Origin of the sequence: Nocardioides asiaticus (assembly GCF_040049175.1) — a bacterium.
Classification (GTDB): domain Bacteria; phylum Actinomycetota; class Actinomycetes; order Propionibacteriales; family Nocardioidaceae; genus Nocardioides; species Nocardioides cheoyonin.
Genome location: NZ_JBDZDM010000003.1, coordinates 226169 through 282073 on the forward strand (window position 1 = coordinate 226169; position 55905 = coordinate 282073).

Genomic DNA, 55905 nt, shown 5'->3' on the forward strand with positions numbered 1-55905 from the left:
TCAACTACCTCGAGGCGATGGGGATCAGCGTCGAGTTCAGCCACCACGAGGGCGGACCGGGGCAGCAGGAGATCGACCTGAGGTACGCCGACGCCCTCTCCACGGCCGACAACATCATGACGTTCCGCACGGTCATCCGTGAGGTGGCGCTGAGCCAGGACATCTGGGCGAGCTTCATGCCCAAGCCGTTCACCGAGTTCCCCGGCTCCGGCATGCACACCCATCTGAGCCTCTTCGAGGGCGACGCCAACGCGTTCTACGAGGCCGGGGCGGAGTATCAGCTGTCGAAGACCGGGCGGCAGTTCATCGCCGGCGTACTCCACCACGCGTCGGAGCTGTCGGTGGTGACCAACCAGTGGGTCAACTCCTACAAGCGGATGCTCGGGGGTGGCGAGGCGCCGTCCTACATCTGCTGGGGCCACAACAACCGCTCCGCCATGGTGCGGGTGCCGATGTACAAGCCGCTCAAGGGCCAGTCCACCCGGATCGAGGTCCGCACCATCGACGCTGCCTGCAACCCCTACCTCGCGTTCGCCGTCGTGCTGGCCGCCGGGATGAAGGGGGTCGACGAGGGCTACGACCTGCCGCGGGAGGCGGAGGACGACGTCTGGTCGCTCACCGACCGCGAGCGCAAGAGCCTCGGCATCGACCCGCTGCCCGAGACCCTCGACGAGGCGATCGAGGTGGCGGAGTCCTCCGAGCTGCTCGCGGAGACGCTCGGGGAGCACGTCTTCGACTTCTTCCTCCGCAACAAGCGTCAGGAGTGGGCGGACTACCGCGGCCAGGTCTCGGCCTTCGAGCGCGACCGGATGCTGCCGGTGCTGTGAGCGCGGACGTGAGCGAGCGTGTGCCCCGGGTGCTGGTCGTGCAGCACCAGGACAGCTGCCCGCCCGCGATGTTCGGCTCCTGGCTGACCGACGCCGGGGTCGCGCTCGACATACGCCGGGCGGACCTGGGTGCCGAGATCCCCTCGCTACGGTCGTACGCCGGCCTCCTCGTGCTCGGCGGCGAGATGGACGCCGACGCCGACACGGACAACCCGTGGCTGCCGGTGGTGAGGCAGCGCATCCTCGAGGCGGCCCGAGCGGGCGTCCCGACGCTCGGCATCTGCCTCGGCCACCAGCTGGCCGGGCTCGCGCTCGGCGGGAGCGTCGAGCGCAACCCGCACGGCCGCACGGTGGGGCTGCGCCAGGTCGACTGGGAGCCGACCGTCATCTTCGACCCGCTGCTGGGGACGATCGCCGGCGAGGACCGCGCCGTGCAGTGGAACCAGGACATCGTCACCGAGCTCCCACCGGGCGCGGTCGTGCTCGCCACCGGGCTGGACGGCTCGGTGCAGGCGGCGCGGTTCGCGGCGACGGTGTGGGGCGTGCAGTTCCATCCCGAGGTCGACGCCGTCCTGGCGCAGCGGTGGGCGGACAAGAGCCCCGGGACGCTCGAGGCGCTCGGGCTCTCCGGGCAGGAGGTCGTCGAGGAGGTGGCCCTGGCCCTGCCCGAGCTGGTCAAGACCTGGCAGCCGCTCGCGGCGTCGTACGCCGCCGTCGTACGCGGCAGGTCGGCGGCCGGTGAGTACTTCGGCGGCCTCGGACGCTGACCCGCCATGACCGCTGTGCCGCGTCCCGAGACCACCAGCGCGATGAGCAAGGGGAACCTCCTCCGGCTCGGCTTCGGCGACCCCGACACGGCCGAGCGTTCGCTGCGCCGACTCGGTCCGGCCGCCGACCCGCTGCTCGCGCTGTTCGGCCGGGCCGCCGACCCCGACCTGGCCCTGCGCGGTCTGGTCGGCCTGCTCGACCGGTGCGGTGGTGAGGGCGCCACTCCGGGCTCCGGGCGCGGCGACGCCGAGCTGCTCGACGCCCTCGTCGACGACGAGGGCACCGCGATGCGGCTGCTCGCCGTCCTCGGCGCCTCCCAGGCGCTGGGCGACCACCTCGTCCGCCATCCCTCGCACTGGCGCGAGCTGCGCGACCCGACGCTCGGCTCCACCCGCCCGCCGGCGTACTGGATCAGGGAGGAGCTGCTCCGCGCCGTCGGCGCCGACCCGTGCTCGGAGGTCCCCGTCGCGGCCCGGCCGGACGTGGAGGCGGTGGACGCGCTGCGCGTGGAGTACCGCCGCTGGCTGCTCCGGCTGGTCGCTCGCGACCTCGCCCACGACGTCTGCCTCGACGACGTCGCGGCGGAGCTCTCCGACCTCGCCACCGGGACGCTGGAGGCCGCGCTGGCCGTCGCCCGGGCGCGGGTGCCGCGCGCCGACCAGGTCCGGCTGTCGGTCATCGCGATGGGCAAGTGCGGGGGCCACGAGCTCAACTACGTCTCCGACGTGGACGTGATCTTCGTCCACGAGGCCCTCGGCGAGCTGTCGGACGAGGCCGCCACCCGGATCGCGACCCAGCTGGCCAGCCACCTGATGCGGGTCTGCTCCGAGCACACCGCCGAAGGCACGATCTGGCAGGTCGACGCCGCGCTGCGTCCCGAGGGCAAGGCGGGACCGCTGTCGCGGACGGTCGCCAGCCACCTCGGGTACTACCAGCGGTGGGCTAGCACCTGGGAGTTCCAGGCGCTGCTCAAGGCGCGGCCCGCGGCCGGCGACCTCGCCCTCGGCCGGGAGTACGTCAACACGCTGCAGCCCCTCATCTGGACCGCCGCCGAGCGGGACGGCTTCGTCGCCGAGACCCAGGCGATGCGCCGCCGCGTCGTCGCGCACATCCCGGCCCGCGAGGTCGACCGCGAGCTCAAGCTGGGCGAGGGCGGGCTGCGCGACGTCGAGTTCGCCGTCCAGCTGCTGCAGCTCGTCCACGGCCGCGCCGACCCGTCCATCAGGGCGCCGGCCACGCTGTCCGCGCTGGCCGAGCTCACCCGCGGCGGGTACGTCGCCCGCGAGGACGGCGAGGCCCTGCACCGCGCGTACGCCTTCCTGCGGTCGATGGAGCACCGCATCCAGCTGTACCGGCTGCGGCGTACGCACCTCGTCCCGCGCGACGAGGCGTCGCTGCGCCGGCTCGGCCGCTCCCTCGGGCTCTACAAGGAGCCGATCGAGAGCCTGAACCGGGAGTGGGCGCACCAGCGGCTCGAGGTGCGACGGCTCCACGAGAAGCTCTTCTACCGGCCCCTCCTGGCCGCGGTCGCACGCATCCCGGGACCCGAGGCGCGGCTCTCGCTCGCCGCGGCCGAGGACCGCCTCACCGCCCTCGGCTACGCCGACCCGCGCGCCGCGCTGCGCCACCTCGAGGCGCTGACCAACGGCGTCAGCCGCCGGGCAGCGATGCAGCGCACCCTGCTGCCGGTGATGCTGCAGTGGTTCGCGGAGGGGCCGGACCCGGACGCCGGCCTCTTCGGCTTCCGCCGGATCAGCGAGGCACTGGGGGAGAGCCCGTGGTATCTGCGCGCCCTCCGCGACGAGGGCCTCGTCGCCGAGCGGCTCGCCAGGGTGCTGTCCACCTCGCGCTACACCACCGGGCTCCTCGAGCGGGAGCCCGAGGGTGTGCAGATGCTCGGCGAGTCGCTGCAGCCGCGGAGCTCGGAGGCGCTCACCGAGGAGATGGTCGCCACCGGGCTGCGCCAGGACGACGTCGAGAAGGCGGTCCGCGCGATCCGGGGCGTACGCCGGCGCGAGCTGCTCCGGATCGCCGCCGGTGACGTCCTCGGGATGACCGACGTGGCCGACGTCGGCGCCGGGCTGTCCCGGCTCACCGACGCGACCCTCGAGGCCGCCCTCACCGTGGTGTCGGCGGCCGTCCTCGGCCGGCAGGGGCTCACCGCGCCGCCGACCAGGATGGCGATCGTCGCGATGGGCCGCTACGGCGGCTTCGAGCTGTCCTACGCCAGCGACGCCGACGTGCTCTTCGTGCACGACCCGGTCCCGGGCGCCGACCAGCACACCGCTGCCACCTTCGCGCTCGCCGTCGCCGGGGAGATGCGCCGCCTGCTGGCCCTCCCGGGCGCCGACCTGCCGCTCGAGCTCGACGCCGACCTGCGCCCCGAGGGGCGGTCGGGGCCGCTGGTGAGGACGCTGTCGGCGTACGCCTCCTACTACGCGAAGTGGTCCCACGTCTGGGAGGCGCAGGCCCTGCTGCGGGCCGACGCGGTGGTCGGGGACCTCGAGGTGCGGCGGGCGTTCGTCGAGCTGATCGACCCACTCCGCTACCCCGAGGGCGGGCTGAGCGACGACGAGGTCATCGAGGTCCGCCGGATCAAGGGCCGGGTCGACGCCGAGCGGCTGCCCCGGGGAGCCGACCCGCGCACCCACCTCAAGCTCGGCCGCGGCGGCCTCGCCGACGTCGAGTGGACGGTGCAGCTGCTCCAGCTCCGGCACGCGTACGCCGTCCCGGGGCTGCGCACGCCGCTGACCGTCGACGCGCTGACCGCCGCCGCCGACGCCGGACTGATCACGCGCCACGACGCCCAGAGCCTCGTCGACGCCTGGCGGCTGGTCAGCCGGGTGCGCAACGCCGTGACGCTCGCCCGCGGCCGGCCGTCCGACTCGCTGCCCGAGAGCGCCATCGAGCGGAAGGCGGTCGCGGCGATCCTCGGCTACCCCGCGGGCGCGACCGACGAGATGGTCAACGACTACCTCCACACGACCCGGGTCGCCCACGGCGTCGTCGAGCGGGTGTTCTGGGACTAGCGTTGCGGGCGTGCCCCAGACGCCCGAAGCCGCCGAGACCGCCGACCTTCCCCTCGCCGACCGGCTGCGCACCGCCGCGAACGCCTGCGGCCGGACCCTCGGGACCCGGCGGTCGTCGCCGGCCGAGGCGTTCGACGGGCTCGCGGCGGCGTGCCGTGAGCTCGGGATCGAGGGGTGGGACGGCTACGCCGAGCGTGGCCCGGTCGAGCGGCTCGAGACCGAGGTCGCCGGGCTGCTGGGCAAGGAGGCGGCGGCATTCTTCCCCAGCGGCGTGATGGCGCAGCAGGTGGCGCTGCGGATCCACGCCGACCGGTCCGGCAGCAGGAGGGTCGCCATGCCGGACCTGAGCCACCTCCTCGTCCACGAGGAGGACGGTCCGCGGATCCTGCAGGACCTCGTCGTCGAGCACCTCACCCGTGGCCGCGTCACGCCCACGACGGAGCACCTCGACGGCCTGCCCGGCCGGCTCGCCGCCGTACTCGTCGAGCTGCCGCTGCGCGACGCCGGCTGCCTCCTCCCGTCCTGGGAGGACCTCGAGGCGCTCTCGGCGGCCTGCCACGAGCGCGGGGTCGCGCTGCACGTCGACGGCGCCCGGATCTGGGAGTCCCAGCCGTGGTTCGGCAAGCCCCTGCCGGAGATCGCGGCGCTCGCCGACACGGTCTACGTGTCGTTCTACAAGGGTCTCGGCGGGCTCGCCGGCGCGGCGCTCGCGGGCGAGTCCGACCTGATCGCCGAGGCGCGGCTGTGGCGCCGACGGATGGGCGGCACCATCTACCGCACCACCGCCGAGGCGGTCTCCGCCCTCGTCGGCCTCCGCGACCGGCTGCCCCTCATGCCCGAGCTGGTCGCGTGGGCGCGCGAGCTCGCGGCCGCGCTGCCGGCGTACGTCACCGTGCAGCCGCCCGTGCCCCACACCAACACCTTCCTGATGTACGCCGCCGGCGACCCCGACCGGGTCAACGAGCGCCTGCTCGCCTACATGGAGGAGCACGGCCTCGCGCTGGGCCGCCCGTGGTCAGCCGCCGACGAGCCCGGCCGAGTCGTCACCGAGCTGGCCGTCGGCGACGACGCCCTCGGCCTCGACCCGGCCGCCGTCGCGGCCGACCTCGCCGCCCTCGTCCGGGGTTGACTCGACGTCAGCGGAGCCGTCGGGTGTCGTCGGGGAGGCGGAGCGTGCGGCCGGCGGAGTCGAGGTGACCGAGGAGGGGGAGTACGACGCGGCGGCTGGTGCCCAGGGCCTGGCGGGCCTGGCTGGTCGTGAACGGCTGGGGGAGCGCGGCGAGCAGGTCGACGGCCCGGTCGACGGCGTCGGGAAGCACGACGACGCCGGGCGCGAGCCGGACCACGAGACCGTCACGGTGGAGTGCTCCGATGCCCGAGGTGTCGAGCCCCAGGTCGGCGAGCTCGTCCGCGGTCGGGGCGGCGAACGGGCTGTCGGCGAGGTGGGCACGGAGCCGCTCGAGAGCGGTGGCGAGCGCGGGCGGCAGGGCCGCCCCGGCGGGCGTCAGCCGGCCGGCGTCGGCGACGAGGTCGGTGTCCGCGGCGAGCGCGGCGACGAGGTCCGTGTCGGGCAGGTCGAGCTCGTGGGCCGCGGCAGCCAGAGGTACGCCGGCATGCCCGGCCGACTCCACCAGCCGGACGAGGCGGTCGCGGAGCGCCGCCGCCCGCCCGGCGTCGACCAGCCACTCGCCGGCGCTCACGGCTCCGTCGGGGAGCGGAGCCAGCGGCGCACCGATCCGGCGCAGCGCCGGCCGGCGTACGACTCCCCGGGTGCGGAGCTCCGCAGCCAGTGACCCGTCGTGCGCGGCCAGCGCCTCGGCGCGGCGGGCGGCGGCGCCCCGCCGGCCCAGCACGGGCGGCGCCGGGTCGAGCACCTCGGCACCCCACAGCGTCCTGCTGCCCGGGTCGCGCACGATCGCCCGGTCGCCGATCCGCAGCGGCAGCGGGTGCTCCAGCGCGAGCCGGTAGAAGTCCTTGCCCAGCGGGCGGACGTGGACGGCGACGAGCGCCGAGCCGAGGTGGAGCACCGGCTGCCCGGGCACCCGCCCCTCGCCGGTGAGACGTACGTCGACGACCCGGGTCGGGCCGAAGGCGCCGGGCGTGACCAGCGCGGTGCCCCGGGCGATCTCGTCCGGGGCGTGGCCGCCGAGGTCGAGCGCCACCCGGGCGACGCCGGACATCCGCTCCCGCGGCCGGCCCAGCGACTCGATCCCGCGGACCCGCACCGTGTGCTCGCCCGCGGCCAGCGTGTCGCCGACGGCGACGGTGCCGGCGGGCAGGGTGCCGGTGACGACCGTCCCCGCGCCGCGCACGTGGAAGCGCCGGTCGACCCAGAGGCGTACGTCGGCGTCCGGCGCCGGCTGCGGCACCTCCGACAGGAGCCTCGCCAACAGCGCCCGCAGCTCGTCGAGCCCGGCGCCGCTGCGGCCGCTGACGGTGACCGCGGGCGCGCCGGCCAGCGACGTCCGGTCCACCTCCGCGCGGGCGCGCGCCAGCGCGGCCGCGGGGTCGGTGAGGTCGGAGCGGGTCACCACCAGCAGCCCGTGCGAGACCCCGAGCGCGTCGAGCGCCGCGAGGTGCTCGGCCGCCTGCGGCATCCAGGGGTCGTCCGCGGCGACCACCAGCATCGCGACGGGCACCGGTCCCACCCCGGCGAGCGTGGTGGCGATGAAGCGCTGGTGGCCGGGCACGTCGACGAACGCGACCTCGCCCACGTCCGGCAGCTCCGTCCACGCGTAGCCGAGCTCGATCGACAGCCCGCGCCGGCGTTCCTCCTCGAGCCGGTCGGGGTCGGTACCGGTCAGCGCGCGGACCAGGGTCGACTTGCCGTGGTCGACGTGTCCCGCGGTGGCGACGACGTACATCTGCCGCTCAGGCCTCCCGCGCATCGGCCGGCGCGACCCGGCGTACGGCGTCGGCGACGGTGTCGTCGAGCGCGGCCGGCACCGTGAGCAGGTCGAGCAGCAGCCGCCCGTCGTGGACGTGGCCGACCACCGGCGGCTCGCCGAGCCGCAGCGGCGCCGCGAGCTCGTGGGGGAGCGCGACGGCGGCGCTGGGAAGAGGTACGCCGGGGCCGCCGCCACCGCCGACCCGGCCCTCGGACGCGACCGCGGTGGCGAGGCCCGGGCCGATCGCGAGCGCGAGCGCTCGGGCCCGCGCCATCAGCTCCTCGGGCCGCGCCGCCAGCGCCTCGGCCACCGGCGTTGCCGGTCCGGAGAGCGTCGCCTCGAGCGCTGCCAGCGTGAGCTTGTCGACCCGGAGCGCCCGCGCGAACGGGTGCCGCCGCAGCCGGTGGACGAGCTCCGCCTCGCCCATCAGCAGGCCCGCCTGGGGGCCGCCGAGCAGCTTGTCGCCGGACGCCGTGACGAGCGACGCGCCGGCCCGCAGGACGGTGGTCGCGTCCGGCTCTTCCGGTAGCCGCGGGTGCGGCGCGAGCAGCCCCGAGCCGATGTCGACGACCACGGGCAGGCCGGTCCGGCGGCCCAGCCCGGCGAGCTCCTCGACCGACACCGACGAGGTGAACCCCTCGACCCGGAAGTTCGACGGGTGCACCTTCAGCAGGAACGCCACGGACTCGTCGACCGCGGCCTCGTAGTCCGCGAGCCGCACCCGGTTGGTCGTCCCGACCTCCCGCAGCTCGACGCCCACAGACTCCAGCAGCTCCGGGATCCGGAAGCCGTCGCCGATCTCGACGAGCTCGCCCCGGGCGATGACGATCCGGCGGCCCTGCGCGAGCGCGAGCGCCGCCAGCCCGAGCGCCGCGGCGCCGTTGTTGACGACGTGCACGTCGCCGGCGTCCGGCACCAGCGCGGCCAGGGCGGCCATCGTCGCCGTACCTCTCCGGCCGCGCCGCCCTGAGTCCAGGTCGAGCTCGACGTCGGTCGGTCCGGCCGCGCGTACGACGGCCTCGACCGCCGCCTCGGACAGCGGCGCCCGGCCGAGGTTGGTGTGCACGACCACCCCGGTCGCGTTGATCACCGGCCGCAGTGACCCGGGGGCCGCCGGCAGCAGCGCCAGCACCGATGCGACGACGTCCTCCGGCGCGACCTCGCCCCGGCGGCATGACTCGAGCACGGTCGAGACCGTCGCCTTCACCCGGTCGCGACCGAGGCGCCGGCACGCCTCGGCGACCCCCGGGTCGGCGAGCACGGCGTCCGTCCGCGGCGTACGCCGGCGGGGGTCCTCGGCCACGCACACCTCCCACAGGCTCGCACGAGCAGCGTCTGGCGGAGGCGGACGGGAATCGAACCCGCCTGGCCGGGATGTCCGGCCACAACGGCTTTGAAGACCGTGCCCGTCACCAGACGAGAAACGCCTCCACGAGCACCCTATCGGCCGACGTACCGCGGAAGGTTCCGCCGCCACACCGCGGAAGGATGCTGGTCCACGCCGTGGTTGTTTGCCATAGTCACGCCATGGGCGTGAAGCAGTTCATCGGCCAGTGGCCGCTGCTCCGGCAGGTGACCGGCGCCGACCACCTCGGCCGCGGGAGGGCCGCCCAGTCCCACCGCAGCGACACGCTGCAGCCGCGGATCGCCGACGCCGACCGGGTCGCCGACTCGATCTGTCCCTACTGCGCGGTCGGGTGCGCCCAGAAGGTCTTCGTCAAGGACGAGCAGGTCATCCAGATCGAGGGCAGCCCCGGCAGCCCGGTCTCGCGCGGCCGGCTCTGCCCGAAGGGGAGCGCCAGCAAGCAGCTGGTGACCAGCGCGACCCGGGTGACGAAGGTCCGCTACCGCCGTCCCTACGGCACCGAGTGGGAGGACCTCGACGCCGACACAGCGATCGACATGATCGCCGACCGGGTCATCAAGACGCGCAAGCAGTTCTGGGAGTGGGAGGACGACGACGGTCGGCGCCTGCGCCGCACCCTGGGCATCGCGAGCCTCGGAGGGGCAGCTCTCGACAACGAAGAGAACTACCTCATGAAGAAGCTCTACACCGCCCTGGGCGCGATCCAGATCGAGAACCAGGCGCGCATATGACACTCCTCCACGGTTCCCGGTCTGGGGACCTCGTTCGGCCGGGGTGGGGCGACCACCTACCTGCAGGACCTGCAGAACTCTGACCTGATCCTCATCCAGGGCTCCAACATGGCCGAGGCCCACCCGGTCGGGTTCCAGTGGGTCGTGGAGGCGAAGAAGCGCGGCGCGACGGTCATCCACGTCGACCCGCGGTTCACGCGTACGTCGGCACTGGCCGACCTGCACGTCCCGATCCGGGCCGGCTCGGACATCGTCTTCCTGGGCGCGCTGATCAACCACGTCCTCAGCAACGACCTCGACTTCCGCGACTACGTGGTCGCCTACACGAACGCCGCGGCCATCATCGACGAGCGCTACCAGGACACCGAGGACCTCGACGGGCTGTTCTCCGGCTTCGACCCCGAGACCGGCCACTACGACCCGGCGTCCTGGCACTACGCCCCGCCTCCGGGGGAGCGCGAGAAGCCGGGCGAGCCGGAGGCCGAGGACGACCCGTCGGCCAAGGGCTACGAGGCGAAGCACTCCCACGAGATGGCCGTCTCCGACACCCACGGCTCGGGCGGCCCGCCGGTCGACTACAAGCCGATGCGCGACGAGACCCTGCAGCACCCCAAATGCGTCTTCCAGATCCTCAAGCGGCACTTCGCCCGCTACACCCCGGAGATGGTCGAGGAGGTCTGTGGGGTCAGCCCCGAGGCGTTCCGCAAGGTGGCCGACGCGCTCGCCGCCAACTCCGGCCGGGAGCGCACCGCGGCGTTCTGCTACGCCGTCGGGTGGACGCAGCACTCCACCGGCGCCCAGATGATCCGTACGGCGTCGATCCTGCAGCTGCTGCTCGGCAACATCGGCCGCCCGGGCGGCGGCATCCTCGCGCTGCGCGGCCACGCCAGCATCCAGGGCGCGAGCGACGTACCCACGCTGTTCAACCTGCTCCCCGGCTACCTGCCGATGCCCAACGCCAACCTCCACCACGACCTCGACAGCTTCGTGGCCGGCCAGGAGGGCAAGGCAGGCTTCTGGGGCAACGTGCGGACGTACGCCGTCAGCCTGCTCAAGTCCTGGTGGGGCGACGCCGCGACCGCCGACAACGACTACTGCTGGGACTACCTCCCGCGGCTGACCGGCGACCACTCGACCTACACCAGCGTCAAGCTGATGATCGACGGCGGCTGCAAGGGCTACTTCCTGGTCGGTCAGAACCCGGCGGTCGGCAGCGCCAACGGCAAGATGCAGCGGATGGGGCTGGCCAACCTCGACTGGCTGGTCGTGCGCGACATGCAGCTGATCGAGTCGGCGACGTTCTGGAAGGACGGCCCCGAGATCGACACCGGCGAGCTGGAGACCGACCAGATCGGCACCGAGGTCTTCTTCATGCCGGCCGCGTCCCACGTCGAGAAGGCCGGGTCGTTCACCCAGACGCAGCGGATGCTGCAGTGGCGCGACAAGGCGATCGCGCCGCCCGGCGACGCGATGAGCGACCTGGAGTTCTACTTCCTGCTCGGCAAGCGGATCAAGGAGAAGCTCGCCGGACAGGCAAACGGTCCGGCCGACGAGATGGACCGGCCGATCCTGGACCTGACCTGGGACTACCCGCTCGACGAGGACGGCGAGATCGACGCGCAGGCCGTCCTGCGGGAGATGAACGGCACCGGCCCCGGCGGCGCCGCGCTGTCGTCCTACACCCAGCTCAAGGCCGACGGATCCACCCGCTGCGGCGTGTGGATCTACTGCGGCGTGTACGCCGACGAGGTCAACCAGGCCCGCCGCCGCAAGCCGCACTGGGAGCAGGACCAGACCGCCGCCGAGTGGGGCTGGGCGTGGCCGGCCAACCGCCGGATCCTCTACAACCGCGCCTCCGCCGCCCCCGACGGCACGCCCTGGAGCGAGCGCAAGAAGCTGGTCTGGTGGGACGCCGAGGCGGGGAGGTGGACCGGGCGCGACGTGCCCGACTTCATCGCCGACCGGCCCCCCGACTACGTGCCGCCGGAGGGGGCGAAGGGGCCCGACGCGATCGCCGGCACCGACCCGTTCATCATGCAGACCGACGGGAAGGGCTGGCTGTTCGTGCCGACCGGGCTGGCCGACGGCCCGCTGCCCACGCACTTCGAGCCGGCCGAGTCGCCGTTCCACAACCCGCTCTACGCCCAGCAGAGCAACCCGGTGAGCAAGTGGATCTCCGACGAGAGCAACCCGCTCAACCCGAACTACAGCGAGGTCTATCCCTACGTCTACACGACCTACCGGCTGACCGAGCACCACACCGCCGGCGCGATGAGCCGCACCCTGCCGTACCTCACCGAGCTGCAGCCCGAGCCGTTCTGCGAGGTCTCCCCGCGGCTCGCCGCCGAGCGCGGCCTCACCCACGGCGACTGGGTCACGATCGTGACGGCGCGGACGGCGATCGAGGCCCGTGTGCTCGTCACCGAGCGGCTGCGGTCGCTGCGGGTCGGCGACCGCTGGATCGAGCAGGTCGGGCTGCCCTACCACTGGGGCCCCAACGGCCTCGTGCCCGGTGACTCGCCCAACGACCTGGTCGGGGTGACGATGGACCCGAACGTCTACATCCAAGACAAGGTGGGCACCTGCGACATCAGGCCGGGCCGGCGCCCGCGCGGCCCCGCGCTGGTGGCGTACGTCGACGCCTACCGCCGCCGGGCCGGGCTCGGCACCGTGCACGTCCCGGGCCGGATCAACGGCACCGAGGTCGACCCCGTCCCGGAGGAGGAGGGCCAGTGACGCTGACCGATCGCCTGACTGATCGCCTGGGTGGCATCTGGGACCCGCGCTCGCTGTTCGGGCCGCTCGACGACGTCCAGTCGGACGCCGGCTACGCGGAGGACCACCCGCCGCGGATGGGCTTCTTCACCGACACCTCGATCTGCATCGGCTGCAAGGCCTGCGAGGTGGCGTGCAAGGAGTGGAACATGGTGCCCGACGACGGCTTCGTGCTCACCGGGATGTCGTACGACAACACCCAGGGGCTCGGCGCCAGCACCTGGCGCCACGTCGCCTTCATCGAGAAGCCGGTCGACGTGCCCGTGCCGGCCGGGTCCGGTCCCGCCTCGACCGGCGTCGACTTGGGCATGCCCTCCCTCGGCGTACCCCAGGTCGACGACCAGGAGGCCCCTTCGGGCGAGGGCGGGATGCGGTGGCTCATGTCGTCGGACGTGTGCAAGCACTGCACCCACGCCGGCTGCCTGGACAACTGCCCGACCGGGGCGCTGTTCCGGACCGAGTTCGGCACCGTCGTGGTCCAGCCCGACGTGTGCAACGGCTGCGGCTACTGCGTCCCGTCGTGTCCGTACGGCGTCATCGACGTACGCGAGGGCGACGGCCGGGCGTGGAAGTGCACGCTGTGCTACGACCGGCTCAAGGCCGACGAGACCCCGATGTGCGCGAAGGCCTGCCCGACGCAGTCGATCCAGTTCGGCGAGCTCGACGAGCTCCGCGAGCGGGCGCAGGCGCGGGTCGAGGAGCTGCACGAGAAGGGCGTCGAGGTGGCGCGGCTGTACGGCGCCGACCCGGATGACGGCGTCGGCGGCGACGGGGCGTTCTTCCTGCTGCTCGACGAGCCGGAGGTCTACGGCCTGCCGCCGGACCCGGTCGTCACGACCCGCGACCTCGGCTCCATCTGGAAGCACGTCGGCGCGGCCGCGGGCGCGCTCGCCGCGATCGGCATCGCCTCCTTTGTGGGAGGCCGCCGGTGAGCGTCCGTGCCGAGGGACGGCGCAAGGCGCGGCGCGGCGAGCAGGCGATGGTGCCGGAGGCCGAGTTCACGTCGTACTACGGCCGCCCGGTCATCAAGGCCCCTGTCTGGAAGACCCCCGACGTACCCCTCTACCTCTTCCTCGGCGGCATGTCCGGCGGCTCCGCGCTGCTCGCCGAGGGGGCGGCGCTGACCGGACGGCCGGGCCTGGAGAAGGTCGCCCGGGTCGCGGCGGCGGCCGGTGCGGCCGGCGGCACCGTCTTCCTCGTCCACGACCTCGGTCGGCCCGAGCGGTTCCTCAACATGCTGCGCGTGTTGAAGCCGACCTCGGCGCTCTCGGTCGGCACCTACATCCTGTCCGGCTTCGCCGGCTTCGCGGGCGGCGCGGCCGCGCTGGAGGTGACCGGCTGGCTGCCGCGCCTCAAGCGGCTGCTCGGGCTCGGCGCCGCGGCCACCGGGCCGGCGCTCGCGACCTACACCGCCGCCCTGCTCGCCAACACCGCCGTCCCGATCTGGCACGAGGGCCATCGGGAGCTGCCGTTCGTCTTCGGCGGATCCGGGGCCGCCGCGGCCGGGGGAGTGGCGCTCGTGCTCGCCCCGTCGGCGGAGCACGGTCCGGCGGCGCGGATGGCGCTCGCCGGCGGGACCGTCGAGCTGGTGGCCAGCGAGGTGATGGAGCGCCGGTTGGGGATGCTCGCGGAGCCCTACCACCGAGGCAAGGGCGGCCGCTACGTCCGCGCAGCCAAGGGACTCACCGTGAGCGGGCACGTGCTCAACCTGCTCGGGATCCGGTGGCCATGGCTGCGCCGGCTCGCCGGGGCGTCCTACGTCGCCGGGTCGGTCTCGCTCCGCTTCGGGGTGTTCGAGGGCGGCAAGGACTCCGCGAACGACCCGAAGTACACCGTCGTACCGCAGAAGGAGCGCGCCGCCCGGCGGTCCGCCGGGGGCTGACCCGGACGGCTGTTCGTCAAGGTATGCAGGCGAACGCGCACATCCCGGGTGGAACTCCGCCGGGGGAGCGACCGCCCGGCTGCATACCTTGATGAACATGCGGGCGTGGCGCACGGCCCCGTGGCACAGTGGCCCAGTGACCGCGATCGTGCCCGACCAGCGCCTGACCCTCTACGCCGCGGGCGGCGGCTGCGCGTGCAAGGTGCCGCCCGGCGAGCTCGAGCGGGTCCTCTCCGGCATCGCGCCGGCAGCCGGCGACGACCTCCTCGTCGGCGTCGAGAGCGGCGACGACGCGGCCGTCGTACGCATCGAGGCCGGGCCCGACGGCCGCAGCCGGGCCGTCGTCCTCACCACCGACTTCTTCACCCCGGTCGTCGACGACGCGTACGACTGGGGCCGGATCGCCGCCACCAACGCGCTCTCCGATGTCTACGCCATGGGCGGTGACGCGTTGGTGGCGGTCAACCTGCTCGCCTGGCCGCGCGACAAGATCCCGTTCGAGATCGCGGCGGAGGTGCTCCGCGGCGGCGCGGACGTCGCCCGGGCGGCGGGCTGCCACCTCGCCGGCGGGCACAGCATCGACGACCCGGAGCCGAAGTACGGCCTCGCCGTCACCGGCCTCGCCGACCCTGACCGGCTGCTGCGCAACGACGTCGGCGCGGCCGGCGTGCCGCTGACGCTCACCAAGCCGCTCGGTCTCGGCGTCCTCAACAACCGTCACAAGGCGACCGGCGAGGTGTTCCCCGAGGCGGTCGAGGTGATGACGACGCTCAACCGCGACGCCTCCCGGGCCGCGCTTGCCGCGGGCGCGGTCTGCGCCACCGACGTCACCGGGTTCGGGCTGCTCGGCCACCTCCACAAGCTGGCCCGGGCGAGCGGCGTCACCGCGGTCGTCGAGTCGGCGGCAGTGCCCTACCTCGAGGCCGCCCGGCCGTCGTACGCCGCCGGCTACGTGCCGGGCGGGAGCCGGCGCAACCTCGACTGGGTCCGGCCGTACGTCGAGAGCGCGGTCTCCGAGGACGAGCTGGTCCTCCTCGCCGACGCGCAGACGTCCGGCGGCCTGCTCGTCGCCGGCGAAGTGCCGGGCTACCCGGTCATCGGCGAGCTCGTGCCGGCGCAGGGGGAGTCGACGATCGTCGTCCGCTGACGCCGCTCGCCTCCTCAGGCGTCGACCGTCTCCGTGGCCGTCTCCGCAGCCGGCTCGGTGACCGGCTCGGCGTGCACGGCCGCGAAGTCCCTCGGCCGGATCAGCACCAGCGCCAGCAGCCCGCCGACGATCGCGACGCAGCCGGAGACGACCAGGAGCTCGTTGAGCGCGTGGGCGTACGCCGCCCGAGGCCCGAGCGCGGCGTGACCGCGCAGGGCGGCGGCGAAGATCGAGCCGTAGGCCGCGATCCCGACGGCGATGCCGATCTGCCGGAAGGTGGTGTTGGCGCCCGACGCCATCCCCGCCTGGTGGTGGTGCACGACGCCGACGGCGGTCGAGGCGAGCGGCGCGTTGACCAGCCCGGCGCCGACGCCGCCGAGCAGGAGGCCGACGATCAGGTGGGTCCAGTCCGAGCCCGCGTCGAGGCCGCTCATGGTGAGCAGCGCGACGCCGACGACCACGAGGCCGGTCCCGATCAGCCACCGGACCGACCGCCCGCTGGAGAGCCGGCCGGCGATCGTGGCGAGGACCATCGTGACCCCCGACATCAGCAGCAGCCGGACGCCGGTCTGCACGGCCGAGTAGCCGAGGTCGCTCTGCAGGAAGAGGGTGAGGTAGAGCAGCATCGCGAAGAGCGAGCCGTTCATCGCGAAGGCGGCGACGGACCCGCCGAGGAAGGTGGGGATCCGGAGCAGCCCGAGGTCGAACATCGGGTTGGCGACGCGACGCTCGATCGCGACGAACACCGCCAGGAGGACGGCGGCGGCGACGAAGCAGGTGACGACGACGCCGTCGCCCCAGCCCTCCTCGCTCGCCCGGATGAGCCCGTAGACCAGGGCGACGAGGCAGAGCGTGAGCGTCGCGAAGCCGGCCCAGTCCGGGCGGTGCGCGTGCGGGGCGCGGGACTCCTCGACGTACTGCCAGGTGACGAGCAGCGCGGCGACGCCGACCGGCAGGTTCACCCAGAAGACGCCGCGCCAGCTGATCCCGCTGGTGATCAGCCCGCCGAGCACCGGCCCGAGGGCGGTCGACATCCCGGCGACAGCGCCCCAGACGCCGAAGACGACGCCGCGCTCGCGCCCGTGGAACGTCGAGGCGAGCAGCGCCAGCGAGGTCGCGAAGAGCGCGGCACCGCCGACCCCCTGCGCGGCGCGGGACAGGACCAGCATCAGCGGGCTCTGCGCGGCGGCGCACAGCGCCGAGCCGAGCGTGAAGACGACCAGGCCGCAGACGAAGAGCCGCTTGCGGCCGTACCGGTCGGCGAGCGCCCCTGACGTCAGCAGGAGCGCGGCCGGGGTCAGCGCGTACGCGTCGGTCACCCACTGCACCTCGCCGAGGCTGGTGTGCAGACGGGCCTGGATGTCGGGCAGCGCGACGACGACGATCGTCACGTCGAGCAGCAGCATGAAGGTGGCGGCGCAGACGACGCCCAGGGTCCACCGCTTGTCGGCAGTCATCGGGTCCTCGGATCGGGAAGTCGACGACAGTTGTAGACGCTGCCGGCCCGGGTCGAGGCGCTGGATCGGGCTCTGGTGTGGTTCTCTGTCCCTAGAAGACGTGCGCCGTGACGGAATCCGACAGGAGGACGGTCTCATGGACCGAGACGATCTCCGCCTGATCCGCGCGCTCCAGCTCGCGCCCCGGGCCGGCTTCGCCCGGCTGGGCGAGGTGCTCGGGATGCACGAGCGCACCGTCTCCCGGCGCTACAACGCCCTGCGGCGGCAGGGGATCGTCCGCATCTTCGGCGTCGTCAACCCGCTCGCCGTGGGTCTCCAGCTGTGGAACGTCCGGGTGCGGTGCCGGCCGGACGCCTCCGAGTCGCTGGCCCAGGCGCTGAGCTCGCGGCCCGACGTCGCCTGGGTCGGCGTCGACCTGGCCGGGGCGGAGGTGGCGTTCGCCGTACGCACCCTCTCCGAGGAGAGCCGCGACCTGCTCGTCACCCGTACGCTGCCCCGCTCGGCCCATGTCCTGGACGTCGAGGCGAGCGTCGTCCTCCATGTCTTCCTCGGCCTGGGCGCCCACGACTGGGCCGGCCTGCGCGAGGTGCTCTCCGCGGCGGAGACCGAGGAGGTCGTCGCCTGCCGGCCCGCCGAGAGCGGCGGCCAGGTCACCCTCGAGCCGCACGACTCGGCCATCCTCGACGTGCTGGCCGCCGACGGACGGGCGACGACGGCCGAGATGGCCGAGGCGTCCGGCCTCAGCGAGGGGCGGGCGGCCCGGCGGCTCGCCACGCTGCTCCGGACCCGGACCGTGGTGATCGACCTCGACCTGGCGGCGACGGAGTTCGGCTTCCACACCCGCGCCCGCCTCCACCTGGTCGTGGCGCCGTCGCGGCTGCACCAGGTCGGCGAGGCCCTGGCGGCCTTTCCCGAGATCGGCTTCGTGGCGGCGACCTCGGGCCGGGACAATCTGATGGCCTCAGTGGTCTGCCGGGACCTCGACCACCTCTACGAGCTCACCACCGCCAGGATCGGCTCGATCGAGGGGATCGCCTCGATGGAGATCGTGCTGCGACGGATCGTCAAGCAGTCGGGCGGCCTGATCGCCGACGGTCGCCTGGTGGCGCCGTCGTAGACCTGCGACGATGGGCGCCGTGGCCACGTCCACCCCGGCCTACACCACCCGCCTGCTCGCCGATGCGACCTGGGCCGACTTCGCTGCACTGGTAGAGGCCAACAGCGGCGTCTGGGGCGGCTGCTGGTGCATCGGCTTCCATCCCGAGGGGGTCGGGCGGGAGCCGGAGGAGAACCGCCGGCTGAAACGGGAGCACGTCCGGACCGGGACGGCCCACCAGGTGCCGAGGAGTCGCCCGGGCGGCGGTGCGCGCCGCGCTGGCCGCGATCGAGGACGCCGGCGGCGGATTGGTCGAGGCCTACCCCGAGCAGGTCGAGGGCCGTCCTCCGCAGCAGGGCGCGTACCTCCACACCGGCCCGGAGGACCTCTTCGCCGAGCTCGGGTTCCGTCGCGACCGACAGATCGCCAAGTGGCGCTGGGTCATGATGCGCCGCGTCCCGGGCTGACCCCGCGGCGCGCGGTCGAGCCGACATCCGGACGCAGCGAGGCCGGCGGCAGGAACTCGCCGACCTGCTCGCGGACCCACCAGTCGCCGGTCTCGGCCCGCTCCCGCCGGGTGGTGTAGCGGTAGCGGTAGAGCAGCGCTCGCACGTACTGCGGTGGCTCGTCGCGGAACGGGTCGTGCCGCAGCAGCCGCGACACGTGCCGGTCGCCCTCGAGGAGCCGGTACGCGAAGGTCCGGAACCACGCCCGGGCGTACGCCGGCGAGAGCGCCGCGAACCACATCAGCCAGTCCAGCCGGAGGTGGTAGGGCGCGAACTGCCGCGGCCGCCGCCCGGGGTCGCCCGGCTTGCCCTTGAACTCGTACTCCACCCAGGCGGTCCCCGGACCGGGGTCGGCCTCGCGGGTGCCCTCGATGACGATCTCGTAGCGCGTCCGGGTGATGTTGCCGAACGCGCCGTAGGTGTTGACGAGGTGCCAGCGGTTGAACGAGGTGTTCATCAGCTGCTGGCGGGAGAGCAGGTTGGCCACCGGCCAGTAGCTGAGCACGAGGACGGCGGCGGTGACCACGCAGACGACCACGGCGTACGCTGTCGGGGTGCCGATCGAGGCGTGGCCGGCCGACCCGGGCAGGAGCGGCGCGAGCCAGCTGTCCGGCAGCGCGGAGAAGGCGAGCACGATCGTCAGCCAGTTGAGCCAGGAGAAGTTCCCGCTCGCGACCAGCCACAGCTGGGTGAGGATCATGACCGCCGCCGCGACGCCGGCGACCGGCTGCGGCAGGAAGAGCGCCACCGGGACGACCAGCTGCGTGACGTGGTTGGCCAGCACCTCGACCCGGTGGAGCGGCTTGGGCAGGTGGTGGAAGTACCAGCTGAACGGGCCCGGCATCGGCTGGGTCTCGTGGTGGTAGTAGAGGCAGGTCAGGTCGCGCCAGCAGCTGTCGCCGCGCATCTTGATCAGGCCGGCGCCGAACTCCACCCGGAAGAGCAGCCAGCGCAGAAGGTAGAGGACGAGCAGCGGCGGGTCGGTGGAGTCGTTGCCGAGGAAGACCGCCAGGAAGCCGGCCTCGAGCAGGAGCGACTCCCAGCCGAAGGAGAACCAGGTCTGCCCGACGTTGACGATCGAGAGGTAGAGCAGCCACAGGAGCACCCAGACGGCCATCGCCGCCGGCAAAGGTACGGCGTCGGTCAGCCCGGCCACGGTGGCCAGCGACAGCGCGGCGCCGACCCAGGCGACGGCGAGATAGGCGCGGTCGGAGTGGTGCAGGTGGAAGAGGCTGGGGGACCGGCGGAATGACACCGTCCGCAGGTAGTCCCGGACCGGGGTGAGGCCGTGCTCGCCCAGGAGGGCGCGGTACTGGTTGGCGGCGACGACGAAGGCGACGGCGTACACCGCGGCCAGCGACCGCTGGAACAGCATCCTGGCCAGCCAGCTGTGCTCGGCGACGAACCAGTCCATCACCCGTCCCGGACGTTGAGCCCGTCGAGGCGCCCCGGGTCGACCGGCAGCCCGATCCCGAACCGACGGCTCAGTGCCGTGCGGGCGGCGTGGTAGCCGCACATCCCGTGCACCCCCGGGCCCGGTGGGGTCGCGGAGGAGCAGAGGTAGAGGGCCGGGTCGGGGGTGGCATACGGCGTCCAGCGGGCCTGCGGGCGCAGGACCAGCCGCAGACCGGCGGCGCTGCCGCAGGCGATGTCGCCCCCGACGTAGTTGGGGTTGCCGGCCTCGAGGTCCGCCGGCGTCGTGACGTGGCGGGCGCGGACGGTGTCGCGGAAGCCGGGCGCGAACCGCTCGATCTGCCGCTCGATCGCCTCGGTGAGGTCGCCGTCGTAGCCGCTCGGCACGTGCGCGTAGACCCAGAGCGTGTGCTTGCCGGCGGGCGCGCGCGAGGGGTCGACGATCGTCGGCTGGGAGGTGAGGAGGAACGGCGGGTCCGGCACCCGGCCCGCGTGGACCGAGGAGAGGGCGGCGCGGATGTCGCCGTACGTCGGCCCGAGGTGCACCGTGCCCGCCCTCCGCGCCGCGGGAGCCGTCCACGGCACCGGCTCGTCGAGCGCGTAGTCGATCTTGTAGACGCCGGGACCGTACAGGTACCGCGCCAGCGAGGAGCGGAAACGGGCGGGCAGGCGGTCGCCGGCGATGCGGGCCAGGGCGGTGGGGGAGACGTCGAAGAGGTACGCCGTCGCCGCGGGCAGCTCGGCCAGGTCGGCCACCGCGTGGTCGAGGACGATCTCGCCGCCGTGCTCGGCGAGCTCCGCGGCGAGCGCGTCCACGATCGACTGCGAGCCCCCGCGCGGGACCGGCCACCCGGACGAGTGCGCGGCGATGGCGAAGAAGAGCGCGACGCCGGTCCCGGTCGGCGCCGTGAGGGGCGCCATCGTGTGGGCCGTCATCCCGGCGAGCAGGGCGGGCGCCTTCTCGCCGCGGAAGACCCGGTCGAGCAGCGCCGCGGGTACGCCGGCCCGCAGCCCGAACTGCGCCAGCCGCAGCGGGTGCTCGGGCAGGGCCGACCAGAGCGGCCGGAGCACGTCGCTCGCGAGCTCGTCCCAGCGGCCGGCGAATGGCCCGAGCATCCGCCGGTAGGCCCCCTCGTCGGGGCCGAGCGAGGCGGCGCTCTCGTCGACCGAGCGGGCGAGGAGCCCCGCCGTACCGTCCGGGAAGGGGTGGGCCATCGGGACCTCGGGCTGGAGCCACTCGAGGCCGTGGCGGTGCAGCTCCAGCGTGGCGAAGATCGGCGACCCGATGGCGAGCGGATGGACGGCCGAGCACGGGTCGTGCCGGAAGCCCGGCTCGGTGAGCTCCCGCGTCCGCGCGCCGCCGCCGATCGTGTCGGCGGCCTCGTACACCCGCACCGACAGCCCGGCGCGGGCCATGACGGCGGCGGCGGTCAGGCCGTTGGGGCCCGCCCCGACGACCACGGCGTCCAGCTCGGCCATGCCCCCAGCCTAGGAGCCGGGCCGCGACAGGTCAGGGCGTCGCACTCGGCGAGGCCGACTCGGTCGGCGAGGCGTCGGCCGTCGGCGAGCCCGGGGTCGGCGACGGGCGGGTACTGGTCGACGGGCTCGGCGCCGGTGCCGACGTCGGGCCCGACGGGCTCTGCTGACCCGACGGCGACGGGGACGCCGACGAGCTGCGGGTGGGCGACGGCTTCGACGACGACGGCGACGGCGACGCGGTCCGGGTCGGGCTCGGCGTCGGCGACTCGCTGGGGGACGGCTCCGCGGTGCGGGACGGCTGGTGCGTGGGCGTCACCTGCCGCGGGCTCTCCGGCGTCGACGACTCGTCCGGGGGCCGCACGATCGTCCAGGCGACCAGCGTGACGACGAAGACCGCGGCCAGCACCAGCGTGGAGATCCGCGGGCGCCGGATCCTCAGCCTCACGCCGCCCCCGTCGGCTCGCCGGTGCTGAGCTCGGCGGGCAGGCTGATGCTGATGCCCTCGGCGAGGAGCCGCCGCGTGATGAGCGCCCGCAGCGACCGGCCCAGCTCGAACTGCCGGCCCGGGAGGGTGCGCGCGACGACCCGGACCTTGAACTGGTCGACCTCGATCGACTCCACGCCCATGACGGCCGGGGCGTCGAGGAGCAGCCGGTGCATCTCGGGATCCTCGTACGCCGCCCGGCACACCGCGCGCAGCACCTCGGTCACCCGGTTGACGTCGACGGCGACGGGGACGGGGACGTCGATGACGGCGCGCGCCCAGTCGCGGGAGAGGTTGGTGACCTGCGCGATCTGTCCGTTGGGCGTGGTCACGACCTCGCCCGCGGGTGTGCGCACGGTGGTCGTCCGCAGGCTGACGTCCTCGACGGTGCCGAGCACCGGCGTCCCGAGCCCGACGACCGAGACCCGGACGAGGTCGCCGAAGCCGTACTGCCGCTCGGCGATGAGGAAGAAGCCCGCCAGCAGGTCCTGCACGATCCGTTGCGCGCCGAAGCCGATCGCCACGCCCGCGACGGTCGCCACCGGGACGAAGGCGGTCAGCGAGATGCCGAGGGCCTCCACCACGAGGATGGTGGCGACCACGTAGATGAGGACCACCAGCGTCCACGTCGCGACCTGCGCGAGGGCCAGCCGGTGCTTGGCCGCCTCGGAGCGGACCAGCTCGTCGCCGCCGGTGCTGTCCACGCCGATCCGGGGGGTGATCTTGTCGCTCGTCCACTTCACCAGGCGTGCCAGCAGCACGGCCCCGGAGATCAGCAGGATGATCTCGAGACCGCTGCCGCGCGCCCAGTCGCCGAAATCGGACACGGGCGTGGGGACGAGGGGCACCACGGGGGGCACTGACAGCATCAGGACGTTCTCACCCATCGACGGATCGCCTCCGATCCTAGGACACGGCCTGAAGCCGTCCTCACCCGATCTCCGGCAGCTCCTGTGGGTCGTCGAGCACTGCGCGGAAGGGGTCGCCGACGGCGGCCAGCCGGTCGAGCACCGTACGGATCGTCCAGCGGTCCGGGCGCAGGTCCGGGTCCTCGAGCTCGGCCCACGAGATCGGCACCGAGACCGGTGCGCCGGGCGCGGGCCGGGGCGAGTACGGCGCGACGAGCGTCTTGTTCACGGCGTTCTGGGTGTAGTCGAGCCGGGCCTTCCCGCCGCGGGCCTTCTTCTCCCACTTCCAGCTGACCAGCTCGGGCACGACCTTGCCGACGGTGCGCGAGAGTCGCTCGACCCATCCGCGGGTGTCGTCGAAGGTGTAGCCCGGCCGGATCGGGATCCAGATCTGGATGCCGCGCCGCCCGGTCACCTTCGGCCGCCCGCGTACGCCGAGGTGGTCGAGCGCCGTGCGGTGCAGCCGCGCCAGGGCGAGCAGGTCGTCCCACGACGTCCTCTCGCCGGGGTCGAGGTCGACGAGGGCGTACGTCGGCTCGTGCATCGCGCTCGTGAGCGAGGTCCACGGATGCCACTCGAGCGCGCCGAAGTTCGCCGCCCAGACGAGCGCGGCCGGCTCGTCGGCCACGGTGTAGGTCGTGGTCTCGCCCTCGTCGGCCTCCGGGTTCTCCCAGCGCCCGAGCCACGAGGGCGCGTGGTCGGGGCGCTGCTTGTGCCAGAAGCCACCGTGGTCGGCGCCGTCGGGGTAGCGGTGCAGGTTGAGCGCGCGGCCCTCGACGTAGGGCAGCACGACGGGAGCGATCCGGGCGGTGTACGCCAGCAGCTCGCGCTTGGTGACCGGCGGCTCGCCCTCGCGGCCGGGGAAGAGCACCTTGTCGAGGTTGGTGACCTTGAGCCGGCGGTGGTGGACGGTCCACGTGCCCTCGCGGCCGAGTGACTCCAGCCGCTCGACGGCCTCGTCGAGCTCCGGGTGGTCGAAGCCCTCCGGCAGCAGCGAGACCTCCGCCTCGGCGGCCGGCGCGTCGGAGTGCCACTCGCGGTCGGGGTCCGCATGCACCTGCTCGTTGGTGCGGCCGGTCAGCACCGACGCGGGGTGGTCCTCCGGGTCCCAGCCGTCGACGGCGTACTCGTCGCGCTTGTGCAGCAGCATCCAGTCGTCCCCGCCGTCCTGGGACCGGCGGACGAGCACGAGCCGGCCGCGGAGCTTCTCGCCGTGCACCTCGGCGTGGAGCTCGCCGCTCTCGACCGCGGCCGCTGGGTCGTCGGTGTGGACCGGCTCCCAGGTGCCGGTGTCCCACACGATGACGTCGCCCCCGCCGTACTCGCCCGACGGGATGACGCCCTCGAAGTGGAGGTACTCAAGCGGGTGGTCCTCCACGTGGACCGCCAGCCGGCGAGCGTCGGGGTCGAGCGTCGGCCCCTTCGGGACGGCCCAGCTCACGAGCACGCCGTCGATCTCGAACCGCAGGTCGTAGTGGAGACGTCGGGCCCGGTGGCGCTGTACGACGAACCGTGCCGGCCCGCCCTGCCCGGCCTCGCCGCCGGCGGGCTCGGGTGTGCGGTCGAAGTGCCGCTTGCGTCGGTACGCCGCCAGCTTGCCTGCCATGACCCCACTGTGCCCCGCGGGTCGCAGCCTCAGGCGTCGATCTCCAGCAGCTCCGGGCTGAGCCGGGCCACCACGTCGCGGTCGAGCATGGCGGTGCCGTCGACGCCGAGCGTGGCGGTGCTGCAGGCCACGGCGAAGCGACCGGCCCTGACGAGCTCCCAGCCGCGGCCGAGGCCGAAGAGCAGGCCGGCCACGAGCGCGTCGCCGGCACCGACGGTCCCGCGGACGCGGCCGACCATGGCAGGGATCTCCTCGGCGAGGTCGTCGGTCACGAGCAGCAGGCCCCGCTCGCCGCGGGAGAGCGCGATCACCTCGGCGGTCCCGCGGGCAATGAGCTGGCGGGCCCCGAGCACCTGCTCCTGCTCCATCACCAGCGGCTCCCCGAGGAGCTCGCGCAGCTCGCGGAGGCTCGGCTTCGCAACGTACGCGCCCTTCGCCTCGGCCAGCGCCGGGCCGGAGGTGTCGAGGACGAGCCGGGCTCCGAGGCACTCCGCCGTACGCGCGACCTCGTGGACGAACCCGGGCTCGACGCCCGGCGGCAGGCTGCCGCTGAGGACCAGGAAGTCCGCGCTTCCGCAAGCCTGCAGCCGGGCGAGGCAGGCGCGCTGGTCGGGCGGCCGCAGCGGCGGGCCCGGGAGCACGAAGCGGTACTCGCGGCCGGTCCCGGTCTCGCTCACGTTGTGCGACTGGCGCGTCTCGCCGGCGATCGGCACGGCGGCGTACGGCGTGCCCTCGGTCGCCAGCAGCTCCTCCAGGAATCGGCCGAGGTGGCCGGCGGACGGGAAGACCGCCAGCACCTGCTCGCCGAGCGCCGCGAGCGCCCGCGCGACGTTGATGCCGCCGCCCCCCGCGTGGAAGAACGGCTGGCCGCACCGCAGCTTCACGGCCGGCTCCAGGCGCGGCACGGTGATGTACTCGTCGAGCGCGGGGTTGAGCGTGAGCGTCAGGACCCGAGGGACGGGATCGAGCGGTGCTGTCACACCCCCAGCGTCGGTTGGCGCGGCGCGGGGCGGCACGGGCATCCGGCGGTGCGGAGCCGGGTACTTCTACCCGTGACCCAAGACAGTTGTGCAGCGGAAGGAGAGGCCGATGCCCGGTAGGCAGGAGCTCCCGTCCACACTCGAGCGGTCCTCGGAGAAGGCCCAGCGGACCTGGATCAAGGCGCACGACTCCGCCGTGGAGCAGTACGGCGAGGGCCGGCGCGCCCATCAGACGGCGTACGACGCGCTCAAGCACAGCTTCGAGAAGGTCGGCGACCACTGGGAGGCCAAGGAGTCGCGCGGACCCTCCGACCGGCAGGCCGCGAAGTCCGGTCCGCCTGCGCGCCGCGGCGGCAAGACCGCCGAGGGCGTCGACGCGAACGCGTCCAAGGAGCACCTCATGGACGTCGCGCGCAGGCTCGACGTCTCCGGCCGCTCCAAGATGAACAAGAAGGAGCTCGTCGACGCGATCAAGAAGGCCAACAGCCGCCAGACGGCGAGGTCACGCAGCTGAGTTAACGGTGTCCCTGGTCGCAGTCGCCTGACGACTGCGATCAGGCGAACTGAATGCCTATGTCGTCCCGCTTGCTGTGGTGTCAGGGGCGTACGAGGGGTCGTCCGGGTTGAGCGAGTCGAGCAGATCACCCGCGCGGTCGAGAGCGGTTGACGCCTTGAGCCACTTCGCCTGGAGATCGGGCTCGATCGAATCAGTGTCGCAGTACAGGTCCGAGATGCAGTCGTTCCACTGCTGCTCCGCGGCGACGTAGCGGTTGAACGAAGTCTCCAGCTTCGCTCCGGCATTGAGACAGACGCCCGTGCCGAGCGCGTCGACGTCGATCTTGCTGTACGCGACGGATGCCTCGCCGACGAGGTCCGACATCTCCGCCTCGCGTAGTCCGACGTCAAGGCGGGCGTCGATCCCAGAGAGCGCATCCTGCAGAGAACTCAGCTGGCTCGTGCAGGCTTGGTAGTCACGACGGGCGGCCGCGAGCGCCGCGGCCTTCTCTTGCCGCTTCTTCTTCGCGGCTGCCGCCGCGCGGCGCTCGGCCGCCTCCTTGCGATGCTGGGCGTCAACCTTTGCCTGGTGGTTCTTCACAACGACGACGGAGGTGGCGCCGACGGCGCCGATGACGAGGACGGCGACGGCAACCAGCGATACGACGAGCCTTCGGGAACGCTTTCTCGGTGGGGGTGGCGGCATCCAGCCCGCCGGGGGACCCCAGGGAGCTTGCCCGGTCTGAGCGCCCATCGGCGCCTGGTTCGTCCCTGTCATCGGATTCGGGTTCGGGGCTCCGGTCGGCCCCTGCTGGTCGTTCATCACAGTCTCTCTTGCATTGGTTCGCAGCCCGAGCAGAGCCACGGGACCAGTGTGAGACGGAACGGAGGGCGCTGTCCGGGCTTTGGTAAAGAAGACGTGGCGAACCCACACCGTGGTGTGCGCCCCTGACGTGCGCCGATCGATCAGTGGCCCGAGAGGATCGCCCGCACCTCGGCCGGGCCGGTGGCGGTGAGGCAGCGCCGGACGAGGTCGGGGTCCGTGGCGCGGCTGCGGCGTACGGCCTCCTTGACGACGGGTACGGCGCCGGGCGCCGCGGACAGCTCGCGCACGCCGAGCGCAACGAGCAGCGGGACGGCAGCGGGGTCAGCCGCCAGCTCGCCGCAGACGGCGACCAGCGCGTCGCCGGCGCCGTGGCAGACCTCGTGGACGAGGCGGAGGACACCCGGGTCCAGCGCGTCGCCGATCCCCGCGACGGCGGGGTTGCCGCGCTCGGCCGCGAGGGCGTACTGCGTCAGGTCGTTCGTCCCGATGCTCAGGAAGTCGACGTGCGGCGCGAACGACGCCGTCTTCAGCGCGGCGGCCGGCACCTCCACCATGATCCCGACCTCGAACGCCTCCGGTTCGGCGCCGTCGAACGCCTTCTCGACCAGCTCGCGCGCCTCCGCGAGCTCGTCGACTGTGCTCACCATCGGGAACATCAGGCTGATCGGCGTCTCCCGCGCGACGACGGCCACCGCCTCGAGCTGGTCGTGCAGAAGCCGGCGCTCGGCGAGCGCGAGCCGGAGGCCGCGGACGCCGAGGAACGGGTTGTCCTCGGCGGGCTGCGGCGCGTAGGGGAGCGGCTTGTCGCCGCCGACGTCGAGGGTGCGCAGCGTGAGTCGCCGACCGCCGAGCTCGCGGGCGAGCGCACGGTAGGTCTCGACCTGCTCCTCGACGCTCGGCGCCTCGTCCCGGCCGAGGTAGAGGAACTCCGTCCGCACGAGTCCCGCAACGTCGGCGCCCGCGGCACCGGCCGCCGTCGCGTCCGCGACGGAGCCGAGGTTGGCCCCCACCAGCACCTCGGTCCCGTCGCTGGTGACCGCCGGCGCCCGGGCGGCGGCCAGCGCGGTCTCCGCGCGGGTCCGCTCGGCCGCGGCGCGCTCCTCGAGACGGCGTACGACGTCGGGGGAGGGATGGACCTCGACCTCGCCGGTCGTCCCGTCGAGGGCGAGGGTGGTGCCCGCCACGAGGGAGCGTACGGCGGCGCCGGCCGCGACCACGGCAGGCAGCCCCCGCGCCCGGGCGAGGATCGCGGCGTGCCCGGTGGGGCTGCCGCCGGCGAGCACGATCCCCCTGACGGCCGCGGCGTCCAGGCCGGCCACCTCGGCGGGCGTCAGGTCCTCCGCGACCAGGATCCCCGAGCCGGTGACCGTCGCTGCGGCGGTGCCGAGGAGGTGGCGCAGCACCAGCCGACCGACGGCGCGCACGTCGGCCGCGCGCGCCTGCAGGTAGGGGTCCGGGAGCCGCTCCCACGTCTCCGCGACGAGGCGGAGGGCCGAGTCCCACGCCCGCGCGGCGGAGGCGCCGGCTCCCAGGGCGGCGTCGACGTCGGCGCGGACGTCGGGGTCGTCGAGCAGGGCGAGCTGGGCGTCGAAGATCCGGGCCTCCTGCTCGCCCACCTCGCGGGCCGCCCGGGCCCGTACCCGGTGCAGCTCGTCGCGCGCGGCGCTGACCGCGCTCTCGAGCTGCTCCCGCTCCGTGGCGGGGTCGCCGGCAGCGCCCTCCGGCAGTTCCGGCGGCGCCTCCTCGAGCTTCACGACCGGCCCGATCGCGATCCCCGGCGACGCCGGGAGCGGTCCGCCCGTCGGCTGGACGGTGGGCGGGGGAGCAGCCGGTACGCCGGCCTCCCCGAACGACTCGCCTGCGAGCGCCACGACCGCGTCCACGGCCTGCTGCGCCTGCGGCCCGGAGGCGGAGACCTCCAGCCGCGCCCCCTGGCCGGCCGCAAGGGTCGCGACCCGGGAGAGGCTCGACGCGGGCACCGGCCCGGTGCCCGAGTCGACCTCGCGGAGCAGCACCGTGGCGTCGTACCTCCTGGCCTCCTCGACCAGCCGCGCGGCCGGTCGCGCGTGAAGGCCGTGCGGGTTGGTCACGACGAACTCGGCGGCTGCGGTGGGCTCGCCGGCGGTGGGCTCTGGCTGCGCGTGCGTCACCGCGCCGCCGAGCTGGCGCTGCTTCGCGGCGAGCGCGTCCGCGGCCTCGGCGGCGACCTCGGCAGGAGAGGCGCCGCCCGCCGCCGCGACCGCGGCGACGACCAGCCCCTCGACGAGCGGGGCGGGGCAGAGGACGGTGCGCTCGCGGAGGCCGGGGTCGACGAGGTCGAGGGCGAGCTCCGCGGAGAGGATCGCGCTGCCGAGATCCATCAGCACGACCACCCCGGAGCCGTCGTCGGCCTCGCCGAGCGCCGAGGCGATCGCCGTCGCGTCGGTGCCGAACGTCTGCCCGTCCAGCCCGGCCGCGACGGCGATCCTGACCTCGCTGCTGTGCAGCATCTCCTCCGCGAGCGCGACCGCCGCACCGGCGAGGGCGCGACTGTGCGAGACCACGACCAGGCCGGTCACGCCCCGTCCCCGAGCGTCCGGGCGGCCGCGGCCACGAGCAGCGCCACCGAGGTGGCGCCCGGGTCCTGGTGGCCGACGCTGCGCTCGCCGAGGTAGGACGCCCGGCCCTTGCGCGCCAGCATCGGCACCGTCGCGTCGCGGCCCGCGTCGGCCGCTGCGGACGCGCGGGCCAGCGCGTCGGCCAGCCCCGCGCCGTCGGCCAGCGCGTCCTCGAGCGCGTCGCAGGCGGGCGCCAGCGCGTCGTACATCGTCTTGTCGCCGGCCTCCGCCCGTCCGCGGGCGACGACACCCTCGAGTCCGGCCCGCAGCGCCTTGGCCCACGTGTCCGGGGCGAGCTCGGTGCTGTCGCCGACGGCCTGCGCCATCCGCAGGAACAGGGTGCCGTACAGCGGACCGCTCGCCCCGCCGACGGTGCTGACGAGCGTCATGCCAGCCGTCTTCAGCAGCGGCCCGGGCTGCGCGTCGGCCGACGGCTCCGGCAGGGCCGCGACGACGGCGGTCATGCCCCGGTCCATGTTGATCCCGTGGTCGGCGTCGCCGATCGCCGCGTCGAGCGAGGTGAGGAGGTCGCGGTTGTCCGCGACCTCCTCGGCGAAGGCGACCAGCCAGCGGCGCAGCGCTGCTGCGTCGATCATCGCTTCCTCCCCCCTCACACGCCCCACCGCAGCGCCGGCGTGCTCACCGGTGCGTCCCACAGCCGCAGCAGCTCGTCGTCGAGCTTGAGGATCGTGACCGAGCAGCCGGCCATGTCGAGGCTGGTGATGTAGTTGCCGACCAGCGAGCGGGCCACCGGGACCCCCGCCTTGGCGAGCAGGTGGCTGACCTCGTTGTACATCAGGTAGAGCTCGATCAGCGGCGTACCGCCCATCCCGTTGACGAACGCCAGGACGCCGCCGTTGCCGCGGAAGTCGTGGTCGTCGAGGATCGGGTCGACGAGCAGCTCCGCGATCTGGGCGGCCGGCGCGAGCGGCACCCGCTGGCGGCCGGGCTCGCCGTGGATCCCGATCCCGAGCTCCATCTCGTCGTCCGGGAGGTCGAACGTCGGGTGCCCGGCCGCCGGGACCGTGCAGGACGTGAGCGCCATCCCCATGCTGCGGCCGTTGTCGTTCACCCGGCGGGCGACGGCGGCGACCTCGGCGAGCGGGCGGCCCTCCTCCGCCGCGGCGCCGGCGATCTTCTCGACCAGCACCGTGACGCCGACCCCCCTGCGGCCGACGGTGTAGAGGCTGTCCTGCACGGCCACGTCGTCGTTGGTCACCACGGTCGCGACCTCGGTGCCCTCGCACAGCTCGGCCGCCATCTCGAAGTTCATGACGTCGCCGGTGTAGTTCTTCACGATGTGGAGTACGCCGGCGCCGCCGTCCACGGCCTGGGTCGCCGCGACGATCTGGTCGGGCACGGGCGAGGTGAAGACCTCCCCGGCACAGGCGGCGTCGAGCATCCCGACGCCGACGAACCCGCCGTGCAGGGGCTCGTGGCCGGAGCCGCCTCCCGAGACGAGGCCGACCTTTCCCTGGCGCGGAGCGTCGCCGCGTACGACGACCTTGTGCTGGTGGTCCACCCGCAGCTCGGGGTGGGCTGCCTCGACTCCGAGAAGGGACTCGGTGACGACGTCGGCGGGGGCGTTGATCAGCTTCTTCATGGGCGGTGCTCCTTCGCGGCGGAGGTGGTGGCGCTGGTGGTAGGGCTGGGCTCCTCGACGCGGGGCGCGGGGAGGTCCTCGATGGCGGCGACGGGGTGCTGCCCGGCCGCCGCGATCTCAGGCTCGGGGTCGTCGCCGAGACCCCTGGTGAGGAGGCCGTAGAGCAGCGCGGCGGCGATGCCCGCGGCGAGCTCGGCGGCCCAGTAGACGGGCAGCTGGCCCCACTTCACGTCGCCGCCGGCGAGCTCTTGGACGAGCATCGGGCCGAAGACGCGGGCAGGGTTGATGGCAGCGCTGGTGGCGGGTGCGACCGGGATGATCGCGGCGAAGACGACCAGACCGATGGCGAGGCCGGCGAAGCCGGGCGAGGACATCTTGTGGATCACGCCGAAGACCGTGAAGACGAGGATGAACGTCCCCACGAACTCGGCGGCGAAGGCGTGCCCCCAGGTGGTCGGATCGGCGTACGACGCCACCCCGAGTCCGACGTCGCTGGCCCGCTGCCCGAGCACGGCGAGGATCGCCGCAGCTCCGACGACCGCGCCGACCAGCTGGGCAGCGAGATAGGCCGGGACGTCGCGCCACGGGAACTTCCCGGTGATCGCGAGGCCCAGCGTGATCGCGGGGTTGATGTGGTTGCCGCTGATGTGACCGAGGGCGTAGACCGTCGCCACGACGATGGTGCCGAACGCGAGCGAGATCATGCCGAGGTCGGCCATGGTGAACGGCGCCTCGCCGTTGAGGATGAAGGTCGCCGGGACCGACCCGACGCCGATGAAGACGAGGAACGCGGTGCCGATGGCTTCGGAGGCGAGCCTCTGCGTTGTGGTGGGTGCTGACATGGGTGCTCCCTGGGGCGTCCCCGGCGCCGTGCCCCGATTCCCAAGCTCCCGCACACGGCGCCGCTGTGTATGATCGAAGTCCATTCGACGATGTCGAATGTTGATCGGACGCTACGCCGATGTGACGTAGGACACAAGAGGGGGACGTGCCGTGATCCAGTCGGTCGACCGTGCACTGCGGATCCTCGCCGTCCTGCAGGGCGACCACCGGCTCACGCTCGGCGAGATCGCCCAACGGCTCGACCTCCCCGCCTCGACCGTCCACGGCATCGTCCGCACCCTGCTGGCGCACCGGATGGTGGTGCAGGAGCACGACTCCGGCCACTACCGCCTCGGCCCGGCGGTGCTCACGCTCGGCAACGTCTATCTCGACACCCTCGAGCTTCGCTCCCGGGTGACCGTCTGGGCCGAGGACCTCGCCCGGAGGACCGGCCTCGCCGTACGCACCGCCGTGATGCTCGTCGACGACGTCGTCGTGGTCCACCACGAGCCGCGTCCCGACGGCTCGCGGCAGATGCCCGAGGTCGGCATCGTCATCCCCGCCCACGCCTCGTCGCTCGGCAAGGCCATCGCCGCCTACGACGAGGACGCCGCGGAGGCGATCCTCGGCGGCGGCCCGCTGGAGGCGATGACCGGCGAGACGGTCACCGACGCCGGCGTGCTCCGGACCCAGCTGGACGAGGCCCGCGCCACCGGCATCGCCACCGAGGTCGAGGAGGCGGTGCTGGGGGAGTGCGGTGTGGCCGCCGTACTCACCGACCGGCTCGGCGGCGCCGTCGGCGCCATCGGGCTGGTCGCCACGACCGACGAGTGGCCGCTCGCTCCGGCCATGGTCAACGCCCTCCGCTCCGCCGCCCGGCGCGTCTCGCGCGAGCTGGGCGCCACCTCCTGGCCGCCCAAGGGCGACGCCCCGCGCGCCTCCGCCATGGGCACCCGCCGGCGCCGGCTGCGCCCCGCCTGAGGTCATCCGGTCCCGGCGTTCGGACGGCGCCTCCGGCCGTTCGTGCCCTCCTCTGTGGCACCGGACTGGGTGAACCACAGCAGCGCCGCCAGCGGCGGGAGGACGACGACCGCGGCGCAGCCGACCGCGACGAGGAGCCCGACCAGGGTCGCGTGGGCGCCGCCGGCGTCGGCGATGCGGACCTGGTCGACCAGCAGCCACGGGTACTGGCCGACGCCCCACCCGGAGATGACCGTGGCCACGGCCACGACGGCCGAGAGGCGGGCGATGCGGAAGCGTCGCCGCCACAGGAGCACCAGCGTCAGCAGGCCCGTGACCCCGGAGACGACGATCAGTGGAGCGGCCTGGTGCTCCAGGCCGTGAGCCAGGGTCGGTGCGTCGTGCTGGATGGGGACGAGCGCGGCGAACACCAGGACACCGGTCACGACGCCCACGGCCAGGGTCCGCCGTCGCAGGATGGCGACCAGTCGCGCATGCGCGCCCCGCTCGGCGTCGGCGCACAGGAACACGCCGGCGAGGAAGGCGCAGGTGCCGACCGCGATGAGGCCGCCGAAGATCGACGTGGGATGGAGCCAGGAGCTCCACCGGTCGCCGTACCCCGCGGCCGGGATCCGCCCCGAGGCGATGGCGCCGGCGACAGCCCCGAGGAAGAAGGGAGTGATGAGCGAGGAGCCGGCGAAGACGGCGCCGTACACCCTGGCCTGGCCGATCGACGGCGCGTACTTGCGGAAGGCGAACGCCGCGCCGCGCAGCACGATCCCGGCCAGGGCGAGGACCAGCGGCACGAACAGGGTCGTCATCACGGCCGCGAAGGAGGAGGGGAAGCCGGTCCACCACGTGACGAGGCAGAAGATCAGCCACACGTGGTTGGCCTCCCATACCGGCCCGATGCTGTGGTCCACCTGGCTGCGCAGCGCCGCCCCCCGCGCCGCGCCGCCGGCGGTCAGGTCGAAGAAGCCGGAGCCGAAGTCGGCTCCGCCGAAGAGCGCATAGGCGAGTACGCCGACGAAGAGCGCTGCGGCGACCGCGATCTCGAGGCTCACCGGTGCACCTCCTCGGGCGCAGGACCGTATGGGCTGGGCAGCTCCTCCTCGCCTGTGCGCCAGCGGCGGGCCATCGAGCGCAGCACCACCCACGCGCCCACGGTCATGCCGAGGTAGACGACCGCGACGCCGGAGAACACCCACCACAGGCCCGGGTTGTCGCCGGCGGCGTCGACGGTGCGCAGGACGCCGAAGACGGTCCACGGCTGCCGCCCGACCTCGGTGGCGACCCAGCCGCTCTCGAGGGCGACCACGGCGAGCGGCCCCGCGGCGACCAGGCATCGCTGCGCCCAGCGTCGCTCGGCGAGGTCGCGGCCGCGCCAGCGGAGGGCCCAGTAGACGACGACCGCGACGGCCAGCAGGGTGCCGATGCCGACCATCGACTGGAACGCGACGTGGGTGGTGTTGACCGGCGGCAGGTCGTCGGGCGAGAAGGTGTCGAGGCCGCGGACCGGCTTGCTGAAGGAGCCTCGGGCGATGAAGGAGCCCCACTTCGGAATCTCGAGGTAGCCCTCGGCCCTGCCGTTGATCAGCAGCCCGCCGATGCGCAGCGGCGCCGGCTGCTCGGTCGTGGTGGCGAGCTCGAAGGCCGCGAGCTTGGACGGCTGGATGTCGCCGAGGGCCATCCCGAGGATGTGGCCGACCACCGGCTGCAGGATCGCCGCGACCGACGCGAACCGCAGGGGGACGGCGAGGCCGAGCCGGTGGTGGGCGTCGTCGCGACCGCGCAGCCGACCGGCGGCGTACACGGCGGCGACGACGAAGCCGACGAGCATGTACGCCCCCAGCCACATGTGGGCGAACTGCAGGAAGGCCCGGCCGTTGAACATCGCGTGCCAGGGGTGGACGTCGGTGACCTTGCCGGAAGAGGTCAGCGCGAAGCCGGTCGGCATGTTCATCCACGCGTTGACGGCGATGACGCAGTAGCTGCCGAAGACCCCGGCGGCCATCATCGGCAGCAGGCACCACAGGTGCAGTCGGGCGGGCAGTCGGTCCCAGCCGTAGAGGTAGATGCCCAGGAAGATGGCCTCGGTGAAGAACGACAGGCCCTCGAACGCGAACGGCAGTCCGAGCACGTCCCCGAAGCGCCCCATCAGCCCCGGCCACAGCAGCCCCATCTCGAAGCTGAGGACCGTCCCCGAGACCGCGCCGATCGCGAACAGCACCGCGGCGACCTTCGACCAGCGCTTCGCCAGCCGCAGTGCCACCGCGTCACCGCGGAGGCCGCGCCGGTGCACCACGAAGATGATCGCCGGGAACGCCACGCCGAAGGCGGCCAGGATGATGTGCCAGCCCAGCGAGAGCGCCATCTGCTCCCGTGCGGGCAGCAGCCCTGCCGGCTCGGCGAGCAAAGGAAACACGGACACCTCCTCGGCGACGCGGCCCCGCGACCGTCCCAGCGACGCCAGGGCCCGATGGACCGGGTACCCACTGGGCGCCGCCGGTACCTGCCGGGGACAACGATCCCGGGTCAGGTCAGCGGCGGGAGTACGCCGCGCTCGGCGAGCGTGCCCAGCCAGTGGGCGAAGGTCTCCTCGGTGTTCATGACACCGGTGAACCCAGCCCGGTGGATCTTCACCGTGCTCGCCACGACCGGGTCGAGCGGGCGGCGGGCGCCGGTAGCGAAGTGGAAGTCCGCGTAGTGGTGCGACTCCCCGAGCAGCTCGGCCAGTGCGAGCGGCCGTAGACGGTGCCGCTGGAGGACTCGTCGCCAGACCTCCTCCTGGGCGGGCAGCCACTCCGCGAGGCGAACCGGCTCCGGCGCGGCGGCCTCGGCGCCCAGGGCCGCGACGATCGCCGGCCACAGATCGGGCCAGCTGAAGACCTCGCCGTTCGACACGTTGAAGATCTCGTCCGCGGCCTCTGGGGCCGACGAGGCCCAGAGCAGGGCGTCGGCGAGGAGGCGTACGTCGACGGCCTCGGTGACGTAGCCCGGTCCGCCCGGGTAGCCGAGGCCGAGGCCGAGCTCGGCCCGGATCGCGGCGTACGCCCCGATGACCGGGACGAGGTTCATCGCGACGCCGTGGTTCGGACCGACCACGAGCGGCGGCCGCAGGATCGTCCAGTGGAACCCGTGCCGGGTGGCCGCGGCGCGGACATGGTCCTCCTGCAGCCAGTAGAAGTTCGCCTGCCGGTCGCGCGGGTGGGACTCGCGGGCGGGGACGGGCACGCGGTGGTGCAGCACGCCGTACGCCTTCGTGCCCTGCATGAGCGAGACGTGCTTCAGGCTGCCGCGGGCGGCGACCGGTTCGAGCACGTTGCCGAGCATGGCCAGGTTTGTCTCCATCTGGGCCGCGTCCTTCCAGCCTGCGACGAGACCGGGCGTCTCGTGGACGGCGGCGAAGACGAGCCGCTCGACGGCCGGGAGGCGGCGTACGGCGTCCGCGCACGCCTCGGCGTCACGGAGGTCGAGCGGGACGTGGCGGACGGCGGCGTCGTCCACGTCCGGCCCGAGAGCCGGCGGGCGTCGGGAGAGCGCGACCACCTCCTGACCGTCGGCGAGGAAGCGCTCGACGGCGGCGGTGCCGATCAATCCGCTGGCGCCGACCACCAGGACCGTCATGTCAGAGCTCCTCGCCGGTGACGGGTTCGAACCAGGGTTGCGGAGGCGTGGTGGGGAAGCTCAGCGCCACCCGATCGCCCGGCATCACGTCCGCGACGGTGCGGCCGAGGACACGCACCTCCTCGTCGAGGTCGACGAGCGCGAGCCGGATCTCGCCGCCCTCGCCGGGGAGACAGGTGACGGCGACGGTGGTGCCGGTCCCGGCCGGCTCGAGGGCGCGTACGCCGGGGCTGCCGCAGGCCGGGCAGCGCGAGCGTGGGACGTACCAGCGCGCGGAGCAGTCGGCGCACGTGTGCAGCAGCAGCGCCGGCGTGCCGCTCGTCCAGTCGTCTGCGCCGGTCACGCGCCGGCTCCCTCGAGGACGAGACTGGCGTGGGCCGAGAGGATCCCGCCGTCGGCGTGGACCAGCCCGAGCCGTGGCCCGCCGGGGACCTGGCGGACCCCGCCCTCGCCGCGCAGCTGGGTGACCGCCTCCACCAGGTGGGCCATCCCGCCGGCCACGCCGCAGTGACCGTAGGAGAGCAGTCCGCCGTGGGTGTTGAGCGGCCTCGGGCCGGTCCGGTCGAAGCGGCCCGCGGATGCGTCGGCGCCCGCCTGACCGGGCGCGCTGACGCCGATCTCCTCGAGCAGCATCGCCAGCGTGACGGTGAAGCTGTCGTAGACGCCTAGCAGGTCGACCTCGGCGAGCGTGCGGCCGGCCTCGTCGAGGGCGGCCGCGGCCGAGCGGCGCGCGCCGGTGTCGTCGAGGTCGAGCTCGCACAGGTGCTGGTGGAGGTGGGCCTGTCCGGTGCCCGCCAGCCGGACCGCGCGGGGACCGGCCGGCGTACGGGTGACGACGACCGCCGCACCGCCGTCGGACACCGGACAGCAGTCCAGCAGGCGGAGCGGGTCGGCGACCCGCCGCGACTGCAGGACGTCGTCGATCGTGATCGGGGTCCGCAGGTGGGCACCCTCGTGGGCGCCCGCGTGGGCCCGCATCTGCACCGCGAGGGGCGCCAGCCCCTTCTCCGGGAGCAGACCGTGACGGTGGAGGTACGCCGAGGCGAGCAGCGCGTAGTACGCCGGCACCGTCGCTCCGAGCGGCACCTCCAGCTCACGGTGGCCGACCTGGGCCAGCGCCTCCGTCGAGGTCTGCGTGGACTGCCCGCTGCGGCGGTCCTCGCCCGCGACGACGAGCACCCGCTCCGCCGCGCCGCTCGCGACCAGCTGCGACGCGGTCGCCACCATCGTCAGCCCCGTCGCGCCGCCGGAGCTCACCCCGAACGCGACCGCCGGGCGTACGCCGAGGCGCTGAGCGAGCAGGTCGGCCGGCATCAGGTGGCCGAGCGTCGTGGCGTAGCCCACCAGCATCCCGTCCACGGCTGCGACGTCGAGCCCGGCGTCGGCCAGTGCGGCGTACGCCGCCTCCTCCTGCCAGCCGACCGCGTCGTGCCGCGGGTCCCGGCCGAAGGCGGTGACGGCCGCGCCGGAGATCCAGCCGGTCACCGCTGGCCCAGCAGTGGCTCGACGACCTCGGCCAGGCGACGCTTGACCACCTTGCCGCTCTCGGTGAGCGGCATCTGCGGCACGTGCACGATCCGGCTCGGCACCTTGTAGCCCGCCAGCCGGCCGCGCAGGGCGGCGATCATCCCGTCCTCGTCGAAGGGGGCGCCCTCCGCCATCCGCACCGCTGCGACGACCCGCTGCCCGCGGGCGCCGTCGTCCACCGGGATGACCGAGGCCAGCTCGATGCCGCCGAGGCCGTAGAGGGCGTTCTCGACCTCGGAGCAGGAGACGTTCTCGCCGCCCACCCGCACGATGTCCTTGATCCTGCCCGCGAAGGACAGGTAGCCGTCCGGCCGCCGTACCGCCAGGTCGCCGGTGTGGAGCCAGCCGCCGGCGAGCGCCTCGGCGGTCTCGGCGGGCTTGTCCCAGTAGCCGGCCATCACGCCGTAGCTGCGGACGGCAATCTCGCCGGGCCTGCCGATGCCGACGTCCTCGCCGGTCACCGGGTCGAGGAGCCGCACCTCGGTGCCGTCCTGGGGCCGGCCCACCGTCTCGAGCCGGTGCTCGGGCGTGTCGTCGGCCGGTGACATCGTGACGTTCGGTGCCGCCTCGCTGATGCCGTAGATGCAGATGACGCCCGGGATCCCGACCTCGTCGGCGATGGCGTGCAGGATCGCCGGTGTGCCGGTCGTCCATCCGGAGCGCACGGAGGCCAGCCGCTCCCTGGCGAACCCTCGGGCCTCGGTCAGTCTCAGGAAGAGGGTCTCGATGCCGCTGTAGAGGGTGATCTGCTCCCGCTCGACGATGTCGAGGACGGTGGTGGGGTCGAAGGCGGCGACGGAGTACGCCGGCGCGCCGACCAGCGCCGCGAGGACGAGCTGCATGGTGAGGCCTCCGGAGTGGAAGAACGGGCCCGCAGAGAAGACCCGGTCCCGGTCCGTCGCCCCGAACCGTTCGGCGACCACCTCGGCGTTGCGCACGACCGAGCGGTGGCGGAGCATCACGCCCTTGGGCAGCGCGGTGCTGCCCGAGGTGTAGATGATGACGGCGACGTCCTCCTCGTCGGGGAGGTCGCCCGGACCGGCGGCAGGTTCGGGGACATCCGCCAGCCAGTCCTCGAGCGGCTCACCCGTGGGTGGCGTCCCGGAGCCGGCCCAGATCACGGCAGGATCGACGTGGTCCTTCTCCAGCGCGGGGAAGAGCGATGCGAGCGGCCGGCCGGGCGCGTCTGCCGCGATGAGTACGCCGACCTGCGACTGCCCCACCTGGTAGACGAGCTCCGGATCGCGCAGGCGGGGGTTGAGCAGCACCGCGGTGCGGCGGGCGAGGGCGGCGGCGTACAGGCCCACGACGAAGGCCGCGCCGTTCGGGAGCAGCAGGCCGACGTGGCGCGCCTGAGGTGCGCGCCGCTCGAGCGAGGCGGCGAGCCCGCGGGCGCGGTCGAGCAGCTCGGCGTACGTGACCGCGGGCTCGCCCTCGACCGACACGGCCACCGTGTCGGGGTGCTCGCGCGCCGCGCGCAGGAGCACGTGGGCCAGCGTGCGCGTGCCGAGGCCCGGGTCCGCCGGCGGCAGCGGCTCGAAGGGTACGGCGGGCGCCGGCTGCGCCGGCTGGGTCGTCGCGGTCACCGCTCGGTCCCGGTGAGCGCGCCGTCGTGCCCGTCGCTCTGCGCCTGCGGCCCCTGGCCGCGGCAGTACACCATCACGTCCATCCGGCCGTCCTGGAGCACCTCGCCGCGCTGGTTGACGAGCTCGAAGCGGCGCTGGAGTACTCCGGTGGTGCCGCTGCTGGTCAGCCGGGTCCCGACGATCGTGATGCGGCAGTGCACCGTGTCGTCGATGAGCAGCGGCAGCCGGAAGCGCCAGTCGTCGATGCCGAGGAGCGCGACGGCGCTGCCCTCGAAGACCCCGATCCGGGACATCAGGCCTAGGCACAGCGACACCCCGAGGACCCCGTGACCGATCCGCTGTCCGAACCTCGTCCCGCGGGCGAACTCCGCGTCGGTGTGGACCGGGTTGTAGTCACCGGTCCAGGCGGCGAACGACACCACGTCCGCCTCGGTCACGGTGCGGGCAGGCGTGACGAACGTCTGCCCCTCCTCGAAGTCCTCGAAGTACAAGGCCATCTCGACTCCTCTCCTCACGTGCTCTGCTCAATCGGTCTGCGGTCAGGCGGTCTGTGCTCAGGCGGTCTGCTCGGGCTGGTTGTCGTCGAACCGGGCCCTGGCGCACACGTCGCGCATGTGGCCGACCACGGTCTCGAGCGCCTGTCCCTGCAGGGCCTCGGTGAGTCCGAGGACGGTGAGGACGCCGACGAGGTCGCGACGTACGTCGAGCACCGGGCAGGAGACCGCGGTGACACCCAGGACGTACTCCGACTGCGAGACCAGCACGCCCTCGGAGAGGGCGCGCTCCGCGCGACGGAGGTACGCCGCGGGGTCGGTCACGGTGCGGGGCGTCACGGCGCGCAGCCCGCCGGCGAGGATCCGCTCGCGCTCGGGCTCGTCGGCGTACGCGACCACCCAGGTGCCGTAGGACACCTCGGTGATCGGGAAGCGGTTGCCGACGGACACGTTGATCCCGGCATTGGCGTCGCCCTCGACCTTGGCGACGTACATCATTCGGTCTGCCGAGACCCGCTGGACGAACGCCGAGGTGAGCCCGGTCAGCCCGGTGGCGTGGCGGAGCAGCGGCGTGACCAGCTGGAGGTAGTCGAGGCCCTCCTCGGCACGGGACCCGAGCACGACGCAGTAGTAGCCGAGCGAGTAGCGCTTCGTCTGCGGGTCGAAGCTCACCAGGCCGTGCGTCTCGAGGGTCTTCAGCACGCGCAGGCAGGTCGCCTTCGAGACGTCGAGCGCGGCGGTGATCTCGGACAGCGTGGACGTGCGGGTCCGGTAGCGGGAGAGCAACGCGAGCACCCGGGCTGCTGTGTCGACCGACGGTGCGATGTAGCGCTGCTCCACGACGTCCCCCATGACGGCTGCGAGCGGTTCATATTTGAACCTCTTGATCACTCGTGAACCATACTCTAACGTGACCCGCGCCACATTTCTCGAGGAGGCGGGTCATGGCCACGCAGCAGGATGGTCCGGTGGAGGCAACGGGAGTCGTCCAGGCTCCGACGCGGCCGAGCGGTGGCCCGCCGCCGCCCGGCGGGGAGCGGCGCGGCCCGCTGGAGCGGGTGGCGGAATTCTTCACGAGCCTGACCGAGCGGTTCGTGCCCGACCCGTTCGTGCTGGCCCTCGGGCTGACGCTGCTGGTCGCGGTGCTCGCGCTCGTGATCGAGCAGGAGAACCCGGTCGACCTGGTCACGTCCTGGGGCGACGGGTTCTGGAACCTGCTCGAGTTCACGATGCAGATGGCGCTGGTCCTGGCGACCGGGTTCGTCCTCGCGCACACGCCGCCGGTGCAGGCCGGCATCAACGCCGTTGCCGACCGGCTCGCGACGCCGCGGCAGGCGGTCATGGCGGCCACGGCGATCGGGGCGGTCGGCAGCTACATCAACTGGGGTTTCGGGCTCGTGGTCGGAGGCGTCGTCGCCACGAAGTTCGCGCTGCGCGTGAGCGGGGTCCACTACCCGCTGATCATCGCGTCGGCCTACAGCGGCTTCACCCTCTGGGCGCTCGGGCTGTCCGCGTCCATCCCGGTCACCATCTCGACCAAGGGCCACCCGCTCGAGGCGCAGATGGGGCTGATCCCGCTGTCGCGGACGATCTGGTCGTGGCCGATGGGGCTCACGGCCCTCGCCATCCTCGTGCTCCTGCTGACGCTGAACCCGATGCTGCATCCCAAGGACCCGAGTCGAGTGGTCGAGATCGACCGGTCGAAGCACGCCGAGGAGCCGCCGCGGGTCGGGCCGCCGCCGGGCCCGCTCACGGTCGCCGAGCGGCTCAACCACAGCCGCGTCATCGGGACCGTCGCCGGGCTGTGTGGCCTGCTCTACCTGGTCATCCACTTCGCCAAGGGCAACAGCCTCGACATCAACAGCGTGAACTTCACGATGCTCTTCGTCGGCCTGCTCTTCATGGGTACGCCGGCGCGCTACCTCGCCGCGATGGCCGACGGGGTGAAGACGATCTCCGGGATCGTGCTGCAGTACCCCTTCTACGCCGGGATCATGGCGATCATGACCGCCTCCGGGCTGGTCGTGAGCTTCGGCGACTGGATGTCGGACATCGCCTCGGCCGGCACGCTGCCCTTCCTCGGCTTCCTGGTCTCGTTCGTGCTCAACTTCGTCGCGCCGTCCGGTGGCGGGCACTGGGTCATCCAGGGGCCGTTCACCATCGAGGCCGCGAAGGCGCTCGGCAGCGACTATGCCCAGAACGCGATGGCGGTCCAGCTGGGGAACGCGTGGAACGACATCATCCAGCCGCTGTGGATCCTGCCAGTGCTGGCGCTGTCCAAGCTGAAGCTGAAGGACATCATGGGGTACCTGGTGATCATCATGGTGGCCTGCGGTGTCGTGTACGCCGTCGCGGTCCTGCTCTGGGGGGTGCTCGCCGCCTAGATGACCGAGACGACCGGACTGTACGAGCTCTGGAAGCAGGCGGCTGCGGCGAGCCCGGACGCGGTGGCGACGATCGAGCGGCGGGGCCGGGAGACGATCACGACGACGTACGCAGGGCTCGACGCGGAGATCGAGCGGGTCCGCCGCCGGCTGGCGGTGCACGGCCTCGGGCGTGGGTCGCGGATCGGCTACTGGGCGGAGAACCGCCGGGAGTTCCTGGTCTGGCAGCTCGCCGCCGCGGCCGAGGGGGCGATGCTGGTCGGGATCAACACCCGCTACCGCGCCCTCGAGGTCGCCCACGTGCTCACCCAGGCCAGGCCCGACACGGTCCTGATGCCGACCGCGCTGCTCGACCTGCCGATGGCCGAGCTGCTCCACGCCGCCGCGAAGCGGGCAGCGACCGACGCGGCCGGCTGGCGGCCGCCGCAGGTCGCGCTGCTGCGCCCGAGCACGGGCGCGGACGTCGAGGCCGACCCGGCGGCATACGACCTCGGGGCGGGGACGTGGTGGGCCGACGAGGCGGTGGCCGAGGAGAGGCCGGACCACGGGGCGGCCGGTCGCCCGACCGACCTCGCGATGGCGTTCACGACCTCCGGTTCGACCGGGCTGCCGAAGCTGGCCGCCCACGACCAGGCCTCGATCGGGCTCCATGCCCGCGAGGTCGCCCGCACCGTCGGCTACCGCGCCGGGGACGTCATCGCCTCGGTTCTCCCCGTGACCGGGGTCTTCTCGTACATTCCGACGGTGGCCGCGGTGGTCTCCGGCGCGGCGACGCTGCTCGTCCCGGTCTTCGAGGGCGCCGAGACGATCGCCCTGATGCGCGAGCACCGGGTCACCCACACCTTCGGCGGCGACGACCTGTACGACGGGCTCCACCGCGGCTGGCAGCAGCACCGGCTGCGCCTCGACGACTGGCGGGTCGCCGGCGTCGCGACGTTCATCGGCGGCGTCGAGCCGCTCCTGCCGTGGTTCGCGGAGTGGACGGGTACGACGCCGTCGGGGGCCTACGGCTCCTCGGAGCTCTTCTCGCTGCTCAGCCTGCGCGACAAGGACGAGCCCGACCGGCCGCAGTGGAAGGGCGGCGGTCGGCTGGTGTCGGACGCCCTCGAGGTGCGCGCCGTCGACCCCGGCAGCGGCGAGGTGCTGCCCGCCGGGACGGTCGGGCTGCTGCAGTTCCGCGGCTACGCCGTGCTGGAGGCCTACCTGCGCGGGAGCGAGCAGGTCCCGCCGAGTCTCGACGACGGCTGGTTCGACTCCGGCGACCTCGGCTCGGTCGACGCCGACGGCCGCTCGCTGACCTACGAGGGGCGGGCGGGGGAGGCGATGCGGCTGCGCGGCTTCCTCGTGCAGCCCGCCGAGATCGAGCACTTCCTCGTCGACCATCCCACCGTCGGCCAGGTCAAGGTCGTCGGCGCTTCGCGCGGCGGCCGGGAGGAGGCGGTGGCATTCGTGACACCGGCCGAGGGTCGTACGCCCGACCCCGAGGAGCTGCTCGCCCGGTGCCGCGCCGAGCTGGCGCCGTACAAGGTGCCCTCGACGGTCCTCGTCCTCGACGCGCTGCCGGTCACCGCCGGCACCAACGGCACCAAGGTCCGCCTCGGCGAGCTGCGGCAGCGGGCGCAGGAGGTCGTCGATGCCCGCTGAGGCGACGATGCGGGCGATGCGGATCGACGTCTTCGGCGGGCCCGACGTGCTGCGCGAGCAGACGGTGCCGGTCCCGGAGCCGGGACCGGGGCAGGTGCTCGTCGAGGTCGCGTACTGCGGGGTGTGCCGCCACGACCTCCTCACCCGGGCCGGCGCCTTCCCGCGCGCCCAACTGCCGGTCACGCTCGGGCACCAGGTGAGCGGCCGGGTCGTCGCACTCGGACCGGACGTCACCGAGCACGCGGTCGGCGACCGGGTGATGACGATGATCTACTCCGGCTGCGGCGAGTGCGAGGCCTGCCGCGGCGGGGCCGAGGCGCTGTGCACGGTCGTGACGCCGCAGTTCCTCGGCGAGGACAGGGACGGCGGTTACGCGGAGTACGTCGTCGCCGAGGCCCGGACCACCATCGGACTGCCCGCCGGCGTGGGCCTGCGGGAGGCCGCGATCGCGACCTGCACGCTCGGCACGGCCTACCACGCCCTCGTGACCCGCGGCAATCTCCAGAAGGGCGACCTGGTCGTGGTGACCGGCGCCAGCGGGGGAGTGGGGCTGCACGCCGTCTCGGTCGCCAAGGCACTCGGCGGGCGTGTCGTCGGCGTCGCCTCGTCGGCGGAGAGCGTGGGTCCCGTCTCTGCGATGGGCGCCGACGACGTCGTCGTCTCGCCCGAGCGGCACTTCGCCCGCGAGCTGCGCGACCGAGTCGGCGCGCAGGCCGACCTGGTGCTCGACGTAGTCGGTGCGCCGACCCTGCGCGAGTCGCTCCACGCCGTACGCCCCGGCGGCCGGGTGGTCGTCGTCGGCAACGTCGAGGGCACGGAGGCGTCGATCCCGCCCGCGTACCTCATCCTCAAGGAGATCAGCCTGATCGGCACCAAGTCATGCACGACGGGGGAGATGCGCAGCCTCCTCGACCTGCTGGCCCGGGGCGAGCTGACCGCCGACGTCACCGACACCGTCCCGTACGCCGAGGTCGCCGACGTGCACCGGCGGATGGAGGAAGGGTCCGCCCAAGGGCGGATCGTCCTCGAGGTGCGCGGCGACTCGTGAGCTCGGGGCGCGCCCTCAGTCCTCGCGGAAGTTCGGCGCCCACGGGGCGTCGTCGAGCCCGACTCGCTCGAGCGCCCGCGCCGTGACCGTCGCCAGGTCCGTGAGTCGGCGCACCTCGTCGTCGGTCGCGGTGTGCAGGCTCGCCCAGTACGCGCCGATGGCGGCGACCGGCTCGGGTTCGCCGACGGGCACCATGAGGAGGCTGCGGACGAAGGTCGGGCGGTACGCCGCCAGCGGGATCCGCTCGTCGACCTCGATGTCGGGCACGACCGCCACCTCGTGATGGAGCATCGCCCACCCCGAGATGCAGGTCTCGATCGCGAACCGCTGTCCCTTCCAGAGCGGCGCGATCGCGTCCTCCTCGACGTAGAAGCATCGGTCGCCCTCGCGCAGCACGAACGTTGCCCCGTCCGCGCCGGCCGACCGGCGGACCAGGTGCCGCACCTCCTCGGCCACATCCAGGACCGACCCCGCGCCCGCGAGTGCCCGCTCGGCCGTCGCCTCGGAGTTCGTCGTCATGGCGTCATGGTAGGTCGCGGTCACGGTCGTCACGGTTCGCGACGCGGGCGCGGTCTGCTGGAGGTCACCGACTTCAGCATCCTCTACCTCTTCTCGAAGCTCTCGGTGAGCCGATCGACCAGCGCCTGCGTGCGTGGTCGCGCGGACCTTCCGGCCGCCTGACAGCGACGCTGGCGCGGCTCACCCGGCTGCGGCGAGGATCAGCGCCTCCGCGGCTGCACGCGCGTCCTTCGCGGCCTGGGGGTCGTCGAGGATGGCGGCGCTGGCCTGGGCGCCTTCGGCGAGGATGGCGATCTGGGTGCCGAGGACGTCGGGCAGCCCGGCTTCGCGGGCGAGGCCGACGAGGTAGTCGCGGAAGGCGGTCTTGTGGTTGCGCACTGCGGCGGCCACCTTCTCGGAGGTGCTGCCGAGCTCGCCGAAGCTGTTGATGAAGACGCACCCGCGGAAGTCGGCTTCTCGGAAGAAGGTGTCGAGGAAGTCGAAGACGGCGAGCAGCTTTTGGCGCGGGGTCGCACCGGCGGGAATGGCGGCGGCGATGCAGGAGTCCCACATCACGCTGCGGCGGTGGAGCACGCGAGAGATAGTCGTCAGCCACACCCGTACGATCGCGAAACTCTTGCGCATCATCAAGCATTGGCCGTCCGCGACTCGCTCGGCAGACTCGAACCGATGACCAATCAAGGAGATGACCAATCAAGGAATGGACACGGTGACGAGTGAGGCTGCCGGCGACCCGATGACGGCTTCGGCTGGACTGCCGCTTCCTGAACCCGTGCGGGTTTCCTGCTTCGCACCGGTGGTGCTACCGGCTGCCGATCGCCCGGTGGATCTCTCGGTCAAGGTCACGTATCCGGAGACCGGTGAGGACCTGCCGGTCATCCTGTTGTCGCACGGGCATGGCGGGTCCATGTACCTCGCATCCATGTACGGCTACGAGCCGCTGACGCTCTTCTGGGCGGCCCATGGATTCGTCGTGATCCAGCCCAACCACCTCGACGCGAACTTCCTCGGCCTGCGGGAGACGGCCGAGGACCCGGACCGACCGCTGTTCCTGCGGCACCGAGCCACTGACATGTACCTGGGTCGGCGCGAGCTCGACGGCAAGGGGCCTGACCAGCGCCTCCGCACCGTTCTCGCCTGTGTGCCGAGAGCTGATCAGCTGTACGCCTCTGCGCTTCTGGCGCTCGCCGGCGCAGCGGTCGACGTGCTCCGCGACGACGCACTCGCAATCGCCGAGCAGGTACGGACGAGCCGTTACACCTGAAGGTAGGCATAGGGGGTCATCGCTCGTCGGAAGAGCGCGCGTAGGCAGGGCCCGGGCAGCTGTCGATCAGGCATGGACCGAGGAGTGAATCGAATTCATACGCGATATGACGCAGGTCATGGGTCCATCCACAGGGGCTCTGCGGTCGTGCTCGGTGAGCCCACCAGTTGGATCTAGGGTCGGACGAGGCCGGTGCGGTAGGCCAGAACGGCGAGCTGAAGCCGATCGCGGAGGTCGAGTTTGGTGAGCATGCGGGATACGTACGTCTTGACGGTGGCCTCGCTGAGGTAGAGCGTGCGGGCGACCTCGGCGTTGGACCTTCCGTCGGCCACCAGACGCAGCACTCCCGAACTCACGCTGCGCTGGGGAGCTTGCAAAGATCGCCACGTCCTCAGTTGGGTGATGAACCGAGGGATCATCCGTCCGTACGTGGTGGGTCAAAGCCGCCACGATGCGTCGATGTATCGGGTTCGTTGCGCCTGACGCGTCGTGCGAGCACTTCGAAGGTCCTCCGTGTTCCCTTCTTCATGTGGCCGATCCTTGCGCCGTGGACCACGCGTGACGGCGAGGACCGGTGCTCTCCATCGGCGCTGACCGTCGCGAGATTTTTCGTGAGGAAGGCGGCCGCGAGGTACGGGGCTCGACGCGGTCATTGGCGGCGAAGGACTGTCGTCATGGTTGCGGGGGGAACGGTCAGGTGAGTAGTACGCCGAGTTGGCCGGCGAGCCATTCCTCGTAGTCGTCTCGGGACCAGCCGGAGCGGCGTACCAGCCGGTCGTAGGCGTCGGGTGCGATGAGGGCCCACACCGCGTCGAGGAGCCGGGTGAAGCCGGACTCGGTGGCGATGCGGTCGGGGAGTCCGATGCGGGTGCGCAGGCCGGTCATGGCGTGGGTGACGCCGGTGTAGCGCTCGCGTTCGATGGTGGCGAGGAAGTCGGTGAGGGTGGCGTCGACGCCGTGGGCGGTCAGGGCGCCGATGAGGGGGGCGACGCGGCTGTGGAGCAGCCCCACCCATGCGGCGTAGGCGGTCACGAACCCGGCGCGGTCGGGAGCGGTGAACATCGAGGTGAACTCGGGGCGGTCACTCATCGCGATCGACTCCGCGTCGCCGGCCATCATCCGGTCATAGACAGCTTTGACGACGGCGGGCTTGCCGCCGATGGAGTTGTAGACCGTCTGGGGACTCACTCTGGCGCTCTCGGCGAGGGTCGCGATCGTCATGCCGGCATAGCCGCCATCGAGGAGCAGCCCGGTGGCGGTGGCGATGATCTGTTCGCGTGTGGACCGGGCGCGCTCGGCCCTGGTGGACATGTCGTAGGCCCTTGCCACCCACGTTCTCCTTCGCTAGGTTTCAATTCCAGTGGAATTCAACTCCACTGAACTGTACCGAATGAGAGCGGGGCTCATGACCACCACCACCGAGACCGCAGCGCTTGCCGTGTTCGAGGCGATCAACAGGGGAGACTTCGCGATCCTCGACCGGGTCGTCACCGACGACTTCGTCGACCACGGCTCACCATTTCCGGTCGAACCGGGCCCTGCGGGCTACCGCGAGATCCTCACCTTCGTCCACCACGCCTTGAAGTACCGCTACCAGATCCAGGAGATCTTCAGCACCGGCGACCGGGTCGTGTTGCGTGCCGAGGCGTCCGCCGTCGGGCTGGCGCCCCTGCACGGACCCGAGGCCGAGGGCAAGCCGTACCGGATCACGACACTGCACCTCTACCGGACCGAGGGCGACCTGCTCGCCGAGCACTGGGGCGTGCGCGACGACCTGAGCGCCTTCATCCAACTCGGTGTGATCACGCCCCCCGACCCCGCCACCCGCGTCTGAGCAGATCCCGGTCCGAGGCCGAGGAGCTCGGGCGAGGGTTCGATAGTTGTCCTGTTAGGTCCACCAAGTTCCAATGCGGAACTTTCTTCAATCTGAGGCGACAACTCTCGAAGCTCCTGTTGGTGCCGGGTCTTCCGCTGGAGTCTGACGGCCGTACGTCCGGCGACGGACGACGACTTCGCCTGTCACTGTTCGACGCGGTCGGCGACGAAGGAGCTGATGGTCTCGACCATGGGGTCGAGGGCTTCCTTCTCGAGCGGGTAGTGGCCACCGTTGGGGAGCATGACGTGAGCGACCGGGGCCTTCGAGATCCGACCGAGGAACGGCTCGGACAGGTGCAGCGGGGTCCAGCGATCAGCTGCTACTGAGGCGGTGCCGACCACCGCAAAGCCCAGACCGGCGGGCGGACCGCCCGCACCCGCAGGGCTGTTCTCGAGGCCGCGAGTGCCCTGTTGCTGGAGATCTCCCCCGGAGACCTGACCGTCGGAGACATCGCCGCTCGGGCCGGAGTCAATGAGACGACGATCTTTCGCAAGTGGGGGACCAAGGAGGCGCTGCTGGCAGATGTCCTCATGACACTCTCGGGGGAGCGGCTGGTCGCGCCCGACACCGGCAGCTTGCGGGGCGATCTCGTCGCTGTGATCGAGGCGGTCGCGGAGTTCCTTCGTACGCCTGCTGGGTACGCCCTGGCGTATCTGGGCGCGACCGCGGAGGACGAGACGTCCCGCGGACTTCGCGACGCCTTCTGGGCCGACCGGTTCGAGCGGGCACAGGTCATCTTCGAGCGCGCGGAGGCGCGCGGCGAGATCCCGGACGCCGACGTCGCCCCGCTGGCCTACGAGGCACTGATCGGCACGATGCACTTCCGGATCCTGGCCCGACGACGCCCGCTGGACCCAGGCATCGCCGAGAGGCTTGTCGATCTCGTCCTCGACGGTGTCATCGGGCCGGTTCGCTAGCAGTGCCGTCAGGCGACCGCATGGCTCTTGTGATGATCGCGCACACGGTCTGGATATGGATCCCGCGCCGTGAGGATTCGAGCTCGTCCGGCGACGCTCCCCGGCACAGATGCGACCAGTGAGCTCGTGGTTCCAGTCGCCGCCCCAGATCACGGGGTTGGCGACTTCGATGCCCGCAACCACCGCTCTCGTCCGCGAGGCCCGGTCTGGGCCGACCCACGGGAGTGAGCCACCGCAACTCCGCCAAGGAAGGACTGAAGATGCGACGCGCAGTCCGTCTACATCGGGGAGTGCCGTGGCCCCGTGACGATCGGGGAGCGGCGAGATCGGGGTTCGCGCGGCCACTGCCGCCCATCGGCGGTCGGGCTGCGTCTCACCTTGCGTGAGGTGGACGTGCACGCTTCGTGAGCTCCGGCGCCGCTTCCCTGAGGGATCGCGGATTGGTCTGTAGGCCGGCGGCGAGTTACGACTGGGAGACCCGGCCGTGGCCCGGGTGCTCGCCTGGGCAGAACGACCTTTCAGAGCGCGCACCACCTGAGCGTGTCGGGCCCGACGTCCCGCGGATCTGGGAGATCGGCACGTTGACCAACAGCGGTGGGCCGCACTGGGGCCGCAGGCCAACGAAGAACGGCCCCTGACGCTGGAAGACGTTGGAAGGCGTCTTCCCAGGTCAGGGGTCGTTTTCGGGCACTCAGCCGGTGGGCGCAACCCACGCGGGACTAGATGTCGTAGTAGAGCTCGAACTCGTGCGGGTGCGGGCGCAGCTGCACGGGCAGGATCTCGTTGGTGCGCTTGTAGTCGATCCAGGTCTCGATCAGGTCGGGCGTGAAGACGTCCCCGGCGGTGAGGAAGTCGTGGTCGGCCTCGAGGGCGTCGAGCACGGCGCCGAGGGAGGTCGGGACCTGGTCGATCTCGGCCATCTCGTCCGGCGGCAGCTCGTAGATGTCCTTGTCGACCGGCGCGGGCGGCTCGATCTTGTTCTGGATGCCGTCGATGCCCGCGAGGAGCAGCGCCGAGAAGGCGAGGTACGGGTTGGAGGACGGATCCGGGAAGCGGCACTCGAGGCGCTTGGCCTTCGGGTTGCTGCCGGTGATCGGGATGCGGACCGCGGCGGAGCGGTTGCGCGAGGAGTAGACCAGCGAGATCGGGGCCTCGAAGCCGGGGACCAGGCGGTGGTAGGAGTTGACCGTCGGGTTCGTCCAGGCGAGCAGCGCGGGCGCGTGCTTGAGGATGCCGCCGATGTACCACCGCGCGACGTCGGAGAGGCCGCCGTAGCCGGCCTCGTCGTAGAACAGCGGGTCGCCGCCGTTCCAGATCGACTGGTGGCAGTGCATGCCCGAGCCGTTGTCGCCGAAGATCGGCTTCGGCATGAAGGTGACGGTCTTGCCGGCCTGCCAGGCGGTGTTGCGGATGATGTACTTGAACTTCATCACGTCGTCGGCCGCGGCGAGCAGCGTGTTGAAGCGGTAGTTGATCTCCGCCTGGCCCGCGGTGCCGACCTCGTGGTGGGCGCGCTCGACGAGCAGGCCGGCGGCCTCGAGGTTCTTGACCATCTGGTCGCGCAGGTCGCTGAAGTGGTCGGTCGGGGCGACCGGGAAGTAGCCGCCCTTGTACTTCACCTTGTAGCCGCGGTTGTCGCGCTCGAAGGCGGCACCGGTGTTCCACGCGCCGGCCTCGGAGTCGATCTCGTAGTAGCCGGTGTTCTGCTTCGTCTCGAAGCGGACGTTGTCGAAGATGTAGAACTCCGCCTCCGGCGCGAAGTACGCCGTGTCGCCGATCCCGGTGGTCCCCAGGTAGGAGACCGCCTTCTTCGCGATGTTGCGCGGGTCGCGGGAGTAGGCCTCGCCCGTGATCGGGTCGTGGACGAAGAAGTTCAGCGCGAGCGTCTTCGCCGTACGGAACGGGTCCAGGAAGGCGGTCGTGACGTCCGGGAAGAGCGCCATATCGGACTCGTTGATGGCCTGGAAGCCGCGGATCGAGGAGCCGTCGAACGCCAGGCCGTTCTCGAGGACGTCGGGCCCGAAGGACGACACCGGGACGGTGAAGTGCTGCTGCACACCCGGCAGGTCCATGAACCGGATGTCGACGAACTCGACGCCCTCGTCCTTGATGTACTTGAACAACTCGTCGGGGTTGCTGAACATTCGTCCTCCTTGGCTCCCCGGGCACGCGGAGGAGCCAGATCTTTTCTCGCGAGATGACCGCTCGGGATCCTGTGCGCCCGACCGTGCCTGCAACCTAGGCAGAGGCGGTTGCGAGGCAATCACGTGATTGTTTCCACGATGTAACGCGTTGCTGAGAGTGAGCGTAACCGAGCCCGGTGTCCACTGGGTGGGACGCGGGCTTCTAGGCTTTCCCGTCGTGACGGATCCGCAGCGCTCGCACCCGGCGTCGACGGGGACGGCGACGCTGCCGTACGCCACGGCCTCGTGGGGGCGCCGCGTCCTCGCCCTGCTGGTGGACTGGCTCGCCTGCTGGCTGGTCGTCGCGGTCGTCATCGGCTGGGACGACGTCGTACGCCCCGGCTCGACGGCGTCGAGCTGGACCCTGCTGGCGTACGTCGTCGAGTCGACCGCCTTCACGACGCTGGCTGGCGGCTCGTTCGGCAAGCTGCTGACCCGCCTCCGCACGGTGCGTACGACGCCGGGAGGCTGCGACCCGCGCCCGCTGGACCCACTGCGGTCGCTGGCGCGGCAGATCCTCGTCGCGGTCGTGATCCCGCCGCTGATCTTCAAGCCGGACGGCCGTGGGCTCCACGACCTCGCCGCCGGGACGGCGACGGTGACGCTGCAGACCTACCGGTCGACGTTCCTGCGCCGCTGATGTGAGCTGCCGCGCGCGGTGCCGGAGCGGATGTGACGCGGCCCGCGCTGCGCGGGCTTCCGCCGCCTTGGGTGGGGCAGGCACTGTAGAGGCACCGGACGCAGTCGAGACTGGAAGGTCCTCCCCATGCCCCGACCCGCCCCCCGCACGCTCTGGCGGCGTACCGCCGCCGGCGGTGTTCTCGTGCTCGCGCTCACCGGGCTGGTCGCCTGCGGAGGCGGCTCCGACGACTCCGACGACTCCGACTCCCATGGCTCGGCCGCCGCGGCCGGCCTCGACGCCGGCGACCCGGTCTCGAAGTCCGAGATGGCCGCGATCCTGACCAAGGCGGCGACCAGCTTCAAGACCGCCCACATGGCGATGGACACCACGACGAGCGTCCTCGGCCAGCAGATGAACGTGACCGCCGACGGCGACGTGCAGGTCAGCCCGCCGGCGACCCAGATGGAGATGTCGCTGTCCGGGCAGAAGGTCAGCGTGCTCTACGTCGACAAGGTGATGTACCTCCAGGTGCCCGGCATGACCAGCGGCGACATGTGGGGCAAGCTCGACCCCGCCGACTTCGGCCAGGTCGCGGGCCTCGGCGGCATGTCCGACGCCATGACCAACCCGCTCGCGGTCGTGTCGAAGCTCGGCGACGCGGTCGACAAGGCGACGTACGAGGGCTCCGAGAGCATCGACGGCGCCGACGCCGATCACTACAAGGTCACCGTCGACGCGAAGTCCCTGATGTCGGCGATGGGCGTGGACAGCTCGTCCGCGGGGGCGAAGGTGCCCGCCACGCTGGATGAGGAGCTCTGGGTCGACGACGAGGGCCGGGTCGTGCAGTCGAAGGTCGACATGGGCGACCTCGGCGACACCGAGCTGCACCTGTCGGACTTCGACGAGAAGGTCGACCTGAAGGCGCCGCCGTCCGGCAAGGTCACCGACCTCAGCGGGCTGATGAAGGGCGTGTCCTGATACTGCCTTAGGCAGCGCCCCGGGCGATCCGTAGGTACCTCAGCCGCCGGCGGTGCCGGGATCTGGGTGGCCACCGGCGGGCGACATCGGTAGTCCTGCCGATGTGCGGGGTGCGCCCTTAGCGCGAGTCTCGTAGGTGTCATCCACCAGACCAGGAGCACCCCGATGAACACCTACCTGAACCAGGTCCTCGCCGCCGACCGGACCGCGCAGCGGATCGCCGAGGCCGAGACGTGGCGGCTGCGCCGCGCAGCTCGGTTCGCCGCCCGCGAGCGGCGCGAGCGCGAGCTGTTCACCACGCTCGACACACAGCTCGCGTACGCCGACGTCGAGCCGGCCCCCGTAGTACGCCGCCGTCCGCGGTTCCTCTCCGCGCTTCGCCCCGCCGCCCACTGACGGGCAGGGGCTCAGCGGCCGCGGAGGTTCTGCCGCAGCCCCCTCATGCTGGTGGGCACCGGGCCCTTCGGCATCGGCAGCCGGCCACGGGTGTTGTCGAGCGCCTTGAGCCGGTTGAGGATGTCGGTGATCTCGGCGGGGGAGACCTTGCGACCGAGCTTGGTGATGTGACGGGTCAGCTTCGGCAGCGGGACCTCGTCGTCGCCGTTGCCGGCGATGACCTCGCTGATCGGGACCTCGGGGAGGACGCGGGCGGTCTTGGTGCGCTCGGCGGCGAGGAGGCCGCGGACCCGGTTGTGGCTGCTGCCCTCGCCGACGAGGACGACCCCCGGGGGCCCGACGACCCGGTGGACCATGTCCTGGCTCTTGTTGAACGCGACGGCCTGGCTGGAGGTCCAGCCGCGGCGCAGCATGTTGAGCGCGGCGTACGCCGCCCCCGGCTGCCCCTCGATCCGGGCGTACGCCGCCTTCTGGGCCCGTCGCGAGAACAGGATGAGGGTGGCGACGAGACCGACGAGCAGCGCGCCGATGCCGGCCATGATCCAGCCGAAGACGCCCTCGCCGGGCAGCAGCCAGAAGACCACGAAGCCGACGACCGCGCCGACGACGAAGGTGGCGAGCAGCTTCAGGCCGATGGTGGGCTCGTTCTGCCGGGTGATGCGGTAGGTCTCGACGAACTGCTGTCGGCGGCTCATGCTGCTCGGGTCCAGCTGGGACATCGCGGGTGGTGCCTCTTTCGACGGTGCTGAAGAGTGGGGCTGAAGAGTGGGGCTGAGAGGTCAGACGCCGGCGTCGGCCGTGGCTCCCTGGCGGGCGTCCATCGCCTGACGGTACAGCCGACCGGCCCGGTACGACGAACGCACGAGGGGGCCGGACATGACGCCGGAGAAGCCGATCTCCTCGGCCTCGTCGCGCAGCTCGACGAACTCCTCCGGCTTGACCCACCGCTCCACGGGGTGGTGGCGCAGGCTGGGGCGGAGGTACTGCGTGATCGTGATCAGCTCGCAGCCGGCGGCGTGCAGGTCGCGCAGGGCCTGGGAGACCTCCTCGCGGGTCTCGCCCATGCCCAGGATGAGGTTGGACTTGGTGACCAGGCCGAAGCCGCGGGCCTGGGTGAGCACGTCGAGGGAGCGCTCGTAGCGGAACGCCGGCCGGATCCGCTTGAAGATCCGCGGGACCGTCTCGACGTTGTGGGCGAGCACCTCGGGCCGGCTCTCGAAGACCTCGCGCAGCAGGTCGGGCTTGCCGTTGAAGTCGGGGATGAGGTTCTCCACCCCGGTGCCCGGGTTGAGCTCGTGGATGGCGCGCACCGTCTCGGCGTACAGCCAGGCGCCGCCGTCCTCGAGGTCGTCGCGGGCGACGCCGGTGATCGTGGCGTAGCGCAGCCCCATCGTTCGCACCGACTCCGCCACCCGGCGCGGCTCGTCGCGGTCGAGCGGCTCGGGCTTGCCGGTGTCGATCTGGCAGAAGTCGCACCGCCGGGTGCACTGGTCGCCGCCGATGAGGAAGGTCGCCTCGCGGTCCTCCCAGCACTCGAAGATGTTGGGACAGCCGGCCTCCTGGCACACGGTGTGCAGGCCCTCGCTCTTCACCAAGGAGTGGAGCTCCTTGTATTCCGGCCCCATCTTCGCCCTGGTCTTGATCCACTCGGGCTTCTTCTCGATGGGCGTCGCGGAGTTCCGGACCTCGAGGCGGAGCAGCTTTCGTCCTTCGGCGGCGGGTGCTTGCGTCACGGTCACCAAGCGTACGCGGCGGGCCGAGTGCCTCCGAAGGGGCGCCTCTGGACGCTTCGCCCGGCATGCGCAGAGTCGACCAAGCGAATCCCTCGTGTCACAGGAGCATCAGGTTAAGGTGATCAGGTCGTCGCAGGTCTGGAGACGAGAACCAAGCGAGGGAGCCGTCGGTCGTGCTGGTGCGTCGTCGTTCGTTGAGGTCCCTGGTCGGCGCCGCGATCTGCTTCTTCTTGGTCCTCGCCTTCCTCGTGTTCGTCGACGGTGAGACCCGCCCGGACCCGGCATCGGCCGCGGTTCCGACGCCGACCGGCAACAACGCGGTGATCACCGTCAAGGTCGGCGGCGACCGCAGTTCGGTCAATGCGGTCGCGGGCCTGGAGGGCGTCGTGCTCGGGCTCTTCGCCAACGCCGGCGACACCGAGCCGGTCAACCAGACCTGGGCCCTGTGCACCTCCGACGCGG

52 protein-coding genes, 1 tRNA gene and 3 pseudogenes (2 of these 56 only partly in view) are annotated in these 55905 nt (G+C 72.5%); 25 read left to right on the forward strand and 31 right to left on the reverse strand.

What is annotated here, in order from left to right; genetic code table 11:
* The 4 genes in view from ABLE53_RS11685 to ABLE53_RS11700 are tightly spaced (at most 10 nt apart) and all read left to right on the forward strand, a layout consistent with a single transcriptional unit that may run on beyond the window.
* On the forward strand, positions 1–827 hold the 3' portion of the coding sequence (locus ABLE53_RS11685) for a glutamine synthetase family protein (RefSeq protein ID WP_348859105.1). 511 nt of this gene lie to the left of the window's left edge; the window shows 827 of its 1338 coding nt (coding positions 512–1338); its start codon lies beyond the left edge, outside the window; the stop codon is at positions 825–827.
* An 8-nt stretch (positions 828–835) separates the two neighbouring features.
* Positions 836–1594, forward strand: a complete 759-nt coding sequence (locus ABLE53_RS11690) for a type 1 glutamine amidotransferase (RefSeq protein ID WP_348859106.1) — start codon at positions 836–838, stop codon at positions 1592–1594.
* 6 nt (positions 1595–1600) lie between these two features.
* Positions 1601–4624 carry a bifunctional [glutamine synthetase] adenylyltransferase/[glutamine synthetase]-adenylyl-L-tyrosine phosphorylase gene (locus ABLE53_RS11695; RefSeq protein ID WP_348859107.1) on the forward strand — a complete coding sequence of 1008 codons (3024 nt, stop codon included), beginning with the start codon at positions 1601–1603 and terminating at the stop codon, positions 4622–4624.
* Between the two features lie 10 nt (positions 4625–4634).
* Complete coding sequence (locus ABLE53_RS11700; protein WP_348859108.1) at positions 4635–5753, forward strand: threonine aldolase family protein; 1119 nt, start codon at positions 4635–4637, stop codon at positions 5751–5753.
* A 7-nt stretch (positions 5754–5760) separates the two neighbouring features.
* On the opposite strand, the gene selB is transcribed toward ABLE53_RS11700, so the two are convergent.
* The 3 genes from selB to ABLE53_RS11715 all read right to left on the reverse strand — a co-directional run bounded on the left by selB (position 5761) and on the right by ABLE53_RS11715 (position 8943).
* Complete coding sequence (gene selB, locus ABLE53_RS11705; RefSeq protein WP_348859109.1) at positions 5761–7512, reverse strand: selenocysteine-specific translation elongation factor; 1752 nt, start codon at positions 7510–7512, stop codon at positions 5761–5763.
* A complete protein-coding gene (gene selA, locus ABLE53_RS11710) occupies positions 7496–8815 on the reverse strand; it encodes an L-seryl-tRNA(Sec) selenium transferase (protein WP_348859110.1) in 1320 nt (439 codons plus the stop codon). The genes selB and selA overlap by 17 nt, the downstream gene beginning before the upstream one ends.
* 33 nt (positions 8816–8848) lie before the next feature.
* Positions 8849–8943 (reverse strand) — tRNA-Sec (locus tag ABLE53_RS11715).
* 96 nt (positions 8944–9039) lie between these two features.
* Between ABLE53_RS11715 and ABLE53_RS24900 the strand changes: the two genes are divergently transcribed.
* The 5 genes and pseudogenes from ABLE53_RS24900 (at position 9040) to selD (ending at position 15413) form a co-directional block, all read left to right on the forward strand.
* Positions 9040–9609, forward strand: coding sequence for a hypothetical protein (locus ABLE53_RS24900; RefSeq protein WP_484555211.1), 570 nt, complete (start codon positions 9040–9042; stop codon positions 9607–9609).
* Positions 9610–9621: 12 nt separating this feature from the next.
* A pseudogene (fdh, locus tag ABLE53_RS11720) lies at positions 9622–12345 on the forward strand (formate dehydrogenase); the annotation flags it as partial.
* Complete coding sequence (locus ABLE53_RS11725; RefSeq protein ID WP_348859112.1) at positions 12342–13316, forward strand: 4Fe-4S dicluster domain-containing protein; 975 nt, start codon at positions 12342–12344, stop codon at positions 13314–13316. The pseudogene fdh and the gene ABLE53_RS11725, both read left to right, overlap by 4 nt.
* Positions 13313–14266, forward strand: a complete 954-nt coding sequence (gene nrfD, locus ABLE53_RS11730) for an NrfD/PsrC family molybdoenzyme membrane anchor subunit (protein WP_348859113.1) — start codon at positions 13313–13315, stop codon at positions 14264–14266. The genes ABLE53_RS11725 and nrfD overlap by 4 nt, the downstream gene beginning before the upstream one ends.
* 136 nt (positions 14267–14402) lie before the next feature.
* Positions 14403–15413, forward strand: a complete 1011-nt coding sequence (selD, locus tag ABLE53_RS11735; protein ID WP_348859114.1) for a selenide, water dikinase SelD — start codon at positions 14403–14405, stop codon at positions 15411–15413.
* Between the two features lie 14 nt (positions 15414–15427).
* On the opposite strand, the gene ABLE53_RS11740 is transcribed toward selD, so the two are convergent.
* Entirely contained in the window at positions 15428–16870 is a 1443-nt protein-coding gene (locus ABLE53_RS11740) for an MFS transporter (protein ID WP_348859115.1), read from the reverse strand.
* 136 nt (positions 16871–17006) lie between these two features.
* On the opposite strand from ABLE53_RS11740, the gene ABLE53_RS11745 reads away from it, so the two are divergent.
* Together ABLE53_RS11745 and ABLE53_RS11750 are read left to right on the forward strand one after the other, a co-directional pair.
* A complete protein-coding gene (locus ABLE53_RS11745) occupies positions 17007–17987 on the forward strand; it encodes an Lrp/AsnC family transcriptional regulator (RefSeq protein ID WP_348859116.1) in 981 nt (326 codons plus the stop codon).
* Positions 17988–18232: 245 nt separating this feature from the next.
* Positions 18233–18433, forward strand: coding sequence for a hypothetical protein (locus ABLE53_RS11750; RefSeq protein WP_348859117.1), 201 nt, complete (start codon positions 18233–18235; stop codon positions 18431–18433).
* Here ABLE53_RS11750 and ABLE53_RS11755 read toward each other — a convergent pair.
* Together ABLE53_RS11755 and ABLE53_RS11760 are read right to left on the reverse strand one after the other, a co-directional pair.
* Positions 18408–19886: a lipase maturation factor family protein gene (locus ABLE53_RS11755; protein ID WP_348859118.1), complete on the reverse strand. Its 1479-nt coding sequence runs from the start codon at positions 19884–19886 to the stop codon at positions 18408–18410. The two genes, ABLE53_RS11750 and ABLE53_RS11755, sit on opposite strands and share 26 nt — an antisense overlap.
* Positions 19886–21364 carry a phytoene desaturase family protein gene (locus ABLE53_RS11760; RefSeq protein WP_348859119.1) on the reverse strand — a complete coding sequence of 493 codons (1479 nt, stop codon included), beginning with the start codon at positions 21362–21364 and terminating at the stop codon, positions 19886–19888. The genes ABLE53_RS11755 and ABLE53_RS11760 overlap by 1 nt, the downstream gene beginning before the upstream one ends.
* Before the next feature lie 200 nt (positions 21365–21564).
* On the opposite strand from ABLE53_RS11760, the gene ABLE53_RS11765 reads away from it, so the two are divergent.
* A complete protein-coding gene (locus ABLE53_RS11765) occupies positions 21565–21837 on the forward strand; it encodes a hypothetical protein (RefSeq protein ID WP_348859120.1) in 273 nt (90 codons plus the stop codon).
* Here ABLE53_RS11765 and ABLE53_RS11770 read toward each other — a convergent pair.
* From ABLE53_RS11770 to ABLE53_RS11780, 3 genes are read right to left on the reverse strand one after another with little or no spacing between them, the layout of a single operon-like run.
* Positions 21806–22735, reverse strand: coding sequence for a mechanosensitive ion channel family protein (locus ABLE53_RS11770; RefSeq protein WP_348859121.1), 930 nt, complete (start codon positions 22733–22735; stop codon positions 21806–21808). The two genes, ABLE53_RS11765 and ABLE53_RS11770, sit on opposite strands and share 32 nt — an antisense overlap.
* A gap of 43 nt (positions 22736–22778) precedes the next feature.
* Positions 22779–24362: a non-homologous end-joining DNA ligase LigD gene (locus tag ABLE53_RS11775; protein WP_348859123.1), complete on the reverse strand. Its 1584-nt coding sequence runs from the start codon at positions 24360–24362 to the stop codon at positions 22779–22781.
* 29 nt (positions 24363–24391) lie between these two features.
* On the reverse strand, positions 24392–25342 hold the full coding sequence (locus ABLE53_RS11780; RefSeq protein ID WP_348859124.1) for a 1-phosphofructokinase family hexose kinase: 951 nt from the start codon (positions 25340–25342) through the stop codon (positions 24392–24394).
* Between the two features lie 109 nt (positions 25343–25451).
* Here ABLE53_RS11780 and ABLE53_RS11785 point away from each other — a divergent pair, with 109 nt between their 5' ends.
* Positions 25452–25856, forward strand: coding sequence for a ChaB family protein (locus ABLE53_RS11785; protein WP_348859125.1), 405 nt, complete (start codon positions 25452–25454; stop codon positions 25854–25856).
* A 57-nt stretch (positions 25857–25913) separates the two neighbouring features.
* On the opposite strand, the gene ABLE53_RS11790 is transcribed toward ABLE53_RS11785, so the two are convergent.
* The 6 genes and pseudogenes from ABLE53_RS11790 to ABLE53_RS11815 form a co-directional block, all read right to left on the reverse strand.
* Positions 25914–26660 carry a hypothetical protein gene (locus ABLE53_RS11790; RefSeq protein ID WP_348859126.1) on the reverse strand — a complete coding sequence of 249 codons (747 nt, stop codon included), beginning with the start codon at positions 26658–26660 and terminating at the stop codon, positions 25914–25916.
* Between the two features lie 143 nt (positions 26661–26803).
* The gene (ptsP, locus tag ABLE53_RS11795; RefSeq protein WP_348859785.1) at positions 26804–28813 is read right to left on the reverse strand and encodes a phosphoenolpyruvate--protein phosphotransferase; all 2010 of its coding nucleotides are present in this window, start codon (positions 28811–28813) and stop codon (positions 26804–26806) included.
* Between the two features lie 9 nt (positions 28814–28822).
* Positions 28823–29221, reverse strand: a pseudogene (gene dhaM / locus ABLE53_RS11800) (dihydroxyacetone kinase phosphoryl donor subunit DhaM); the annotation flags it as partial.
* A complete protein-coding gene (dhaL, locus tag ABLE53_RS11805) occupies positions 29218–29856 on the reverse strand; it encodes a dihydroxyacetone kinase subunit DhaL (RefSeq protein WP_348859127.1) in 639 nt (212 codons plus the stop codon). The gene dhaL and the pseudogene dhaM, both read right to left, overlap by 4 nt.
* A 14-nt stretch (positions 29857–29870) precedes the next feature.
* Entirely contained in the window at positions 29871–30863 is a 993-nt protein-coding gene (gene dhaK / locus ABLE53_RS11810) for a dihydroxyacetone kinase subunit DhaK (protein ID WP_348859128.1), read from the reverse strand.
* Positions 30860–31705, reverse strand: coding sequence for an MIP/aquaporin family protein (locus tag ABLE53_RS11815; RefSeq protein WP_348859129.1), 846 nt, complete (start codon positions 31703–31705; stop codon positions 30860–30862). The genes dhaK and ABLE53_RS11815 overlap by 4 nt, the downstream gene beginning before the upstream one ends.
* Before the next feature lie 151 nt (positions 31706–31856).
* Here ABLE53_RS11815 and ABLE53_RS11820 point away from each other — a divergent pair, with 151 nt between their 5' ends.
* Positions 31857–32666: an IclR family transcriptional regulator gene (locus ABLE53_RS11820; protein WP_348859130.1), complete on the forward strand. Its 810-nt coding sequence runs from the start codon at positions 31857–31859 to the stop codon at positions 32664–32666.
* A gap of 2 nt (positions 32667–32668) precedes the next feature.
* Here the strand turns inward: ABLE53_RS11820 and ABLE53_RS11825 are convergent, their stop codons facing one another.
* The 8 genes from ABLE53_RS11825 to ABLE53_RS11860 all read right to left on the reverse strand — a co-directional run bounded on the left by ABLE53_RS11825 (position 32669) and on the right by ABLE53_RS11860 (position 40770).
* Positions 32669–33709: a cytochrome d ubiquinol oxidase subunit II gene (locus ABLE53_RS11825; RefSeq protein WP_348859131.1), complete on the reverse strand. Its 1041-nt coding sequence runs from the start codon at positions 33707–33709 to the stop codon at positions 32669–32671.
* Complete coding sequence (locus tag ABLE53_RS11830) at positions 33706–35070, reverse strand: cytochrome ubiquinol oxidase subunit I (RefSeq protein ID WP_348859132.1); 1365 nt, start codon at positions 35068–35070, stop codon at positions 33706–33708. Before ABLE53_RS11830 ends, ABLE53_RS11825 begins: the two co-directional genes overlap by 4 nt.
* 110 nt (positions 35071–35180) lie before the next feature.
* Positions 35181–36272, reverse strand: a complete 1092-nt coding sequence (locus tag ABLE53_RS11835; RefSeq protein ID WP_348859133.1) for an NAD-dependent epimerase/dehydratase family protein — start codon at positions 36270–36272, stop codon at positions 35181–35183.
* Position 36273: 1 nt separating this feature from the next.
* Entirely contained in the window at positions 36274–36615 is a 342-nt protein-coding gene (locus tag ABLE53_RS11840) for a Zn-ribbon domain-containing OB-fold protein (protein WP_348859134.1), read from the reverse strand.
* Positions 36612–37757, reverse strand: coding sequence for a thiolase family protein (locus ABLE53_RS11845; RefSeq protein ID WP_348859135.1), 1146 nt, complete (start codon positions 37755–37757; stop codon positions 36612–36614). The genes ABLE53_RS11840 and ABLE53_RS11845 overlap by 4 nt, the downstream gene beginning before the upstream one ends.
* Positions 37754–39385 (reverse strand): class I adenylate-forming enzyme family protein, encoded by a 1632-nt coding sequence (locus ABLE53_RS11850; protein ID WP_348859136.1) that lies wholly within the window; start codon positions 39383–39385, stop codon positions 37754–37756. Before ABLE53_RS11850 ends, ABLE53_RS11845 begins: the two co-directional genes overlap by 4 nt.
* The gene (locus ABLE53_RS11855; protein WP_348859137.1) at positions 39382–39882 is read right to left on the reverse strand and encodes a MaoC/PaaZ C-terminal domain-containing protein; all 501 of its coding nucleotides are present in this window, start codon (positions 39880–39882) and stop codon (positions 39382–39384) included. The genes ABLE53_RS11850 and ABLE53_RS11855 overlap by 4 nt, the downstream gene beginning before the upstream one ends.
* 57 nt (positions 39883–39939) lie before the next feature.
* Positions 39940–40770: an IclR family transcriptional regulator gene (locus ABLE53_RS11860; RefSeq protein WP_348859138.1), complete on the reverse strand. Its 831-nt coding sequence runs from the start codon at positions 40768–40770 to the stop codon at positions 39940–39942.
* 53 nt (positions 40771–40823) lie between these two features.
* On the opposite strand from ABLE53_RS11860, the gene ABLE53_RS11865 reads away from it, so the two are divergent.
* Genes ABLE53_RS11865 through ABLE53_RS11875 form a run of 3 tightly spaced genes read left to right on the forward strand, consistent with a single transcriptional unit; the run spans position 40824 to position 44955 of the window.
* On the forward strand, positions 40824–42263 hold the full coding sequence (locus ABLE53_RS11865; RefSeq protein WP_348859139.1) for a short-chain fatty acid transporter: 1440 nt from the start codon (positions 40824–40826) through the stop codon (positions 42261–42263).
* Positions 42264–43907 (forward strand): AMP-binding protein, encoded by a 1644-nt coding sequence (locus tag ABLE53_RS11870; RefSeq protein WP_348859141.1) that lies wholly within the window; start codon positions 42264–42266, stop codon positions 43905–43907.
* Positions 43897–44955 carry an alcohol dehydrogenase catalytic domain-containing protein gene (locus ABLE53_RS11875; protein WP_348859142.1) on the forward strand — a complete coding sequence of 353 codons (1059 nt, stop codon included), beginning with the start codon at positions 43897–43899 and terminating at the stop codon, positions 44953–44955. Before ABLE53_RS11870 ends, ABLE53_RS11875 begins: the two co-directional genes overlap by 11 nt.
* Before the next feature lie 15 nt (positions 44956–44970).
* Here ABLE53_RS11875 and ABLE53_RS11880 read toward each other — a convergent pair whose 3' ends face one another.
* Complete coding sequence (locus tag ABLE53_RS11880; RefSeq protein WP_348859144.1) at positions 44971–45474, reverse strand: GAF domain-containing protein; 504 nt, start codon at positions 45472–45474, stop codon at positions 44971–44973.
* 180 nt (positions 45475–45654) lie between these two features.
* On the reverse strand, positions 45655–46047 hold the full coding sequence (locus tag ABLE53_RS11885; protein WP_348859145.1) for a TetR family transcriptional regulator C-terminal domain-containing protein: 393 nt from the start codon (positions 46045–46047) through the stop codon (positions 45655–45657).
* 127 nt (positions 46048–46174) lie between these two features.
* Here ABLE53_RS11885 and ABLE53_RS11890 point away from each other — a divergent pair, with 127 nt between their 5' ends.
* A complete protein-coding gene (locus ABLE53_RS11890; protein ID WP_348859146.1) occupies positions 46175–46738 on the forward strand; it encodes an alpha/beta hydrolase in 564 nt (187 codons plus the stop codon).
* A gap of 173 nt (positions 46739–46911) precedes the next feature.
* Here the strand turns inward: ABLE53_RS11890 and ABLE53_RS11895 are convergent, their stop codons facing one another.
* Together ABLE53_RS11895 and ABLE53_RS11900 are read right to left on the reverse strand one after the other, a co-directional pair.
* A complete protein-coding gene (locus ABLE53_RS11895; RefSeq protein WP_425474867.1) occupies positions 46912–47070 on the reverse strand; it encodes a response regulator transcription factor in 159 nt (52 codons plus the stop codon).
* 361 nt (positions 47071–47431) lie between these two features.
* A complete protein-coding gene (locus tag ABLE53_RS11900) occupies positions 47432–48067 on the reverse strand; it encodes a TetR/AcrR family transcriptional regulator (RefSeq protein ID WP_348859147.1) in 636 nt (211 codons plus the stop codon).
* A gap of 76 nt (positions 48068–48143) precedes the next feature.
* On the opposite strand from ABLE53_RS11900, the gene ABLE53_RS11905 reads away from it, so the two are divergent.
* Positions 48144–48572 (forward strand): ester cyclase, encoded by a 429-nt coding sequence (locus ABLE53_RS11905; RefSeq protein WP_348859148.1) that lies wholly within the window; start codon positions 48144–48146, stop codon positions 48570–48572.
* A 185-nt stretch (positions 48573–48757) separates the two neighbouring features.
* Here the strand turns inward: ABLE53_RS11905 and ABLE53_RS11910 are convergent, their stop codons facing one another.
* Positions 48758–48955: a hypothetical protein gene (locus ABLE53_RS11910; RefSeq protein ID WP_348859149.1), complete on the reverse strand. Its 198-nt coding sequence runs from the start codon at positions 48953–48955 to the stop codon at positions 48758–48760.
* A 60-nt stretch (positions 48956–49015) separates the two neighbouring features.
* Here ABLE53_RS11910 and ABLE53_RS24835 point away from each other — a divergent pair.
* Together ABLE53_RS24835 and ABLE53_RS11915 are read left to right on the forward strand one after the other, a co-directional pair.
* Positions 49016–49126: pseudogene (locus ABLE53_RS24835) on the forward strand (TetR family transcriptional regulator); the annotation flags it as partial.
* Between the two features lie 18 nt (positions 49127–49144).
* Positions 49145–49531, forward strand: a complete 387-nt coding sequence (locus tag ABLE53_RS11915; protein ID WP_348859150.1) for a TetR-like C-terminal domain-containing protein — start codon at positions 49145–49147, stop codon at positions 49529–49531.
* A gap of 719 nt (positions 49532–50250) precedes the next feature.
* Here ABLE53_RS11915 and glnA read toward each other — a convergent pair.
* On the reverse strand, positions 50251–51675 hold the full coding sequence (gene glnA / locus ABLE53_RS11920) for a type I glutamate--ammonia ligase (RefSeq protein ID WP_348859151.1): 1425 nt from the start codon (positions 51673–51675) through the stop codon (positions 50251–50253).
* Positions 51676–51892: 217 nt separating this feature from the next.
* Between glnA and ABLE53_RS11925 the strand changes: the two genes are divergently transcribed.
* The 3 genes from ABLE53_RS11925 to ABLE53_RS11935 all read left to right on the forward strand — a co-directional run bounded on the left by ABLE53_RS11925 (position 51893) and on the right by ABLE53_RS11935 (position 53710).
* Positions 51893–52354, forward strand: coding sequence for an RDD family protein (locus ABLE53_RS11925; protein WP_348859152.1), 462 nt, complete (start codon positions 51893–51895; stop codon positions 52352–52354).
* Between the two features lie 126 nt (positions 52355–52480).
* Complete coding sequence (locus tag ABLE53_RS11930; RefSeq protein ID WP_348859153.1) at positions 52481–53314, forward strand: SCO4651 family lipoprotein; 834 nt, start codon at positions 52481–52483, stop codon at positions 53312–53314.
* A 165-nt stretch (positions 53315–53479) separates the two neighbouring features.
* Complete coding sequence (locus ABLE53_RS11935; RefSeq protein ID WP_348859154.1) at positions 53480–53710, forward strand: hypothetical protein; 231 nt, start codon at positions 53480–53482, stop codon at positions 53708–53710.
* A gap of 11 nt (positions 53711–53721) precedes the next feature.
* Here the strand turns inward: ABLE53_RS11935 and ABLE53_RS11940 are convergent, their stop codons facing one another.
* Positions 53722–54429 carry a DUF4191 domain-containing protein gene (locus ABLE53_RS11940; RefSeq protein WP_348859156.1) on the reverse strand — a complete coding sequence of 236 codons (708 nt, stop codon included), beginning with the start codon at positions 54427–54429 and terminating at the stop codon, positions 53722–53724.
* A 60-nt stretch (positions 54430–54489) separates the two neighbouring features.
* The gene (gene lipA, locus ABLE53_RS11945) at positions 54490–55443 is read right to left on the reverse strand and encodes a lipoyl synthase (protein WP_348859157.1); all 954 of its coding nucleotides are present in this window, start codon (positions 55441–55443) and stop codon (positions 54490–54492) included.
* A gap of 194 nt (positions 55444–55637) precedes the next feature.
* Here lipA and ABLE53_RS11950 point away from each other — a divergent pair, with 194 nt between their 5' ends.
* A protein-coding gene (locus tag ABLE53_RS11950; protein WP_348859158.1) for a DUF7927 domain-containing protein crosses the window boundary here: on the forward strand, positions 55638–55905 show its 5' portion. 5006 nt of this gene lie beyond the right edge of the window; the window shows 268 of its 5274 coding nt (coding positions 1–268); it begins with the start codon at positions 55638–55640; its stop codon lies off the right edge, out of view.

Bases quoted from the DNA above. Each gene is read 5' to 3' on its own strand.
- ABLE53_RS11770 (WP_348859121.1), bottom strand. From the start codon at position 22,735: ATGGGTGAGAACGTCCTGATGCTGTCAGTGCCCCCCGTGGTGCCCCTC.
- ABLE53_RS11815 (WP_348859129.1), bottom strand. From the start codon at position 31,705: ATGTCAGCACCCACCACAACGCAGAGGCTCGCCTCCGAAGCCATCGGC.
- dhaK (WP_348859128.1), bottom strand. From the start codon at position 30,863: ATGAAGAAGCTGATCAACGCCCCCGCCGACGTCGTCACCGAGTCCCTT.
- ABLE53_RS24900 (WP_484555211.1), top strand. From the start codon at position 9,040: ATGGGCGTGAAGCAGTTCATCGGCCAGTGGCCGCTGCTCCGGCAGGTG.
- ABLE53_RS11740 (WP_348859115.1), bottom strand. From the start codon at position 16,870: ATGACTGCCGACAAGCGGTGGACCCTGGGCGTCGTCTGCGCCGCCACC.
- ABLE53_RS11855 (WP_348859137.1), bottom strand. From the start codon at position 39,882: ATGGCCTTGTACTTCGAGGACTTCGAGGAGGGGCAGACGTTCGTCACG.
- ABLE53_RS11695 (WP_348859107.1), top strand. From the start codon at position 1,601: ATGACCGCTGTGCCGCGTCCCGAGACCACCAGCGCGATGAGCAAGGGG.
- ABLE53_RS11865 (WP_348859139.1), top strand. From the start codon at position 40,824: ATGGCCACGCAGCAGGATGGTCCGGTGGAGGCAACGGGAGTCGTCCAG.
- ABLE53_RS11775 (WP_348859123.1), bottom strand. From the start codon at position 24,362: ATGGCAGGCAAGCTGGCGGCGTACCGACGCAAGCGGCACTTCGACCGC.
- ABLE53_RS11915 (WP_348859150.1), top strand. From the start codon at position 49,145: ATGACACTCTCGGGGGAGCGGCTGGTCGCGCCCGACACCGGCAGCTTG.
- ABLE53_RS11760 (WP_348859119.1), bottom strand. From the start codon at position 21,364: ATGGCCGAGCTGGACGCCGTGGTCGTCGGGGCGGGCCCCAACGGCCTG.
- dhaL (WP_348859127.1), bottom strand. From the start codon at position 29,856: ATGATCGACGCAGCAGCGCTGCGCCGCTGGCTGGTCGCCTTCGCCGAG.
- ABLE53_RS11785 (WP_348859125.1), top strand. From the start codon at position 25,452: ATGCCCGGTAGGCAGGAGCTCCCGTCCACACTCGAGCGGTCCTCGGAG.
- ABLE53_RS11940 (WP_348859156.1), bottom strand. From the start codon at position 54,429: ATGTCCCAGCTGGACCCGAGCAGCATGAGCCGCCGACAGCAGTTCGTC.
- ABLE53_RS11745 (WP_348859116.1), top strand. From the start codon at position 17,007: ATGGACCGAGACGATCTCCGCCTGATCCGCGCGCTCCAGCTCGCGCCC.
- ABLE53_RS11835 (WP_348859133.1), bottom strand. From the start codon at position 36,272: ATGACGGTCCTGGTGGTCGGCGCCAGCGGATTGATCGGCACCGCCGCC.
- ABLE53_RS11870 (WP_348859141.1), top strand. From the start codon at position 42,264: ATGACCGAGACGACCGGACTGTACGAGCTCTGGAAGCAGGCGGCTGCG.
- glnA (WP_348859151.1), bottom strand. From the start codon at position 51,675: ATGTTCAGCAACCCCGACGAGTTGTTCAAGTACATCAAGGACGAGGGC.
- ABLE53_RS11930 (WP_348859153.1), top strand. From the start codon at position 52,481: ATGCCCCGACCCGCCCCCCGCACGCTCTGGCGGCGTACCGCCGCCGGC.
- ABLE53_RS11755 (WP_348859118.1), bottom strand. From the start codon at position 19,886: ATGGACTGGTTCGTCGCCGAGCACAGCTGGCTGGCCAGGATGCTGTTC.
- ABLE53_RS11905 (WP_348859148.1), top strand. From the start codon at position 48,144: ATGACCACCACCACCGAGACCGCAGCGCTTGCCGTGTTCGAGGCGATC.
- ABLE53_RS11790 (WP_348859126.1), bottom strand. From the start codon at position 26,660: ATGAACGACCAGCAGGGGCCGACCGGAGCCCCGAACCCGAATCCGATG.
- ABLE53_RS11890 (WP_348859146.1), top strand. From the start codon at position 46,175: ATGGACACGGTGACGAGTGAGGCTGCCGGCGACCCGATGACGGCTTCG.
- ABLE53_RS11875 (WP_348859142.1), top strand. From the start codon at position 43,897: ATGCCCGCTGAGGCGACGATGCGGGCGATGCGGATCGACGTCTTCGGC.
- selB (WP_348859109.1), bottom strand. From the start codon at position 7,512: ATGCGCGGGAGGCCTGAGCGGCAGATGTACGTCGTCGCCACCGCGGGA.
- ABLE53_RS11880 (WP_348859144.1), bottom strand. From the start codon at position 45,474: ATGACGACGAACTCCGAGGCGACGGCCGAGCGGGCACTCGCGGGCGCG.
- ABLE53_RS11935 (WP_348859154.1), top strand. From the start codon at position 53,480: ATGAACACCTACCTGAACCAGGTCCTCGCCGCCGACCGGACCGCGCAG.